The organism is Corynebacterium sp. HMSC076G08, assembly GCF_001811515.1.
GTDB classification, from domain to species: Bacteria; Actinomycetota; Actinomycetes; order Mycobacteriales; family Mycobacteriaceae; genus Corynebacterium; species Corynebacterium hiratae.
In genome coordinates this window covers 87,859-144,720 of record NZ_KV805048.1, presented here as the reverse complement: position 1 = coordinate 144,720, position 56,862 = coordinate 87,859, and the positions used below count along the sequence as shown (strand labels likewise).

At 60.6% G+C, this 56,862-nt stretch carries 52 protein-coding genes and 1 pseudogene (1 of these 53 only partly in view); 12 read left to right on the top strand and 41 right to left on the bottom strand.

Features of this window, described 5'->3' with window-relative positions:
* From nusB to aspS, 15 genes are all read right to left on the bottom strand, one after another.
* Positions 1 to 431 carry the 5' portion of a transcription antitermination factor NusB gene (gene nusB / locus HMPREF2806_RS06875; RefSeq protein ID WP_046648550.1) on the bottom strand. 100 nt of this gene lie to the left of the window's left edge, so only the first 431 of its 531 coding nucleotides appear in the window; the start codon lies at positions 429 to 431; the stop codon falls past the left edge of the window.
* A gap of 1 nt (position 432) precedes the next feature.
* Positions 433 to 996 (bottom strand): elongation factor P, encoded by a 564-nt coding sequence (gene efp, locus HMPREF2806_RS06870; RefSeq protein ID WP_046648551.1) that lies wholly within the window; start codon positions 994 to 996, stop codon positions 433 to 435.
* A gap of 94 nt (positions 997 to 1,090) precedes the next feature.
* A complete protein-coding gene (locus HMPREF2806_RS06865) occupies positions 1,091 to 2,182 on the bottom strand; it encodes a M24 family metallopeptidase (RefSeq protein WP_070516956.1) in 1,092 nt (363 codons plus the stop codon).
* 43 nt (positions 2,183 to 2,225) lie between these two features.
* The gene (aroQ, locus tag HMPREF2806_RS06860) at positions 2,226 to 2,651 is read right to left on the bottom strand and encodes a type II 3-dehydroquinate dehydratase (protein ID WP_070516954.1); all 426 of its coding nucleotides are present in this window, start codon (positions 2,649 to 2,651) and stop codon (positions 2,226 to 2,228) included.
* A gap of 38 nt (positions 2,652 to 2,689) precedes the next feature.
* Positions 2,690 to 3,760: a 3-dehydroquinate synthase gene (gene aroB, locus HMPREF2806_RS06855; protein ID WP_070516950.1), complete on the bottom strand. Its 1,071-nt coding sequence runs from the start codon at positions 3,758 to 3,760 to the stop codon at positions 2,690 to 2,692.
* Positions 3,761 to 3,837: 77 nt separating this feature from the next.
* Complete coding sequence (locus HMPREF2806_RS06850; RefSeq protein WP_070516947.1) at positions 3,838 to 4,347, bottom strand: shikimate kinase; 510 nt, start codon at positions 4,345 to 4,347, stop codon at positions 3,838 to 3,840.
* The gene (gene aroC / locus HMPREF2806_RS06845) at positions 4,344 to 5,555 is read right to left on the bottom strand and encodes a chorismate synthase (protein WP_070516945.1); all 1,212 of its coding nucleotides are present in this window, start codon (positions 5,553 to 5,555) and stop codon (positions 4,344 to 4,346) included. The genes HMPREF2806_RS06850 and aroC overlap by 4 nt, the downstream gene beginning before the upstream one ends.
* Before the next feature lie 51 nt (positions 5,556 to 5,606).
* Positions 5,607 to 5,999, bottom strand: coding sequence for a prepilin peptidase (locus HMPREF2806_RS06840; RefSeq protein ID WP_070516942.1), 393 nt, complete (start codon positions 5,997 to 5,999; stop codon positions 5,607 to 5,609).
* Positions 6,000 to 6,044: 45 nt separating this feature from the next.
* Positions 6,045 to 6,851, bottom strand: coding sequence for a shikimate dehydrogenase (locus tag HMPREF2806_RS06835; RefSeq protein WP_070516939.1), 807 nt, complete (start codon positions 6,849 to 6,851; stop codon positions 6,045 to 6,047).
* Between the two features lie 4 nt (positions 6,852 to 6,855).
* The gene (mltG, locus tag HMPREF2806_RS06830) at positions 6,856 to 8,031 is read right to left on the bottom strand and encodes an endolytic transglycosylase MltG (protein WP_070513327.1); all 1,176 of its coding nucleotides are present in this window, start codon (positions 8,029 to 8,031) and stop codon (positions 6,856 to 6,858) included.
* 22 nt (positions 8,032 to 8,053) lie between these two features.
* Positions 8,054 to 8,602, bottom strand: coding sequence for a Holliday junction resolvase RuvX (gene ruvX / locus HMPREF2806_RS06825; RefSeq protein WP_070516938.1), 549 nt, complete (start codon positions 8,600 to 8,602; stop codon positions 8,054 to 8,056).
* A gap of 58 nt (positions 8,603 to 8,660) precedes the next feature.
* The gene (gene alaS, locus HMPREF2806_RS06820; RefSeq protein ID WP_070516936.1) at positions 8,661 to 11,348 is read right to left on the bottom strand and encodes an alanine--tRNA ligase; all 2,688 of its coding nucleotides are present in this window, start codon (positions 11,346 to 11,348) and stop codon (positions 8,661 to 8,663) included.
* Between the two features lie 67 nt (positions 11,349 to 11,415).
* Entirely contained in the window at positions 11,416 to 12,771 is a 1,356-nt protein-coding gene (locus tag HMPREF2806_RS06815) for a replication-associated recombination protein A (RefSeq protein ID WP_049154576.1), read from the bottom strand.
* The gene (locus HMPREF2806_RS06810) at positions 12,771 to 13,988 is read right to left on the bottom strand and encodes a phosphotransferase family protein (RefSeq protein ID WP_070516934.1); all 1,218 of its coding nucleotides are present in this window, start codon (positions 13,986 to 13,988) and stop codon (positions 12,771 to 12,773) included. The genes HMPREF2806_RS06815 and HMPREF2806_RS06810 overlap by 1 nt, the downstream gene beginning before the upstream one ends.
* 64 nt (positions 13,989 to 14,052) lie before the next feature.
* Positions 14,053 to 15,873, bottom strand: coding sequence for an aspartate--tRNA ligase (gene aspS / locus HMPREF2806_RS06805; protein ID WP_049154574.1), 1,821 nt, complete (start codon positions 15,871 to 15,873; stop codon positions 14,053 to 14,055).
* A 233-nt stretch (positions 15,874 to 16,106) separates the two neighbouring features.
* Here aspS and HMPREF2806_RS06800 point away from each other — a divergent pair, with 233 nt between their 5' ends.
* The 6 genes and pseudogenes from HMPREF2806_RS06800 to HMPREF2806_RS06775 all read left to right on the top strand — a co-directional run bounded on the left by HMPREF2806_RS06800 (position 16,107) and on the right by HMPREF2806_RS06775 (position 23,101).
* A complete protein-coding gene (locus HMPREF2806_RS06800; protein WP_049154573.1) occupies positions 16,107 to 17,000 on the top strand; it encodes a KPN_02809 family neutral zinc metallopeptidase in 894 nt (297 codons plus the stop codon).
* 337 nt (positions 17,001 to 17,337) lie between these two features.
* Positions 17,338 to 18,927, top strand: coding sequence for an inorganic phosphate transporter (locus HMPREF2806_RS06795; protein ID WP_198525934.1), 1,590 nt, complete (start codon positions 17,338 to 17,340; stop codon positions 18,925 to 18,927).
* Positions 18,928 to 19,065: 138 nt separating this feature from the next.
* Positions 19,066 to 19,788, top strand: coding sequence for a CBS domain-containing protein (locus tag HMPREF2806_RS06790; RefSeq protein WP_049154572.1), 723 nt, complete (start codon positions 19,066 to 19,068; stop codon positions 19,786 to 19,788).
* 45 nt (positions 19,789 to 19,833) lie between these two features.
* Positions 19,834 to 20,941, top strand: a pseudogene (locus HMPREF2806_RS06785) (LLM class flavin-dependent oxidoreductase).
* On the top strand, positions 20,942 to 21,619 hold the full coding sequence (locus HMPREF2806_RS06780; RefSeq protein WP_070516932.1) for an FMN reductase: 678 nt from the start codon (positions 20,942 to 20,944) through the stop codon (positions 21,617 to 21,619).
* Between the two features lie 72 nt (positions 21,620 to 21,691).
* Positions 21,692 to 23,101: an L-serine ammonia-lyase gene (locus HMPREF2806_RS06775; RefSeq protein ID WP_049154569.1), complete on the top strand. Its 1,410-nt coding sequence runs from the start codon at positions 21,692 to 21,694 to the stop codon at positions 23,099 to 23,101.
* Here HMPREF2806_RS06775 and hisS read toward each other — a convergent pair.
* Genes hisS through tpx form a run of 3 tightly spaced genes read right to left on the bottom strand, consistent with a single transcriptional unit; the run spans position 23,098 to position 25,522 of the window.
* Positions 23,098 to 24,375, bottom strand: a complete 1,278-nt coding sequence (gene hisS / locus HMPREF2806_RS06770; protein WP_070516930.1) for a histidine--tRNA ligase — start codon at positions 24,373 to 24,375, stop codon at positions 23,098 to 23,100. The two genes, HMPREF2806_RS06775 and hisS, sit on opposite strands and share 4 nt — an antisense overlap.
* A 5-nt stretch (positions 24,376 to 24,380) precedes the next feature.
* Entirely contained in the window at positions 24,381 to 25,025 is a 645-nt protein-coding gene (locus tag HMPREF2806_RS06765; RefSeq protein ID WP_070513224.1) for an MBL fold metallo-hydrolase, read from the bottom strand.
* Positions 25,025 to 25,522, bottom strand: coding sequence for a thiol peroxidase (gene tpx, locus HMPREF2806_RS06760; RefSeq protein ID WP_070513221.1), 498 nt, complete (start codon positions 25,520 to 25,522; stop codon positions 25,025 to 25,027). Before tpx ends, HMPREF2806_RS06765 begins: the two co-directional genes overlap by 1 nt.
* A gap of 106 nt (positions 25,523 to 25,628) precedes the next feature.
* Here tpx and HMPREF2806_RS06755 point away from each other — a divergent pair, with 106 nt between their 5' ends.
* The 3 genes from HMPREF2806_RS06755 to HMPREF2806_RS06745 all read left to right on the top strand — a co-directional run bounded on the left by HMPREF2806_RS06755 (position 25,629) and on the right by HMPREF2806_RS06745 (position 27,428).
* On the top strand, positions 25,629 to 26,489 hold the full coding sequence (locus tag HMPREF2806_RS06755) for a peptidylprolyl isomerase (protein WP_046648581.1): 861 nt from the start codon (positions 25,629 to 25,631) through the stop codon (positions 26,487 to 26,489).
* Positions 26,490 to 26,777: 288 nt separating this feature from the next.
* Positions 26,778 to 27,131, top strand: coding sequence for a hypothetical protein (locus HMPREF2806_RS06750; RefSeq protein ID WP_070516928.1), 354 nt, complete (start codon positions 26,778 to 26,780; stop codon positions 27,129 to 27,131).
* Positions 27,132 to 27,176: 45 nt separating this feature from the next.
* Entirely contained in the window at positions 27,177 to 27,428 is a 252-nt protein-coding gene (locus HMPREF2806_RS06745; protein WP_046648585.1) for a hypothetical protein, read from the top strand.
* Positions 27,429 to 27,730: 302 nt separating this feature from the next.
* Here HMPREF2806_RS06745 and HMPREF2806_RS06740 read toward each other — a convergent pair whose 3' ends face one another.
* The 11 genes from HMPREF2806_RS06740 to ruvC form a co-directional block, all read right to left on the bottom strand.
* Positions 27,731 to 28,288 (bottom strand): DUF421 domain-containing protein, encoded by a 558-nt coding sequence (locus tag HMPREF2806_RS06740; RefSeq protein WP_180963910.1) that lies wholly within the window; start codon positions 28,286 to 28,288, stop codon positions 27,731 to 27,733.
* A 101-nt stretch (positions 28,289 to 28,389) separates the two neighbouring features.
* Positions 28,390 to 30,525, bottom strand: a complete 2,136-nt coding sequence (locus HMPREF2806_RS06735; protein WP_049154883.1) for a bifunctional metallophosphatase/5'-nucleotidase — start codon at positions 30,523 to 30,525, stop codon at positions 28,390 to 28,392.
* Between the two features lie 194 nt (positions 30,526 to 30,719).
* On the bottom strand, positions 30,720 to 33,017 hold the full coding sequence (locus HMPREF2806_RS06730; protein WP_049154885.1) for a RelA/SpoT family protein: 2,298 nt from the start codon (positions 33,015 to 33,017) through the stop codon (positions 30,720 to 30,722).
* 34 nt (positions 33,018 to 33,051) lie between these two features.
* Positions 33,052 to 33,606: an adenine phosphoribosyltransferase gene (locus HMPREF2806_RS06725; RefSeq protein WP_046648146.1), complete on the bottom strand. Its 555-nt coding sequence runs from the start codon at positions 33,604 to 33,606 to the stop codon at positions 33,052 to 33,054.
* Positions 33,603 to 35,213 (bottom strand): ABC transporter substrate-binding protein, encoded by a 1,611-nt coding sequence (locus tag HMPREF2806_RS06720; protein WP_080975073.1) that lies wholly within the window; start codon positions 35,211 to 35,213, stop codon positions 33,603 to 33,605. The genes HMPREF2806_RS06725 and HMPREF2806_RS06720 overlap by 4 nt, the downstream gene beginning before the upstream one ends.
* Before the next feature lie 3 nt (positions 35,214 to 35,216).
* Positions 35,217 to 36,380: a protein translocase subunit SecF gene (gene secF, locus HMPREF2806_RS06715; protein WP_049154887.1), complete on the bottom strand. Its 1,164-nt coding sequence runs from the start codon at positions 36,378 to 36,380 to the stop codon at positions 35,217 to 35,219.
* Positions 36,381 to 36,382: 2 nt separating this feature from the next.
* Complete coding sequence (gene secD / locus HMPREF2806_RS06710; RefSeq protein ID WP_198531326.1) at positions 36,383 to 38,179, bottom strand: protein translocase subunit SecD; 1,797 nt, start codon at positions 38,177 to 38,179, stop codon at positions 36,383 to 36,385.
* A gap of 246 nt (positions 38,180 to 38,425) precedes the next feature.
* A complete protein-coding gene (yajC, locus tag HMPREF2806_RS06705; RefSeq protein WP_046648149.1) occupies positions 38,426 to 38,758 on the bottom strand; it encodes a preprotein translocase subunit YajC in 333 nt (110 codons plus the stop codon).
* Positions 38,759 to 38,809: 51 nt separating this feature from the next.
* On the bottom strand, positions 38,810 to 39,895 hold the full coding sequence (gene ruvB, locus HMPREF2806_RS06700; protein ID WP_070513210.1) for a Holliday junction branch migration DNA helicase RuvB: 1,086 nt from the start codon (positions 39,893 to 39,895) through the stop codon (positions 38,810 to 38,812).
* Positions 39,896 to 39,910: 15 nt separating this feature from the next.
* Complete coding sequence (gene ruvA / locus HMPREF2806_RS06695; protein WP_070513207.1) at positions 39,911 to 40,519, bottom strand: Holliday junction branch migration protein RuvA; 609 nt, start codon at positions 40,517 to 40,519, stop codon at positions 39,911 to 39,913.
* Positions 40,520 to 40,558: 39 nt separating this feature from the next.
* Positions 40,559 to 41,170 (bottom strand): crossover junction endodeoxyribonuclease RuvC, encoded by a 612-nt coding sequence (gene ruvC / locus HMPREF2806_RS06690; protein ID WP_070513204.1) that lies wholly within the window; start codon positions 41,168 to 41,170, stop codon positions 40,559 to 40,561.
* A 140-nt stretch (positions 41,171 to 41,310) separates the two neighbouring features.
* Between ruvC and HMPREF2806_RS06685 the strand changes: the two genes are divergently transcribed.
* On the top strand, positions 41,311 to 42,006 hold the full coding sequence (locus tag HMPREF2806_RS06685) for a nitroreductase (protein ID WP_083306523.1): 696 nt from the start codon (positions 41,311 to 41,313) through the stop codon (positions 42,004 to 42,006).
* Between the two features lie 5 nt (positions 42,007 to 42,011).
* On the opposite strand, the gene HMPREF2806_RS06680 is transcribed toward HMPREF2806_RS06685, so the two are convergent.
* Together HMPREF2806_RS06680 and HMPREF2806_RS06675 are read right to left on the bottom strand one after the other, a co-directional pair.
* Positions 42,012 to 42,767, bottom strand: a complete 756-nt coding sequence (locus tag HMPREF2806_RS06680) for a YebC/PmpR family DNA-binding transcriptional regulator (protein ID WP_070516926.1) — start codon at positions 42,765 to 42,767, stop codon at positions 42,012 to 42,014.
* 129 nt (positions 42,768 to 42,896) lie between these two features.
* Positions 42,897 to 43,760 (bottom strand): acyl-CoA thioesterase, encoded by an 864-nt coding sequence (locus HMPREF2806_RS06675; RefSeq protein ID WP_070516924.1) that lies wholly within the window; start codon positions 43,758 to 43,760, stop codon positions 42,897 to 42,899.
* A 118-nt stretch (positions 43,761 to 43,878) separates the two neighbouring features.
* Here HMPREF2806_RS06675 and HMPREF2806_RS06670 point away from each other — a divergent pair, with 118 nt between their 5' ends.
* Both HMPREF2806_RS06670 and HMPREF2806_RS06665 read left to right on the top strand, forming a co-directional pair.
* Positions 43,879 to 44,361 carry a DUF3817 domain-containing protein gene (locus HMPREF2806_RS06670; RefSeq protein WP_070516922.1) on the top strand — a complete coding sequence of 161 codons (483 nt, stop codon included), beginning with the start codon at positions 43,879 to 43,881 and terminating at the stop codon, positions 44,359 to 44,361.
* Between the two features lie 130 nt (positions 44,362 to 44,491).
* On the top strand, positions 44,492 to 45,601 hold the full coding sequence (locus HMPREF2806_RS06665; protein ID WP_232745325.1) for a DUF2029 domain-containing protein: 1,110 nt from the start codon (positions 44,492 to 44,494) through the stop codon (positions 45,599 to 45,601).
* Here the strand turns inward: HMPREF2806_RS06665 and HMPREF2806_RS06660 are convergent.
* The 10 genes from HMPREF2806_RS06660 to HMPREF2806_RS06615 all read right to left on the bottom strand — a co-directional run bounded on the left by HMPREF2806_RS06660 (position 45,586) and on the right by HMPREF2806_RS06615 (position 56,452).
* Positions 45,586 to 46,044, bottom strand: a complete 459-nt coding sequence (locus HMPREF2806_RS06660) for a LemA family protein (protein ID WP_070516919.1) — start codon at positions 46,042 to 46,044, stop codon at positions 45,586 to 45,588. The genes HMPREF2806_RS06665 and HMPREF2806_RS06660 overlap by 16 nt on opposite strands.
* Positions 46,045 to 47,145 (bottom strand): glycosyltransferase family 4 protein, encoded by a 1,101-nt coding sequence (locus HMPREF2806_RS06655; protein WP_070516917.1) that lies wholly within the window; start codon positions 47,143 to 47,145, stop codon positions 46,045 to 46,047. It lies immediately after the preceding gene.
* Positions 47,146 to 47,161: 16 nt separating this feature from the next.
* A complete protein-coding gene (locus HMPREF2806_RS06650) occupies positions 47,162 to 48,064 on the bottom strand; it encodes a phosphatidylinositol mannoside acyltransferase (protein WP_046648161.1) in 903 nt (300 codons plus the stop codon).
* A 63-nt stretch (positions 48,065 to 48,127) separates the two neighbouring features.
* Positions 48,128 to 48,754: a phosphatidylinositol phosphate synthase gene (gene pgsA / locus HMPREF2806_RS06645; protein ID WP_046648162.1), complete on the bottom strand. Its 627-nt coding sequence runs from the start codon at positions 48,752 to 48,754 to the stop codon at positions 48,128 to 48,130.
* Positions 48,747 to 49,325, bottom strand: a complete 579-nt coding sequence (locus HMPREF2806_RS06640) for an ATP adenylyltransferase (protein ID WP_070516916.1) — start codon at positions 49,323 to 49,325, stop codon at positions 48,747 to 48,749. Before HMPREF2806_RS06640 ends, pgsA begins: the two co-directional genes overlap by 8 nt.
* Before the next feature lie 45 nt (positions 49,326 to 49,370).
* The gene (thrS, locus tag HMPREF2806_RS06635) at positions 49,371 to 51,434 is read right to left on the bottom strand and encodes a threonine--tRNA ligase (RefSeq protein WP_070516914.1); all 2,064 of its coding nucleotides are present in this window, start codon (positions 51,432 to 51,434) and stop codon (positions 49,371 to 49,373) included.
* A 93-nt stretch (positions 51,435 to 51,527) separates the two neighbouring features.
* Complete coding sequence (locus tag HMPREF2806_RS06630; RefSeq protein WP_070516912.1) at positions 51,528 to 52,811, bottom strand: Dyp-type peroxidase; 1,284 nt, start codon at positions 52,809 to 52,811, stop codon at positions 51,528 to 51,530.
* A gap of 66 nt (positions 52,812 to 52,877) precedes the next feature.
* On the bottom strand, positions 52,878 to 53,564 hold the full coding sequence (locus tag HMPREF2806_RS06625; RefSeq protein ID WP_070516911.1) for a copper chaperone PCu(A)C: 687 nt from the start codon (positions 53,562 to 53,564) through the stop codon (positions 52,878 to 52,880).
* 77 nt (positions 53,565 to 53,641) lie between these two features.
* The gene (locus HMPREF2806_RS06620; protein WP_046648167.1) at positions 53,642 to 54,244 is read right to left on the bottom strand and encodes a copper resistance CopC family protein; all 603 of its coding nucleotides are present in this window, start codon (positions 54,242 to 54,244) and stop codon (positions 53,642 to 53,644) included.
* Positions 54,245 to 54,439: 195 nt separating this feature from the next.
* Positions 54,440 to 56,452 carry a vWA domain-containing protein gene (locus tag HMPREF2806_RS06615; RefSeq protein WP_232745313.1) on the bottom strand — a complete coding sequence of 671 codons (2,013 nt, stop codon included), beginning with the start codon at positions 56,450 to 56,452 and terminating at the stop codon, positions 54,440 to 54,442.
* Between the last annotated feature and the right edge of the window lie 410 nt (positions 56,453 to 56,862).

Here is a 56,862-nt window from a genome sequence, read left to right as displayed (position 1 = left end):
ACGTCATCCAGCACCGCGTGGATGTAGGGCGCGGCCTTGTCATTGGAGTACTCCGAGGCAAGCTCTACGCCTTCGACGAGCGCAGTCGCGTTGGGAACATCCGCGTTGAAGAGGATTTCCCATACCGCTACGCGCATGATCGCGCGGTCAACAGCAGGGATGCGCTCGAGGGACCATTCGCTTGAAAGGTACCGGGCGATGGCGTCATCGATAGCGTCCAACTCTTCAGCTGCGCCGCTGACGATCTCGCGGGTGTACTCAGCGATCGGCGCCACACCATTTTCCGGATCGCGGGCAAGCTCGACGCGGTCCTCCACGATTGCTACCGGATCAACATCGCGCGACTCTGCCTCGAAGAGGATATCTGCGGCTCGGCGGCGCGCACGGTAGCGCGCCGTGTGACGCTTATAGTTAGGCTCTGGCTGGGTCATCTTAGTTGTTAACGCGAGACAGGTACTCGCCAGTACGGGTATCGATCTTGAGGGTGTTACCGGTCTCAATGAACAACGGAACCTGGATCTCAGCACCGGTCTCGAGCGTCGCCGGCTTAGTGCCGCCGCTGGAGCGGTCACCCTGCAGGCCCGGCTCAGTGTGCTCCACCTTCAGGTCAACGGAGATCGGCAGCTCACCGAACAGAGCCTCACCGTCGTGGAAGGAGACCTGGACGCGCATGTTTTCCAGAAGGAACTTGCCGGCGTCGCCGAACTTGTCAAATGGCAGCTCGTACTGCTCGTAGGTCTTATCATCCATGACCACGTAGTTCTGGCCATCGTTGTACAGGTAGGTCATGTCGCGGCGGTCGACGTTAGCGGTCTCCACCTTCACGCCAGCGTTGAAAGTCTTGTCCGTTACCTTGCCAGAGACCACGTCCTTGAGCTTGGTACGCACGAAAGCTGGGCCCTTGCCCGGCTTCACATGCTGAAACTCAACAATCTGCTGCAGCTTGTTATCGATCTTCAGAACGAGACCGTTCTTGAAATCAGTGGTATCTGCCATGAAATGACTCTCCCAAATTACTTGTAGTCGAAACTATGAAAACAGTGTCTAAGCATACCGTACGCACGGCACCAGCGGAGCGAAGGGGTGCTGGCTACAGCACCTGAAGTTCCTTCGGGTAGGGCGTAATGATCTTCGGCGCACCGGAGGTAATGAAGAGGCTGTCCTCGATACGAACACCGCCCTTGCCCGGAACGTAAATGCCTGGCTCGATGGTCAGCGTCATACCTTCAGCCAACTCGCCCTTCCCGGTCTTTGCTGCGGAGGGGCCTTCGTGCACGTCAAGCCCGATGCCGTGGCCGGTGGAGTGGACGAAGTACTCGCCATAGCCGGCCTCGGTAATGATATCGCGGCAGGCCGCGTCGACGTCGACAAGCTTCGCGCCCGGCACCGCAGCCTCGACGCCTGCTTCCTGGGCTCGCAGGACGATGTCGTAGATTTCACGGGCAAAGTCAGTGACCTCACCGATGACAAAGGTGCGTGTGCAGTCGGAGTTAAAACCGCGCAGGTGAGCGCCGAAATCAATCGTGACCAAGTCACCCTTGCGCAGCTCACGGTCATCTGCACCATGGTGCGGCTTAGCGGAGTTTTCGCCGGAGGCCACGATGGTGTCAAAGCTCACGCGCTCCGAACCGAGCATGCGCATGCGGTATTCCAGGTCAGCAGCGACCTGTCGCTCCGTGCGGCCAGCAGCTACCTCACCAGCCTCGATGAGCTCGGTGAGCGCCTGGTTTGCCAAAGCGGCAATTTCTTCCAGTTTCTGGAGTTCAATGTTGTCCTTGACCAGGCGAATCTTCTCAATCACCCCGGTGACGGGTACCAGCGTTACGCCTTCGGGCTTTGCCTTCTCCAGACGCTCGAGCTGTGCGACAGTGACATAGTCCGCCTCGTAGCCAACCCGCAGATCATCGGATGCCTTCTCCAACAGGTGCGGGCCCACATCGCGGCCAAGGCTGGCTTCGATATCCGGGACTTCCTGTGCAATCTGGGTTGTGTAGCGACCATCAGTTGCCATGAGCGCGGAGAGATCTTTGCGGAGCAACAAACCGCCATTCGAGCCGGAAAAACCTGTCAGGTAGCGCACGTGCGTCAAGTGGGTAACAATAATGGCGTCAATACGCTGGCCGGACAGCTCGGTCATAAGCTTGCGGCGACGGTTGCTATAACGAGTATCGGCTAATGCCATGAGAGAACCACTCCAATCATTTTCAAGCGATACTCCATGATAGCTAATTTGCCAGCAGGTACCCCAGTGCCGCGACGTAGCCATACGAGCCCAGCCCTGCGATAACACCGCGCGCGAGTGGACTGAGGTAAGAGTGTTGGCGGAAAGCCTCGCGTGCATGCACGTTGGAGAGATGAACCTCGACGAAACCGGCGCCATCGGCTACCTCCGCCAAGGCATCTCGTAGCGCCACCGACGTGTGGGTAAAGCCGCCTGGGTTGATGATCACGGGCCAGCCTTCGTCGGCGGCTCGATGCACTTGCTCGATGAGTTCACCCTCATGGTTGGACTGGAAGAAGACGATCTCTTCCTCCCCCGCCGCGGCGCGCACTTGGCTTTCGATATCCGCTAGGCTTTCGCTGCCGTAAATCTCCGGCTGGCGCTTCCCCAAACGGTTCAGGTTGGGGCCGTTGAGAACGAGGATGGTCATGGTGTGCGCTCCTTAAACTTTAGGGGTCAGCTGAAACTCTACGAGGCCAGTTGCGCGTAAGCTGCGCGCAACTCCTCTTCTGTGGCGTCTTCTAGGCGGGTTGTTTGCCCAATACCAGTGAGCGCGACGAAGCGGATGCGGCCCTCGCGGTTCTTCTTGTCGTGCCGCATGCCGTCGAGCAACTCCTCGAAGTGGCCCTGCTCATAGGTGGTGGGCAGCCCGATCCGGGTGAGGATGTCTCGGTGGGTGGCGACGAGGCTGGCGTCGATAAGCCCCCGAGCGTGGGACAGGTGCGCAATAAACATCATGCCCACCGCCACAGCACGGCCGTGGCGCCACGAGTAATTTTCGCGGCGTTCCACGGCGTGGCCGAAGGTGTGGCCGTAATTGAGGGTTTCGCGCAGACCGGACTCCTTCAAGTCCTGGCCCACCACGTGTGCCTTGACGGCAATGGACCGCTCGATGAGCTCAGGAAGCAGGCCTTCCGGTTTGAGGCAAGCGGCGGGGTCCGCTAGATAGTGCTCGATGATGCGTGGATCGTGAATGAAACCAGTCTTGATGATTTCTGCGGATCCGGCGATGATCTCGTCTTCGGGCAGAGTGCGCAGGTGATCCAGGTCGACGAAGACTGAATCCGGCTCGTGGAACGCACCAACGAGGTTCTTTCCTGCGGCCGTGTTGATACCGGTCTTCCCGCCCACGGCAGCATCAACCATCGCCAGCAACGTCGTCGGAGCCTGAATAACCGGGATGCCGCGCATCCACGTTGCCGCGGCAAAACCCGCCAAATCTGTGACGGCACCGCCGCCGAGGCCGATGACTGCATCGCGGCGGCTAAACCCAGCGTCACCAAACACATCCCACAGACGTGCCAATACATCAAGCTGCTTGGCAGCCTCGGCATCGGGAACCTCGACCGGGGTGGCCTCGAGGCCCTGTGCGCTGGCTTGCTCAGCGAGTTTGCGGGCAGCTTGGGACAGCGGCGGCTGGTGGATAATCGCCACCTTCGCCGCACCAATACTGGCGGCGCGCTCAATCATCGCAGCACTGAGCCCACTGCCGATCGTGACCTCGTAGGGGGATGGTCCGTTAACCGGAATGGTGTGCATGGGAGCGGCTCCTTCAGCAGCGCTAGTAGTCGTCTTCATTAGTCGTCGCGGGGGTGGAGTGACAATAAGCCGGTGTCTTAGAGAGTCTCGAGGAAGCTCAAAATATCGCCCACCACCTGCTGCGGGGAGCGCACGCCTGTGCGTACCTTTAAATCCGCAACCTTGGTGTAGAGCGGCCGTCGCTCCTCCAAGAGTTGGGAATAACGCGCGAGGGGATCCGCCGACTCGAGAATCGGGCGGCTGGTACCCCCCATCGTGCGGGTGACGCCTTCTTCGGGTGTGATGTCGAGGTAGACGACGGTCAGGCTATCGAGCAAGTCCCGCGTCGATTCTGTCAGCACGGCACCGCCACCTAGGCTCACCACCCCGGTGGTAGCCAGCGCCTCGCGCACGACCTCGGCTTCCACTTCGCGGAATTCCGGCTCACCCAGCTCGGAGAAAATCTCGCCGCACTTCTTTCCATAGCGCGCCTCAATGAGGCTATCGGTATCAACAACGTCGCAGTTCAGTGCCCGCGACAGGCGGCGACCAATCGTGGTTTTGCCGGCACCGGGAGGTCCTACAAGGACGACGTGTGGGGAGTTCATGCGTCACCCCACTCCAGTCGGCCTGCCACGTAGTCCTGGTAGGCAGCGATGTTGCGCTTGGTTTCGGCGAGGCTATCGCCGCCGAATTTCTCCAGCACCGCACGCGCGACAACGAGCGCCACCATCGCCTCTGCCACGACGCCGGCAGCCGGTACCGCGCAGACGTCGGAACGTTGGTGAATAGCGGTAGCCGCCCCACCTGTGGCCATGTCGACCGTCTTGAGCGCACGCGGGACCGTGGAAATCGGCTTCATCGCCGCGCGCACGCGCAGCGTCTGGCCGTTGGTCATGCCGCCTTCCAGACCACCAGCGCGGTTAGTCTCACGATCCACGCCATTGTCGGTGCGGACCATTTCATCGTGCGCTTCGCTCCCGCGGCGGCGGGCCTCAGCGAAGCCATCGCCGACCTCGACGCCCTTGATCGCCTGAATCCCCATCAAGGCGGCGGCGAGCTGTGCGTCGAGGCGGTCTTCACCCGAGGTGTGCGAGCCCAAGCCAATCGGCAGGCCTTCCACGATCACCTCGACAATGCCGCCCAGAGTGTCTCCCTGCTTTTTCGCGGTTTCGATCTCTGCGATCATGGACTCTTCCGCCGCCTTATCGCAGGCGCGTACCGGTGAAGCGTCGATAGCCTCAAGGTCCGCGAAGCTAGGATGCGGGCCCTCATAAGGTTCTGAGGCACCGATGGAGATGACGTGGGACAGCACCTCGACTCCCAGGGTTTCGCGGAGGAAGTTGCGCGCGACCGTGGCCGCGGCGACGCGAGCAGCGGTCTCGCGTGCAGAGGAGCGCTCCAAAATGGGACGGGCCTCCGCGTGATCAAACTTCACCATGCCGGCGAAATCGGCATGCCCCGGGCGAGGACGAGTGAGCGGGGCGCCGCGGCCGGAAGCCATCGCCTTAGCGGTCTCCGGGTCATCGAGATCGAGCGCGTCCGGGGACATGATGGTGGTCCACTTCGGCCACTCCGTGTTGCCGATCATGATGGCAATTGGGCTGCCCAGAGTCAGTCCGTGGCGAATGCCACTGAGCAAGGTGAGCTCATCGGCCTCGAACTTCATGCGGGCACCGCGGCCATAGCCGAGGCGGCGGCGAGAGAGCTGGAGAGCGATGTCGTCTTGGGAAACGGGAACCCCGGCGGGCATGTGCTCAATGAGTGCAACGAGTGCCTGGCCGTGAGATTCACCTGCGGTAGTCCAACGAAGCATGCGGACTATTATCACACGCTAGGGGTTCTTTCGGGGGCACTGGGCCGCCTATCACGCCGTGTCGGGGTTAAACAGCACGACAAGTGCTGCCGCAATGAGCATGCCGGGCCCGTGCGCGGGTTTCCGATCCTGCGTCATGAACCCCCAGAGCAGCGTGCTCAGCGACGCCCCTACCATCGCGAACGCAACCCCTAGTACTCCCGCCGCGTGGGCGGTCACCATGCCCAGTGGCAACGCCAGCTTAAGATCACCCCCGCCCACGCTTCCGGCGCGGCTCAGCAATGCAACCAGAATATAAAGCCCCGGCCATAGCAGCCCGGCTGGGTCGAACCACCACAGCGACAGCACGGCGGCAGGCAGGGTCAGATAGTTGGGCAGGCGTTTGAAACGCAGGTCATAAACGATTAAGGCGCACCCCCACGCCAGGAAAAGCACATCCCCCATGACTGCGCAGCCTACCGTGCGGGGTGCTGCCGCGCATGCTGTTGATTAAGGCAGCTTGAGCGCAGCGTTGAGAGCAGCCAGCATTTCTGCCCGCGGGGCGGTGTGCCCGGTAAACTGTTCAAACTGCGAATAAGCCTGGTTAGCCAGCATGATGTGCCCGCCGACCGTCGGATAGCCATCAGCAGCCGCATAGACAGTTAAAGGCGTAGGCCATGGATCGTAAATAACGTCGAACACTGGGGCCTTTGCCAACCGGGTCAGATGCTCTTGCACGGCGGCGGAGGGAACAGTGGAGACGATGAGGTCCACCGAGCGCGCTAACCCCGCGAGATCATCACCAAAAGATGCTGAGTGGAGGGAGAGGCCAAGGGCGTCCCCTAGCGGCCGTAGTTCAGCACGACGATCTGAGCGATTGAGCACGGTGACATCGTTAACACCACGCTGGGCTAGCCCCCACAGGACCGGCCGCGCGGTTCCACCAGCGCCGATGAGCAGCGCCGAAGACGGCTGGGAAGAGCCCAGCAGCTCATCGAGTGCGCCCAGCACGCCTTCCGTATCCGTGTTGTCCGCGCGCCACCCCTCCGCGGTGCGCACCAAGGTATTCGCAGAGCCGATGAGCTTGGCGCGCTCGCTCACGATGTCTGCGCAAGCCAAGGCGTCGAACTTCAATGGCATGGTCACCGAGAAACCTCGGTACTCTTCCCCTACCTCGGCGAGGAAGGCAGCCAAGTCGGTCACCTCGAACCTGGTGTAATCCCAGTCCTTCAGATTCAGCGCATCATAGCCGGCCTTATGGAGGACCGGGGATAACGAATGCTCGATGGGGCTGCCTAAAACTGCGGCGCGCGGCATCCTATTACTGCTCCTCTGCTGGTGGCTCGCCGGCGCCTTCGCGCTGGCTGTCCAGGATGCCAGAGCGCACCGCATCATCGACGTTGGCGAGGTGCTCATCATAGTTGTCGGTAAAGACCGTCGTGCCCTTGTCATCAACCGTGACGAAGAAGAGCCAATTGCCCTCTGCCGGGTTCTCCATAGCCTGGATGGCCTCCTCCGACGGCGAGGCGATCGGGGAATCCGGAAGACCATCCTTCGCATAGGTATTCCACGGGGTCTCGCGGTTACGGTCCTCATCGGTGGTGGCCAGCTCGACGTCCTCGAGCCCGTAGTTCACAGTGGAGTCCAACTCCAAGCGCATCGGCTCGTCGAGGCGGTTGAGGATGACGCGCGCAACCTTGTCGAATTCACCGGCCGGCGACTCACGCTCCACCAGGGATGCTGCGGTCAGAAGCTCATAGGGTTTCAGGCCAATGGCCTGGGCGCGGTCGACAATGTTGGTGTCGTTGTACTTCTTCGTCGAACGAGTGATGAGATCGGTCAGGATCTCCTGGGCATCCATGTTCGGGTCAAGCACGTACTGTCCCGGGGCGATAAGCCCCTCAATACGCTTGGGATCCTCGCCGCGGGCACGGACTTCCTCCACGGCCCAGTCCGGCGCACCCAGTTCGGCTGGGTCTACCGTGGCCGCGATCTTCTCTAGTTCCTCGGCGGATACGCAACCACCCTCCTTACAGGAGACCTGCGAGATCAGGGAGTAAATACCAAACCGGACATCGCCCCCCAGTACGTTGACGTCCAGCAACGTCGCTCCGCCGTGCACGTCGAGCAAGTCCACCATGTTGGCGTCATCAAGCAGTGCCTCCACGGCGGATTTGGCACTCATCTCCTCTTGGAGACGGTAAAACCCGGGCTTGATTTGGCTCGCGCGCGGATTGGAATTGGCCGCCGAAGAGAAAGCCTCAGGCGTCTTCACCACATTCTTTTCTGCTAGCTCAGGTGCCAGTTCTCCCATGGATGAGCCTTCCGGGACCTGAACGAGCTGTGTTACACCATTGCCTTGTCCCTCATAGTCCAAGGTATTGCCCCCTCCCAACAGGCGGAAACCGATGTAGCCGAGGCCGCCGATGATGAGGACAAGGCTGGCAATAAGCACGGCCATGCCGCGCTGGCGGCGCTTGACGTACTGGGGTTCCATCGAGCGTCCGATGCGTGAAGGTTTACGGCTCACGTACTTCGTCTCCTAGGTTTGAAGGGCTGTGGCCGTTCAACGCGAAATGGCGCGCATCCAGCCAGGATTGCAAAATTTCCACCGCGGCCGCTTGGTCGATAACCGAACGGCCGCGTCTCTCTGACACGCCAGAGGCTCGCAGTGCAGATGATGCCACCACTGTGGTGAGACGCTCATCCACCATGCGCACAGGCGGAGGTGTGTTTATCGTGTCATCTTTTGCCAAGCGGCGGCGGATACGAAACGCGATTTCTTTGGCATGTTTAACACTTGATGAGCCGTTGCCCTTGAGATCACGCGGCAAACCGACCGCCACCTCGACGACGTCATACTCGTGAATAAGCTCAAGCAGTCGGTCGATGTCACCCTTGTCGCGGTCCTTAAACCCGGTTTCGCGGCGGACGGTCTCGACCGGCATAGCCAGGCGGGCATCCCGATCGGAAACCGCCACGCCGATGCGGACAGTTCCGACGTCGAGACCCAACCGGCGCCCTGGTCCGGGATCGTCTACTCCTGGCTTATCGGGCTCTACGGCCATGGTGTTCCTCCTGGTCCTGAGAGTCAGCTACTTCTGCACACCTACTCGTGCGCATCCATTAGTGGGTTTCGAGCTCATCACGGACGGCGTCGAAGGCAGCTTGCAGGCCTTCGGCGTTTGCGCCGGAGCCTTGAGCCATATCCGGCTTGCCGCCGCCCTTGCCATCAACGTAGCCGGACACCAGCTTAACCAAGTCACCAGCCTTGACACCGCGCTCAATTGCTGCCCTGGTGGCACCCACGATGAATGGCAGCTTGCCGCCCTCATTCTCCGATGCCAAGACGACCACACCAGCGACATCACCGAGGCGGTTCTTAATGTCGGAAGCCAGCGTGCGCAGGTCACCGCCGTTCACACCCTTAGGGAGCTTGACGGCCACGATGGTGAAATCGTTGACGGTCTTCGCCGTAGAGATCATGTCCGCAGTCTGGGACATGAGCTGGGCCTTGTGCAGCTCTGCAATCTGCTTCTCTGCGGCCTTGAGCTTCTCCGTCAGCTGCGCGATGCGCTCCGGCAGGTCCTCGGTCTGGACCTTCAGCTCGCGAGACACACCTTCCACCAGGGCTGCTTCCTTGGAGTAGTAACGGAAGGCATCCAAGCCCGAATAGGCCTCGATGCGGCGCGCACCGGAACCCACGGAGGATTCACCAAGGACAGACACTGGACCGATCTCTGCGGTGTTCTTCACGTGCGTACCGCCGCACAGCTCGATGGAGAAGGGCCCTCCCATCTCCACGACGCGGACCTCGGAACCATAGTTCTCACCGAACAGGGCCATCGCGCCCATCTCCTTGGCCTTGTCCAAGGAAGTCTCGATGGTATTGACCGGGAAGTGCTGGTCTACCGCCTGGTTAGTCACCAAAGCGATCTCATCGAGCTGCTCCTGGGTGAGCTGGTCGGTGTAGTTAAAGTCAAAGCGCAAGTAACCCGGTCGGTTCAAGGAGCCAGCCTGGACAGCGGTCGGCCCCAGCACCTGGCGCAGCGCGGCGTGGATGAGGTGCGTGGCGGAGTGCGCCTGCACGGCACCGTGGCGCCACTGCTGGTCTACCTCGGCTGTTACGCCAGTGCCCAGTTCAAGGCCACCAGCGGTCACCGTAGCTTTGTGGACCCACAGCCTCTTGCCGATCTTCTGCACGTCATTGACCTCAAGGAGGGTTTCACCGGCAATGATCCGGCCTCGGTCGGCGGTCTGGCCACCGGCTTCGGCGTAGAGCGGCGACTGGTCCAGAATTACCTCGACGGTGTCGCCTGCTTGGACTTCAGAGACCTTCTCGCCATCGCGGACGAGGCCGAGTACCTTGGCTTCGGACTCCAAGGTCTCGTAGCCTGTGAACAGAGTCGGATGGTTATCCACCCACTCGCGGTAGAGCGACAAGTCGGCGTGACCATGCTTCTTAGCCTGGTTATCAGCTTTGGCACGGCGGCGCTGCTCGCCCATGGCGGCATCAAAGCCCTCCATGTCCACGCTAAGGCCAGCTTCTTGGGCCATCTCCAATGTCAAGTCGATGGGGAATCCATAGGTATCGTGCAGTTCAAACGCCTTCTCACCGGACAGCACCTTCGGGGTGGCCGCGCGGGAGGTGCTCTTTAGCTCGTCGACAGCTTCGTCGAAAAGCTTGGTGCCCGACTCCAGGGTCTTGAGGAAGGCCTTCTCCTCCGCCACGGCGACGCGCAGGATGCGCTCACGGTTCTCCGCAATCTCCGGGTAGGACGGAGTCATGGTGTCCATGATGGTGTTCATGAAGCGTTCCATGGTCTCACCCTTCGCACCCAGCAGCTTGGCGGAGCGGATGATACGGCGCAGCAGTCGGCGCAGGATATAGCCACGGCCCTCGTTACCGGGGGTAACGCCATCCAGGATGAGCATCATGCCGGTGCGCGAGTGGTCCGCCACCACGCGGAAGCGGATCAAGTCTTCCTTCGGCGCATCGGGCGTGTATTTCGCCCCGGTGAGTTCCTCGGCAACGTCAATGACCGGGCGCAGCAGATCCGTCTCGTAGACGTTGTCCACGCCCTGCAGGATGCAGGCAACGCGCTCGATGCCCATGCCGGTATCGATGTTCTTCTTAGGCAACGGGCCGAGAATCTCAAAGTTGCCCTTGCCGATGCCTTCGCCGCGCTCGTTCTGCATGAAGACCAGGTTCCAGATCTCCATGTAGCGGTTATCGTCCGCGACGGGGCCACCGTCCTGACCATATTCCGGACCACGGTCATAGTAAATCTCAGAGCACGGACCGCACGGGCCAGGAATACCCATGGACCAGTAATTATCCTCCATGCCGAGGCGCTGAATGCGCTCGCGGGGAACACCGATCTTGTTGTGCCAGATATCGGCTGCCTCATCATCATCGAGGTAGACCGTGACCCACAAACGCTCGGGATCTAGCCCCAAGCCGCCATCCTCTACCGAGTTCGTCAACAGGTTCCAGGCGTGGGTGATAGCACCCTCCTTGAAGTACTGGCCAAAGGAGAAGTTGCCTGCCATCTGGAAGAAGGTGTTGTGGCGGGTGGTGATGCCTACTTCCTCGATATCCAAGGTGCGCACGCACTTCTGGATGGAGGTCGCCGTACCGTTAGCAAAAGGCGGGTTCTGCTGGCCCAAGAAGTAGGGCTTGAAGGGAACCATGCCGGCGTTGACGAAGAGCAGGTTCGGGTCATCCAGGATCAGCGACGCGCTGGGGACGGCTTCGTGGCCGGCCTTGACGAAGTGCTGGGTAAAGCGTTCCCGGATCTCATGAGTCTTCACGAGCAAAAGTCCTTCACTGTTGAGAGGTTTCTAGTCAGCGCTCAACTTTACCCGTCCGGTGCTGTGCTTAGCGACGCCGCCCCCGGATGATGTCCCGCAACCTTCCCAGGTACTCGCGCACGCGCTTTTCCGCTCCGTGGTCGGTGGGCTGATAATACTCGGCATCGGCCAGCGTCTCCGGCAGATACTGCTGGGCTAGAACACCGCGTGGATCATCATGCGGGTACTGATAGCCGACGGCGTTACCTAGGCGCTTAGCACCCTCGTAGTGCCCGTCGCGCAAGTGCGGCGGGACGTAACCGCTCTTACCGGCCCGGACATCGGCCTGAGCAGAATTGATGGCATTAATAACGGAATTCGACTTCGGCGCAGTAGCCAGGTGGATCGTGGCCTGAGCCAGCGGGATGCGCGCCTCGGGCAGGCCGATCAGCGCAGCGGCCTCCGCGGCGGCCACGGCGGTGGGTAGCGCGGTGGGGTCGGCCATCCCAATGTCCTCTGAGGCGTGCACGATGAGCCGGCGCGCAATGAAGCGCGGGTCTTCGCCGGCCTCAATCATGCGGGCAAGGTAGTGCAATGCGGCGTCCACGTCGGAGCCGCGGATGGACTTGATGAACGCGGAAACGACGTCATAGTGCTGATCGCCGTCACGGTCATAGCGCACCACGGCGCGGTTGACGTTGTCTTTAAGGATGTCAACGGTCAGCTCGCCGCCATCCGGTACCGCCTCGGCCGCAGCCTCGAGGTAGGTCAGCGTTCGCCGCGCATCTCCCCCGGCGAGCAGCACCAGTTGGTCCAGAGCGTCTTCCGTTGCGGTGATCCGCCCGGCTAAGCCGCGCTCGCTCGTCAGCGCTCGCTCGGCGAGAGTGCGCAGGGAGGCGTCGTCAAGCGGCTCCAAGTGCAGCAGCAGCGAACGCGAGAGCAGAGGCGCCACCACGGAGAAGGAGGGGTTCTCGGTGGTAGCTGCCACGAGTAGCACCGTCCGGTTTTCCACCGCAGCCAGCAATGCGTCCTGCTGGGTTTTGGAAAAGCGGTGCACCTCATCGATAAAGAGCACTGTGCGGCGGCCCTCAATCAGCTCGCGGCGAGCATGCGTGATGACTTCCCGTACCTGCTTGACGCCGGAGTCGAGGGCGGACAGGCCGATGAAGTTATCCCCCAGAGAGGACGCGATCAGCGAAGCCAGGGTCGTCTTTCCGGTGCCTGGCGGGCCGTACAGGATGACGGAGGCCTCGCCGGAGCCCTCGACGAGGCGCCGCAGCGGAGTCCCGGGTTCCAGAAGGTGCTTTTGGCCCACTACTTCGTCGAGGCTTTGCGGCCGCATGCGCGCGGCCAGCGGTGACCCCGAATGAGTCGCAAAAATATCGGGGCCACCCGGCAGGCTTGGCGCTGATTGGTCGTCGCCGAAGAGTGACTCCTGCCCCATCAGGACTCCCGGAGACGGGAGGCCACAGCGCGACCGAAAGCGGCAACAGTCGAGCACCCATCGTGCTTACACTGCGCGGCAAAACGTGAGAGCGCTTCGAAAGTTTCATAAAGGTCGCGCCGAATCAAGAGCTCATCCTCGCTGAACGGGCCGTGATCGGAGCGGCGCAGCAGCGAGCGACGCGGGTCACGATAAATCTCGGCGTTACCCTCCGCCAGTGCTACTACCCCTTCAATCCCACCGGCATACATGGTGGTCACGCTCGACAAAGCCCAACCAATGAGACAAGCGACTATCAGCTCATGCAGTGTTTTCTCATCCGCCAGCTGCGGCCACACGTCGACGACCCGGCGCTGCCAGGCTTGGATGAAGACGTCCGCCTCAGAATCCGTAATCGGGCGGCTGAAGAGGAACTGTGGGAAGCCGGCGACAACGCAGGCTACATCAAAGCCCACGTTGCGAAAACCGGCCCACTCATAATCCAGGAAGGTCAGTGTTGTCCCCACGATGATGTTGTCTGGGGACAGATCGAAGGGCGTAAAAGCGCGGTTGCGGCCAGAACTAAAGCTCTGCATGGCGGTGCGGGCTAGTTCGCGGACGTGCTCTGGTGGCTCCAGTCCTGCTTCGCTGAGGATGTCCGCACCGATCAGGATGGAGCTTTTCAGAGACTCATCCCGCAGGGCTTGGTGCTCGGCGTATTCGGGATGCCGGCGCAACTGCCGGTTCAGCAGAGCCTCGTAATCCTCTTCGCGCCCAGCCGTGCCCGCGTGCATTTTGCCCAGCGCGCCGCCCAGGGACCTGAGCAGCTCTCCGCGTTCTTCGTCATTGCTGCGGGCAAGAGTGTCCGCCAGGGTGTCGCCATCGCCGGCGTCAGACAGCACCAAGATGCGCTTCTCGACGTCGTGTGCGAGCAGTACTGGGCCTGGGCGAACCTCTTCGGACAACGCTGTGGTGAACTGATAGGCCACCACCTCACGCAGAAGGGCGGCGTCATCAATGGTGTGCCCGGTGACTGGGTTGTACTTGATGACCACCGAACGATGCGGGAAAAAGGCACTCGGTGACGTGCGGGCACGAAGCACCACGGCGTTGCCCGAACCAGTGAGTTGCTCGACGTCACTAAGCTCAGGCTCCCCGCCAAAGCGGCGCGAGAGCATCTGTGAGGCTTCCGCCACCACGGCATCCGCCACAGATTTTTTCTTGGACTCGTGTCCCATCGGATTCACTTGCTTGCCTGCTTCCACATATCGAAGGCCCAACTACATCACCGAGTTGAGCGACCTAGGACTCCTTCCCTGCCTTGTCGCCCTGAGCGGCCTTGGCTGCCTTCTCCGGCTTGAAATCCACGCCGGTCTCCTTGCGCTGCTCGGCAGGAATGGTGCCCGGAGCATCGGTCAATGGATCCACGCCGCCACCGGACTTCGGGAAGGCGATGACGTCACGAATGGAGTCGAAACCGCCCAGCAGGGAGACAATGCGGTCCCAACCGAACGCGATACCACCGTGCGGCGGGGCACCAAACTGGAAAGCGTCGAGCAGGAAGCCGAACTTTTCCTGTGCTTCTTCCTCACCGATGCCCATAACGTCGAAGACACGCTTCTGCACGTCTTGGTCGTGGATACGGATAGATCCGCCGCCGATCTCGTTGCCGTTGCAGACGATGTCGTAGGCGTAGGCCAGCGCCTCACCCGGGTTCTCGTCGAAGTTGTCCAGATACTCCGGCTTCGGCGAAGTGAAGGCGTGGTGTACCGCAGTCCACTTGGAGTGGCCCAGAGCCACGTCGCCGGAGGCGGTGGCATCAGCGGCAGGCTCGAACAGTGGTGCGTCCACAACCCAGGTGAAGGCCCAGTCGCCGTCCTTGATGAGATCCAGCTTCTTTGCAATCTCGCCGCGTGCTGCACCCAGAAGAGCGCGAGAAGACTTGGTGTCACCAGCCGCGAAGAAGATGGCGTCACCCGGCTTGGCGCCGACGTGCTCAGCAATGCCCTCGCGCTCGGCATCAGTAATGTTCTTGGCCACTGGGCCGCCCAAGGTGCCGTCCTCAGCGATGGTGATGTAAGCCAGGCCCTTCGCACCGCGCTGCTTTGCCCATTCCTGCCACGCATCGAACTGACGGCGCGGCTGGGAAGCTCCGCCTTCCATGACGACGGCGCCAACGTACTCGTTCTGGAACACGCGGAAAGTGGTGTCCTTGAAGAACTCGGTGCATTCCACGATCTTGATGTCGAAGCGCAGGTCCGGCTTATCGGAACCGTAGTACTTCATAGCGTCTGCGTAGGTCATGCGCGGAATCGGTGTCTTGATCTCGTAGCCGATGAGCTTCCACAGGGCGGAGATGATTTCTTCCGCGAGAGCGATCACATCGTCCTGATCAACGAAGGACATCTCGACGTCGAGCTGTGTAAACTCCGGCTGACGGTCCGCGCGGAAGTCCTCATCGCGGTAGCAGCGAGCGATTTGGTAGTAACGCTCCATGCCGGCCACCATGAGCAGCTGCTTAAACAGCTGCGGCGACTGCGGGAGTGCGTACCAGCTGCCCGGCTTGAGGCGGGCGGGCACGAGGAAGTCACGAGCGCCCTCCGGGGTGGAACGGGTCAGGGTCGGGGTTTCGATTTCAGTGAAATCATGGCTATCCAGGACCTGGCGAGCGGCGCGGTTAGCTGCCGAGCGCAGGCGCAGAGCCTCGTGCTGGCGCTCCCGACGCAGATCGAGGTAGCGGTACTTCAGACGAGTCTCTTCGCCGACCTCACCGGAGGAAGAAGGATCATCGATCTGGAATGGCAGCGCTGCAGACTTGTTGAGCACTTCCAGATCCGTAACGTTGACCTCAATCTCACCGGAGGCCAGGTTCGCGTTAGCGGAACCCTCTGGACGGGGCTCCACCACGCCGGTGACCTTAACGCAGTACTCGGAGCGCAGATCGTGGGCGCGCTCAGCCACCTCGGATTCACGGAAAACCACCTGGGCAACGCCGGAGCGATCACGCAGGTCAATGAAGATAACACCGCCGTGGTCGCGACGGCGCGCCACCCAACCCGTCAGGGTGACGGTCTCCCCCGCCATCTCTTTGCGCAGTTCGCCTGCCAAATGTGTACGCAGCACTCTCGTTCAATCCCTTCTCATCGTTGACGCTCGCACCCACACACGCCACGCGTAGACAGCACGCGCCGAGGGATGCAAGAACTTGAACGGCCCAAGTCTACCGCCCGCACCAGACTTGCTCAGCGCTGGGGTAAACACCGAGCGCCGCCGAACGTCGAGCACTGGTACCCCCGCTTGACGCAGCTCCCCTCATCACACGCACATCACCGCCCGCATATGGCAAAATCTGGACCATGACTTTCAAATCTGGCGCCAACTTTGATGGCAAGCGAGCAAGCTCCGGCGGCGGGGGCCGCGGCGGCATGATCGCTACCGGCGGCGGCATTGGCTCCCTCCTCCTCATTGGCCTCTATCTCTTGCTTGGCGGCGATCTTGGTGACATCACCGAAAGCAGCCCTCAGCCCGACCAAACCCAGGTCGGCCCAGAGGAAAGCGGAGAGGATGCCTTCGCACACTGCCAAACTGCCGAGGACGGCAATAAGTACGACGACTGCCGCGTCATGTTCGCCGCCCAGTCCGTCGACAAGGTCTGGGCCCAGCAGCTGCCGGATCAGGCAGGCATCGAGTACGTCGAACCCGGCCGCGTCATCTTTAACAACACCACTATGTCCGGCTGTGGCCAAGCCTCCGGCGCCACCGGGCCGTTCTACTGCCCGGCCGATGAGTCCGCCTATTTCGACACCGCGTTCTTCGATCAGCTCCGCAACTTCGGTGGGGATAATGCACCTCTGGCACAGATGTATATCGTCGCCCACGAATTTGGCCACCACATTCAGAAGCTAGAGGGCACACTCAGCTTGTCCAATTACAACGAACCCGGCGAGGACTCCAACGCAGTGAAGATTGAGCTGCAAGCGGATTGCTATGCCGGACTGTGGGCACACTACGCCGACAAGGGTGAGGATGCTTTGCTCGAAACGATCACCGAACAGCAGGTCACCGACGCCGTCAACACTGCCCGCGCCGTGGGCGACGACAACATCCAGCGCCGCTCTGGCGGCGAGGTACGCCCCGATACCTGGACACACGGCTCCTCTGAGGACCGAGCACAATCCTTCCTCGCCGGATATAACAGCGGAAAGATGGAGCAGTGCGACACTTTGGGTCGAGGCGTATATAAGTCTTAATACCGAGCGTCAAAAATGTTGGTGTGTCCACCGAAAGGCCACACCACCCCCAAATGTTCCACAAAATGTGCAGATTAAATTCAAATACATGAGGCGTTTACCTGCCGGCAATCTTGATGCTTTACCCTGATCAAGTTCCCGCCGGTTCGTGGTGGGATCCGCTCTGTCTTTAAAAACATAAAAGAACTGTGCGTGATGTCATCACCTGCACCGCAGCAGGTACGTTAATCCCCATCATTATTGACGCTTTTACCTTGCCCGCGGCAGCCCGCGCTTCCTCATCACGCAGCGTTCTCTTCATGAAAGGAACGACGTTTTGAGCACCGCCACGCCGACGATGCCTGATCTCGAAACGATGAATGGTAAGAACAAGGACTGGATTTGGCACTTGTTCTTCGGCGCCATCACCGCTGTTACTCTTGTCCTCTTCATCATTTGGGGCAACGGAGAGGTTGCTGAGGGCGCTAACAAGATCGTCCTTGTTACCGCGATCATCTTCGCCGTATTCATGGCCTTCAACATTGGTGGCAATGACGTCGCCAACTCTTTCGGTACCTCCGTGGGTGCGGGAACCCTCTCTATGAAGCAGGCCCTCGCTGTTGCGGCGGTTTTTGAGGTATCCGGCGCGATCCTCGCCGGCGGCGAGGTTACCGACACCGTCCGCTCCGGCATTGTGGACCTCGACGCCATTGACGGGCTCGACCCCATGGAGTTCGTCTACATCATGATGGCGTCGCTGCTCGGCGCTGCCATCTGGCTGCTCGTCGCTACCCGCATGGGCTGGCCGGTTTCTACGACCCACTCCATCGTCGGCGGTATCGTCGGCGCCGCGCTGACCGTCGGCTTCGTCACCGGCAAGGGCGGAATGGACATGGTGCAGTGGGGCGGCATTGGCACCATTGCTTTCTCCTGGGTACTTTCACCAGTTCTTGGCGGTGTTGCCGCTTACCTGCTGTTTAGGTGGATTAAGGCTTCCATCCTCGTCTACAACGACGCCGCAGACGAGCGTCTGCGCGACATCAAGGTTCGCCGCGCTGAGCTGCGCAAGGAGCACAAGACCCGCTTCGAGCGCATGAACGAGCTGCAGCAGATTTCCTACACCAACGCCATGGCCCGTGATGCCGCCCTCACCGCGGAAGATGATTACGATCCAGAGGCGCTCGAGTCCGACTACTACCGAGATTTGCACAACCTCAACAAGGATCTCGAGGACGTCAACGCGCACCGCGCACTAGAGAACTGGGTCCCGCTGCTGGCAGCATTGGGCGCTGTTATCATCTCCGCGATGATGCTCTTCAAGGGCCTCAAGAACACCGGCGTTGACTTCTCCACACTTGAGAACCTCCTTGTCATGGGCATGGTAGGTGCCGTGGTCTGGATGGCCGTCTTCATCTTCGCCCGCTCTCTGAAGAAGAAGTCCCTGTCCCGCTCCACCTTCCTCCTCTTCTCTTGGATGCAGGTCTTCACCGCCTCCGCCTTCGCGTTCTCGCACGGCTCGAACGACATCGCCAACGCCATCGGCCCCTTCGCCGCCGTCTTCGATGTCCTGCAGACCAACCGGATTTCTGACGAAGTCACCGTCCCGCTGCCGGTCATGGTGGCTATGGGCATTGCCCTCGTTTCTGGCCTGTGGTTCATCGGCCGCTTCGTTATCCAGACCGTCGGTTCCGGCCTGACCCAGATGCACCCCTCCTCCGGTTTCGCCGCTGAGCTGGCTGCCGCTGCCGTTGTCATGGCAGCCTCCCTCCTAGGCCTCCCGGTTTCCTCGACGCACATCCTCATCGGTGCTGTCCTTGGCGTCGGCATCGTCAACCGCGCTGCTAACTGGAACCTGATGAAGCCCATCGCCCTCGCATGGGTCATCACTCTCCCAGCCGCCGCTGCCATCGCAGCTGTGACGGTCTCCATCCTGCGCGTCGTGTTCTAGTCTCAACACAACACGCGCACAGGGCATCGTACCCAGTCGCCGCGAGTCTCCTGCCGCCTCGGGATACTCGCGGCTTCTTTGTTTTCTCTGTCCACCAGCGACCACTGGGGTTTGAGAGCACCCGTACACTGGGACGGCATGAGCGATAACTCCCTGGCCAGATTCTTTTCCGCATTCAACGACATTGAGCAGTTTCTCCGCCAGGCCGTCGGGGCCAAGAACTCCGACTCCTTCTGGTGGATTGTCGACCGCGCACACGACAAACACCTGCTCAGCAAGCGCCAGGCAGAGCAGCTCAAGGACTTAGGTAATCTGCGCAACGCCATCGCCCACGGCCGCTATTTCGACGGCGAGCCCATCGCTACCCCGCACCCACAGGTGCTGGCGCAGCTAGAGAACCTCCAGCGGCTTCTTACAGATCCGCCCACGGCACAGTCCTTACTCGCCAACCGTGAGGTCACCACACTTGGCCCCGATACCCCGATCATAGAGGCTCTCCGGCTCATTAATAGGACCGGCTATTCGCAGATCCCGATTTATGATTCCGGCGCTTACCAAGCCCTCCTCACGACCAATGTCATCGCCCGCTGGGTCGCAGCAGATTTGGGAGACGATGGTGTGGTCAACGCGGCGTCGATTAGCGCCGTTCTAGAGTTTGCAGAGAAGAAGGACAGGGCCGAGTTCCTTCCCCGCAACGCCAGTGCGCAAGAGGTCATCGATGCCCTCACCGAACCCGCGGCGGACGGCACGCATCCTAGTGCGGTTCTCCTTACCGAGCAGGGCAAGCCTTCGCAGCGCCCGCTCGCCATCGCAACGCCAGCGGATCTTGCAGTCTTGGTCGACGCCCTTGAGTGGGAATAATTACCCGGCTAAACTTTGTTGACATGTCACAGAGAGGAGTATGGCATGCAATTTGGAGTCTTTAGCATCGGTGATGTCACGCAAGATCCCACCACCGGTCGCACCCCCACCGAGGCCGGAGCGCATCCGCGCTATGACAGAAATCGCCCTCAAGGCAGAGGAGGTGGGCCTCGACGTCTTCGCCACCGGCGAGCACCACAACCCACCCTTCGTCCCGTCCGCACCCACCACCCATCTGGCCTACATCGCGGCGCAGACGAAGAACCTGCACCTCTCCACTGCCACCACGCTGATCACCACCAACGACCCCGTCCGGCTTGCAGAGGACTACGCTTTTCTCCAGCACCTGGCTGACGGGCGCATCGATCTCATGTTGGGCCGCGGTAACACCGGTCCGGTTTACCCGTGGTTTGGCAAAGATATCCGCGAAGGTATCCCTCTGGCGGTGGAGAACTACCACCTGTTGCGCCGCCTGTGGCGCGAACCGGTCGTGACCTGGCAAGGAAAATTCCGCACCCCGCTACAGGGATTCACCGCCACACCGGCGCCGCTCGACGGTATCCCGCCCTTCGTCTGGCACGGCTCTATCCGTTCCCCACAGATTGCCGAACAGGCGGCCTATTACGGCGATGGTTTCTTCCACAACAACATCTTCTGGAACAAGGAACACACCGCGAAGATGGTGAGCCTCTACCGCAACCGCTACGAATCCTACGGTCATGGTCGCGGGGATCAGGCCATCGTGGGCCTCGGCGGGCATGTCTTCATCGGGTCTACCGAGCAGGAGGCGAAGGATTTCTTCCGCCCCTACTTCGACAACGCCCCGGTCTACGGCCAAGGCCCTTCCTTAGAAGAATTCACCGCACAAACCCCACTGACGGTAGGCACGGTGGAGCAGGTCGTAGAACGAACCCTGCAGTTCGCCGACTGGGTGGGCGACTATCAGCGCCAGCTCTTCCTTATCGATCATGCCGGCCTTCCGCAAGAGGTGGTGCTAGCGCAGATTGAGATTCTGGGTACGCAGGTCGTCCCTGAGCTGCGCCGGCGCTTTGAGGAGCGCCGCCCAGATCATGTACCTTCTGACCCGCCAACGCACGCCACGCTCGGTAGTTATGAACCACACGCGTTGGTCAACCCTGGAGAGGAGAAGTAGATGCGGTCACTCGTCGTCATTACGGCTGGGTTGTCATCGCCGTCCTCGACGCGCGCGCTTGCCGACGCCCTCTCGGCCGCCACCTCCGCCCACGTCACCGCGCGGGGCGAAGGCACCGACATCACCGTCGTCGAGCTCCGGGACCTCGCGAGCGAGCTAGCTGAGGCCATGACCAACTGGGTTTCGCCCACGCCCCGTCTCACCGCGGCACAGTCCGCGGTGCTGGATGCCGACGGCCTCATCGCGGTCAGTCCCGTGTTCCAGGGCAGTTACTCGGGTCTGTTCAAGATGTTCTTCGACACCTTGGAGCCACATTCCCTGGAGGGGCTTCCAACCCTCATCGCGGCCACGGGCGGCTCCAGCCGTCACGCCTTGGTGTTGGATTATGCCCTGCGCCCACTACTCAATTACCTGCATGCCACGGTGGTCCCCACCGGCATCTTCCAGGCCACGGAGGACTTTGGCACCGCTGAGGGCGCGCGCAATGAAAAGCGCATCGAGCGCGCCGCTGGGGAGTTGGCGGACCTCATGGTGCGCCCGCTCGACCGCGTAGCTGGCCTTGCCGGCCCTCTCGGCGAACCGCAGGACACACACCAGGGTTCTGCTGGGCAGGCACCGGATTCGGAATCAGGGGGCTTCCGCGAACTCCTGTCCCGCCACGACGGCCAACCGGGCTAAGCAACGACTGGGGGCGCTCGGTACTATCGTAAGGCGTAACTTATTTAACGCTTCTAAGGAGGTTTAACCCCCATGACAATTAGCGTGACCGACATCTTCTCGATCGGCATCGGTCCCTCCTCCTCCCACACCGTGGGCCCCATGCGTGCTGCTAAGGCCTTCCTCGAGACCCTTGAGCAACACCCAGCAAAGGTCCACATCGAACTGCGTGGCTCCTTGTCCGCTACCGGCCGTGGACACGCTACGGACCGGGCCGTCATTCTAGGCCTCGCCGGTTGGGATCCGCTCTCCGTTCCGCTCGATGCTGAGCCACGCGCCGATGCCTTCATCCCTACCGAGGGCAGCATCAGCGGCCCGGCAGGCGAGGTGGAATACAGCATCGAATTCAACAACGAGCCGGTGCCCGAGCACCCGAACTGCCTTATTTTTACTGCTTGGGACGAAGACGGCTCCATCCTCGCCGAGAACGCGGAGTATTTCTCCGTCGGCGGCGGCTTCATTCTGTCCCGCGAGGAGTACAACGCCCAGCTCGAAACCGACACTGGCGTTCCGGCCGGTGTCGCTGCGGCTACCGCCGAGGACACCGTTCCTTATGAATTCCAATCTGGTGAGCACCTGCTTCACCTGTGCGCTGCCAATGACATGGCGATTTGGGAGATCGTTGCGGCGAACGAGGCTGTGCTTCACCGCGACGAGGGCGGTCTCGACTACGTCTACCAGCACCTCGATCTCGTCTGGGACATCATGCGCGAATGCGTGACCGAGGGAATTTCCACCAAGGGAATCTTGCCTGGTGGTCTCCGCGTCAACCGCCGCGCGCCGCAGATGTACCAGCAGTTGTTGGCCAAGCAGGACGACGAGTCCTGTGGCTTTTCCGCGATGGAATGGGTAAACCTCTACGCGCTCGCCGTCAACGAGCAGAACGCCGCCGGCGGCCGCGTCATTACTGCGCCGACGAATGGCGCCTGTGGCATCATACCGGCGGTACTCCATTATGCCCGCGACTTCATGGCGGACTTTACGCGCGCCGATGCTCGCCGCTACCTGCTCACTGCGGGTGCCGTGGGCATCATTATCAAGTCCAATGCCTCCATTTCCGGCGCCGAGGTGGGCTGCCAGGGTGAGGTAGGCTCCGCCTCCTCTATGGCGGCGGCCGGCATGGCCGAACTGCTTGGGGGGACTCCGGAGCAGGTAGAGAATGCTGCCGAGATCGCGCTTGAGCACAACCTCGGCTTGACCTGCGACCCGGTCGGCGGCCTCGTGCAGATTCCCTGCATCGAGCGCAACGCCATCGGTGCCGTCAAGTCCATCAACGCCGCACGCCTGGCCCGCATGGGAGAGGGAACGCACCACGTTACCCTCGATAACGCGGTACGCACGATGGCCGAAACGGGGCGCGACATGCTCTCCAAGTACAAGGAGACCTCGCTCGGTGGTCTAGCGAAGACGATGGGCTTCACCGTCTCCCAGGTGGAGTGCTAAACCAGCTGACAAAGCTGCTTGACGACGTCCCCCACGGGGACGTCGTGCTGCTCGTGCGCGCGCAGATCCTTGAGCGCCACGGTGCCAGACTCTAGCTCCTGGTCACCGAGGACGAGTGCGAAGCGGGCGTTGGCGCGATCAGCGCCCTTCATCGCTCCCTTGAGGCCGCGGTCACCGAAGGACATGTCCGCGGAAATACCGGCCTTGCGGAGGTCATCAATGATGCTGACCATCTTCTTCTTTGCCGCAGCGCCCAAAGCAACGCCATAAACGGCCACGCGCTCTTCGACGCCGTCGAGCTCCACGCCCTCGGCTTCCAGGGCCAAAACCGTGCGGTCCACTCCGAGGCCGTAGCCGATACCGGACAACTCCTGTCCGCCGAGCTGAGCCATGAGCCCGTCGTAGCGGCCGCCGCCGCCAATGCCGGACTGCGCGCCGAGGCCATCGTGGACGAATTCGAAACAGGTCTTCGTGTAGTAATCGAGACCGCGGACCATGCGCGGGTTGATGGTGTAGGGCACGCCCATGTCATCGAGCAGGCCAGTGACCGTCTCAAAGTGCTCGCGGCACTCGGCATTGAGGTGGTCGAGCATCAGGGGGGCGTCGACAAGCTGCTCCTGGACTTCCGGGCGCTTGTCATCGAGCACGCGCAGCGGGTTCAGCTCCGCGCGGGCCCTGGTTTCTTCGTCTAGATCCAGCTTGAACAGGAACTCCTGCAGCTTCTCGCGGTAGGCCGGGCGGCAGTCGTGGTCACCCAAGCTGGTCAGCTCAAGGCGGAATTGGCTCAGGCCTAGGCTGCGGTAGGAGCGATCCGCCAAGGCAATGATCTCTGCGTCCAGCGCCGGATCATCCACGCCGATGGCCTCCACTCCGACCTGCTGCAGCTGGCGGTAACGGCCCGCCTGCGGGCGCTCGTAACGGAAGAAAGGACCATAGTAGTTCAGCTTGACCGGCAGTTGGCCGCGGTCGAGGTTGTGTTCAATGACCGCACGCATGACACCAGCGGTGCCTTCTGGGCGCAGTGTCACGGAACGATCGCCACGATCGGCGAAGGTGTACATTTCCTTGGACACAACATCCGTGGACTCCCCCACACCGCGGGCGAACAACGAGGTGTCCTCGAAGATAGGGAGCTCGATGTGTTGGAAGCCGGACAGGTGTGCCTGGTGCACGAAGGTGTCGCGCACCTTGGCAAAGATGGCCGATTGCGGCGGGACGTAGTCCGGCACACCTTTGGGCGCGGACAGGGCTTTGAACTGCTTCTTATCACTCACGCCCTTTAGAGTACATCCCCCGCTGCGCGTAGAAACGGATTAGTCGCGCGTTCACGACGCATAGTCGTGGTCGGGCCATGGCCCGGCAAGATAGCAAGGGAGTCATCGAGGCCCCACACCGGGCCGCGCAAGGAACGCTGCATCGCGGCGTGGTCGGAGTGCGGCAAGTCGGTGCGCCCGATGGAACCCTTAAACAGCACGTCGCCCGTCAGGGCAACCTCCTCAGCCACGAGAATGACGCATCCGGGCGAGTGACCTGGTGCATGGAGCAGCTTGAACTCAAGGCCAACCAGATTCAACGTTTCTCCGCCGATCAAGTCGCGACGGTCCGCCACCTGCTTCATGGAGGCGGCAGCAAAGAGCATCTGCGATTCGGGGGACACACCGGAGCCATCCACAAGCATAAACGCGTCATCTGGGTGGATGTAGACCGGTAGGTCGAACTCGGCGGCATCGCGCGTGTGGTCAATGTGGCCGTGGGTGAGCACGACGGCCTCAAACTCCAAGGACTTCTCACGCGCGAGCTGCTCAAGCTTCTCGCGCGTGTGCATCCCTGGGTCCACGATGAACGCCCGGGATCCGTTAGCCACCACATAAGTGTTGGTTTTATAAGGCCCGGCGGCGAAACCGTAGATTTCGGGAGCGGGCATTACTTGAGCGATGCCAAAGCTGCGTCGTAGTCCGGCTCAGTCGTGACCTCCGGAACCAGCTCGGTGTAGGTCACCTTGTGGTCCTCGTCGGTGACGATGACCGCGCGGGCGAACAGGCCCTTGAGTGGGGACCCCTCTAGCACGAGGCCCAGCTTATCCGCGAAGTCAGAGCGGAAGTCAGAGGCGCTGACGACATTCTCAATGCCCTCAGCTGCGCAGAAACGCTCCTGTGCGAACGGCAGGTCACGAGAGACAGACAGAACAACAGTGTTCTCCAGTCCAGCCGCCTCCTCGTTGAACTTGCGCAGCTGCGCCGCGCACACACCAGTGTCGACGGATGGGAAGCATGAAACGACGAGGCGCTTGCCGGCGAAGTCTGCCTTGGTCAGCTCTGCCAGATCGGTACCGACAAGGGTGAAGTCCGGCAGGACCTCACCAACCTTGGGCAGCTCGGCGTTGGTTTCGACGGGTTCATTCTGAAAATTCGTTGTAGCCATGGCACCCAAGCGTACTGACGCGCGGGGCGTCGCGCCATGATGTAGGACGGTGCGGTTAGGATAGGTGAGTCGAAAGTTGTGAACCACCACTGTGGAGGAAACATAGGTGTCTACTAACAGCCAGCGCTTGGATGATGCGCTCAACCAGCTCGATCGCGAGCTGAAGTCCCGCGACCGTAAACAGAAGAGCCGCCCACTTGGCGTTGTTGTGATGGCAGCCGTCGTCATTATTGCCCTCGTCGGCGGAATCTGGTTCTTGGCTACCCGCTCGTCGGAGGAAGAGGAGATTCAGGCCGAGGAGAGCTCGGCCGCGGAGACCACAACCGAAGCCCCCACCGCCGAGCCTTTGATCGGCAAGCGTGCCACACCGCTGGGTGACACCGTAACGTGTGAATACCCAGAAGCAGGTGACGCCTCCCGTGAGGTGCCTACGCCTAACGGCAAGGACATTCCAGCCAAGGGTGAGGTGACCGTCAACTTCGCCACCAAGCAGGGCGACATCGAGATGACCCTCGACCGCTCCCTAGCTCCGTGTACCGTCAACGCAATCACGGACATGATTTCGGCCAAGTACTATGACGACACCGTGTGCCACCGCATGACCGATGGCGGCATCTTCGTTCTGCAGTGTGGCGACCCGACCGGCCAGGGCGCCGGTGGACCAGGCTTCCAGTTTGCCAACGAGTACCCCACCGATGAGTCTGACGATGCCGCCAAGGCACAGCCTGCCCTGTACCCGAAGGGCTCCATCGCGATGGCCAACGCCGGCGAAGATACCAACGGTTCGCAGTTCTTCATTAACTACAAGGACTCGACGCTTCCTCCCTCCTACACCTACTTTGGTGATTTGACGGAGAAGGGTCAGAAGACCATCGACGCTATCGCTGCTAAGGGCGTCAAGGATGGACAGTCTGACGGAGAGCCCGCCGAAGAGGTGCGCATCACCAAGGCAACCATCGAGGGATAAGTTTTACCCCCTTTACGGTGACTAGCCCCACTCGCGTTCAGCGAGCGGGGCTATTTCTTTACCACTCCGCCCCACCCCGCCCGGTACTAAGAATTTCTTAGCCTTGAGCAGTTCATTTGGCAAACCACTCACCCACCACAGGCACCTCTGTTTAATATCCGCAGCTCACATACGGCGGCCAGCAGATACACAGACTCACCAACTAATTGCCAAATCTCTTGCAAATCGCACAATGTCTCAGTAGCATCTGTGAGGTCTTTGAAATTCCCGAGATCTTAAGGAACGAGAATGAAGTTCTTCTCCCGTAAGGCCCTTGTTGCTGCCGCTACCGCTGCAACCGTTTCCCTGTCCGGCGTGTCCGTTGCTTCCGCTGAGGACACCGCAGTCGTAACCAACGAGTCCGCAGACTCCGAGTCCACCACGGACAACAACAAGGAGACCGACAACTCCGAGTCCGAGAACGACAAGGAGAAGGAAGAGGAGTCCTCTTCTTCCTCCTCCAACGACTCTGAGGGTTCCTCCATCACCGACATGAAGCCGTCTGAGATCCGCGACTGGATCGCAGTCTTCACCGCCATCATCGGCGCTCTGGGCACCGTCTTCGCCTTCTACCAGAAGAACTTCGCTCCTAACGCGAAGTAATTCGGTTTCTCTTTCCACCCTCTCCAAAGATTAGGACACTCCACCATGAAGTTCTTCTCCCGTAAGTCCCTCGTTGCCGTTGCTACCGCTGCGACCATCACCTTCTCCGGCACCGCTGTTGCTTCCGCTGCTCCGGTCGAGAACGATAGCTCCTCCGCTGCTTTCTTCGCTCTCTCCTCCGACGATGAGGGCAACGTCAGCCCGAAGGAGATCCGCGAGTGGATCAAGGTTATCACCTCCATCATCGGCGCCATGGATGACGCATTGCGTCTCGGCGACAAGCTCGCTGGCAACTAAGCCGCAAGCACGTAAGTCTCCTCCCGCGTTCAACGCGCCGGAGGAGATTTTTCGTTTTGCGGGCTGGCCATCCCCCGTTTGACCGTTACTGCCCTAGACACTGCTGCCCTGGACGTGCTGCCTTAGTTGCCAAAGTTTTCCCTCCCGCCCCGGGGATCGGGCTATGTTTTCGTCACGTAGGGCAGTCTGGTCCCCACCCCATGAGGCTCGCGCTCTCGTGTGGAATGGAGAAAGGTATCTCGGCACGTCCTTCAGGACTCCAACCCTCACAGTGGTTAGCAGGTCTAACAGCTGGCGAGAATCTATTCGCTATCCTTTTGCGAGTCTTCTTCGACTTCTTCGATGCGCTCGGCGCCGAGGATATCCTTAAACACTGAAGCGTCGACAAGCTGGCCACGGCGGATGACCGAAATCTGACCAGTCGGTTCCAGAATCATAAGCTGGACGTCGCTACGCCGTCCGAGCCCCGCCTTGCGCACAGCGGAATTGATATCCCTCTCGGTGATGTGCGCAAAATGCATGTTGTCCTCTTGCAGTTCCCCCTTGTACACCAAAAGGACCGGTTTTCGGTCAATGAACCTCGACCACCTCACCAGCTGTCTGAAGGTGCCGAAAGCGGCCTCCAACAACATGAGCGTAAACAGTCCGATGATGCCGGCGGCAAGCGTGGGCGGGTTGCCTACGATGACGCGTCCCGAAACCGCACCAAACATAATGATGATGACAGCATCTGAGGCCGTGATAGACGTCAGCACCCGACTACCGAAAAGCTTGACCAAGAGCATGAAAGCCAAGTAGATGCCCAGCGTTGCGAACATCACCACCGGGATGCGGTGAGGCTCGATGCCGAGCTGATACATTGCCTCGCGTCCAAATAGCCTCAGTGTATCCACAGCTTCCCACCATACCTTCCGCATGCGAAAAGCCCGCACCTCAGTGCGGGCTTTAGGAACGAGACTGACTAGATGTTGAACTGCTTGCGCAACTGCTCAATCATCTGCTGTACCGGAGCCGGTAGCGCGCCTGCCGGCAGGTTAATAGCGCCAATCACAGCGGCAATGGCAGCGGCAATCGCTACGGTGATCCCCACGCCCAGGCCAACGGAGGACGCTACATCCTTGTTGGAGCCGTTATCCTTCGGATCCTTCGGGTTCTCTGGGTCCTTCGGGTCCTCGTCGTTACCCGCGCCCTCAAGGGTGATAGGCAGGACAGCCTTAGTACCAGCATCCGTGGTGATGGACAGCTTCTGCTCGCCCTCTAGGCCCTCCGGGATGGTGAGCTTGACGGTTGCGCGGCCACGCTCGCCAAACTGCTCATCACCCGGCTGTGCTGCGTTATCAATGCCTGCCTCAGCCTTAGCGTCACCCAGTGCAACGGTGACCTTCTTAGCCTGCGGCTCCTCAGCGTTGGAGTAGTTCAGGGAAGACAGGTCAATGGTAATCTCGCTGCCCGGCTTCAGGTCCCCCTCAATGTGAGCACCGATCTGACCCTGGCCGGTGCGGACCTTGGACTCTCCGGACGCAATGTAGTCAATCATCGCCTGGGTGTCCATGTGGCCAACGTCATTGCGGTTCTTGATGGAACCGGGCTCGAAGAAGCCATCGCCGCCTGCTTCCGTATCGCTGGATGCGAGGAAGGAGGACAGAGCAATGCTGTAATTCTTGTTCGGGTCAATCGGTTCACCGTTAATGGTGACGGACTTAACACGCTTGCCTTGCTCAGCCTTCTGGTCGTAGACAACGGTGACATTGTTGGACAGGCCTAGAGCCAGACGTGGGCGGGACTGGCCAGGCTTCCACTGGTTTTCCAGTGCGGTGATGAAGTCAGCTCCGCTGACCTCAGCGGTAATCACGGAGTTTCCGAAAGGCTGAACAGCAAAGATGTCCTGGTATGTAACGTCACCTTCCTTGAGGTCGGCGCGCACACCGCCCGCGTTCATGACGCCAATTTCGATGTCCTTGCCCGCCGGCTTGGCTAGAGCGTAGCGCTGACCTTCCGCAATGAAGTTGTTAAGGGTGGACTCCACACCGCGGTTGGAACCGGTGTCCTTGCCCTCATCGGAGCCGCGGTACATGGCCTTCTCGGTGGTACCAGCAGTCTTGGCACCCTCAATCTCCGCTACTTTCTTTGCTTCCTCGACGACCTTAGCTACCTCGGGGTCGTCTTCGAGGCCCTGCAGCTGGGCGAAGACCTCTGCGTCGGCCACGTCGTACTGCTTGAGATCAATCTTGGTGATCTTCTTCTCGGCCTTGTCGAAGGTGATGTCGGCGTCGTTAAGCACCTTGCCGTACTCGTAGCCCTGTGCCCAGTACAGCGGCAATGCGCCCTCACGGGCAACCTCGCCCTGGGTCTTGACGTGAGTATCACCGCCAAAGAGGATGTCCACATCCTTGTTGAAGCCCTCAGCGAACTGCTGAGCATCCTCGTGCATGAGCGCCACAACAACCTCGGCCTCGCCGGATTCCTTCAGTCGGCTGGCTTCCTTATTGGTGGCCTCGACCGGGTCGGAGAACTCGACGCCCGGGATGGACGCAGCAGACACCTTGTACTTGGTGTTCTCAGTGACGGTACCAACGAAGCCCACCTTCACGCCGTCTACCTCCTTGACGAAGGAAGCATCGAGCAAGGGCTTGCCATCCTTGGTGACGTTGGCGCCCAGGATCGGGAAGTTGGACTGGTCCTTGATACGGCCCATAAGATCCTTATCGCCCTTGTCGAACTCGTGGTTGCCCACGGCCGTGACATCGAGATTCATAGCATTGAGGGCCTCGTTGGTGTACTTGTCCTCAGAAATCGCAGACACGAAAGCGGAACCGCCAACGTTATCACCGGAGGAGGTCAAGGCGTACTCCTGGTCCTTGTTGACGGCCTTGATGAGCGCAGCCATGCGAGCAGCACCCATCTCGGAGTAACCAACCAGTTCCTCGGTTTCCTTATCAAAGTTTTCGGCCAGCTCAAGGTGGCCGTGGAAGTCGGTGAAGTTGGTGACGGAGATGGTCACCTGGTCGGCCTCAGCGGCGAAGGCAGGTGCGCCGGAGACGGCAACGGCGGTAACGGTGGTGGCGGCCAACAGCTGGCCAAAGCGGCGGAAATTCACGTGGTACTCCTGAAGATGAGAGGAATCTTGTCCACGCGTTTATAACGCATCCATCACGGTTGCGCAGGGCTCGCTAACGCCTCCACCTGCACGTTTACTTAGCGTCTTCCCCGTTTTCATCCCAGCGCAACCCAGTGTTCAACCGCACACCCCCGGTTGAGGGGGCGGTGGTTTAGCCGTGGGCTTCAGTTCGCCTAGGCGGTGACGCGGTAGACGTCGAAGACGCCCTCGGTGTTGCGCAGCGTCGTCATGAGCTGCCCCAGCTGCTTGGTATCGGACACCGAGAAGGTAAAGCGCACGGTCGCAATGTGGTCATCGCCGCGGTTGGACGTCATCGACAAAACGTTGAGGCTCTGCTCGCTGAAGATACGAGTCAGCTCAAAGAGCAGGCCCTGGCGGTCGATGGCCTCAAGTTGCAGTGTCGCAGAGAAAGCGCCGGAAGACTTCGGCCCACCGGCCCACTCCACCTGCATCATGCGCTCCGGCTCGGACTTCAGCTTTTCAGCGTTGGTGCAGTCAGCACGGTGCACAGACACCCCACCGCCGCGGGTAACGAAGCCAAAGATGGCGTCTCCTGGCACGGGCTGGCAGCACTTCGCCAACTTGGCCATGACGTCTGGGCTTCCCTCCACCAGAATGCCGGTGCCGGATGCGGAATCCTTCGTATGCTGCGCGCGGGAGTTCTCCAGCTCACTCAGCGGGGTGCGCGAAGCCAAGGCATCGACAGCGTCATCTTGATCCCCAAAGAGAGCCATGAGCTGATTAGCAACGTGCTGCGCCGATACGTGGCCCGCGCCGATAGCGGTGTACAACGCATCCACGTCGGGATAGTGCAGCTGCTCGGCCACCTGCTTCATCGAGCTGGCGGTGAACAAGCGGTGCATGGGCAAACCACCGCGCTGAACCTCAGCGGCCAGGGCATCGCGCCCGGCTTCAAGATGCTCCTCACGGCGCTCTTTGGCAAACCACTGCCGCACCTTCGTCTTCGCCCGGGGCGACACCAAGAACTCCTGCCAATCCCGCGACGGTCCTGCGTTCGGATCCTTAGAAGTGAAAATTTCCACCTTGTCGCCGGACTTGAGTTCAGACTCTAGGGCCACGAGTTTGCCATTGACCTTGGCGCCGATACACCTGTGCCCCACCTCGGTGTGCACAGCGTAGGCAAAGTCAACGGGGGTGGAACCGGCAGGCAGGTTAACCACGTCGCCCTTCGGGGTAAACGCAAAGATCTGCTTGGCGGTCAGGTCATAGCGCAAGGAGTCGAGGAACTCGTTGGGATCTGCTGCTTCCTTTTGCCAATCCAGCAGCTGGCGCATCCACGCCATCTGGTCGACTTCTTCCTGGTGGCCGGAATTCTTGCCCTTAGTTTCCTTGTAGCGCCAATGCGCCGCCACGCCGAACTCAGCGTTGTAGTGCATCTCGTGCGTGCGCACTTGCACTTCAAGAGTGGAGCCACCGGCCGCAATCACGGTGGTGTGCAAGGACTGGTACACGCCGAAGCGCGGCGAAGAAATGTAATCCTTAAAGCGCCCTGGAAGAGCCTGGTACAGCGAGTGCACCACGCCGATGGCTGCGTAGCAGGAGTTGATGTCATCGACAAGAATACGGATGCCCACAAGATCGAAGATTTCCGCAAAGTCACGGCCGCGCACGATCATCTTCTGGTAAATCGACCAGTAATGCTTCGGGCGGCCCATCACCTCAGCCTCGATGCCGTTGGCCTTCAGCGCCTGGCTAACCTGAGCCTTGATCTCTTTGAGCGCTCGATCGCGCGAGGGCGCACGGTCGGCCACCATGCGTACGATTTCGTCATACTTCTTCGGGTACAGGATGGCAAAGGCCAAATCCTCAAGCTCCCATTTGACGCTGGCCATTCCGAGGCGGTGAGCCAGCGGCGCGATGACGTCGAGAGTCTGGCGTGCCTTCTTAGCCTGCTTTTCCGGCGGGAGGAAGCGCATCGTGCGCATGTTGTGGAGACGGTCGCACACCTTGATAACCAACACGCGCGGATCAGTAGCCATTGCCACAATCATCTTGCGGATCGTTTCCGCTTCCGCAGCGGCGCCGAGTGCAACCTTGTCGAGCTTCGTAACACCATCGACGAGTCGGGCCACCTCAGGACCAAAATCACGAGTCAGATCCTCGAGCGAGTAGTCGGTATCCTCCACCGTGTCATGCAGCAACGCTGCTGCGACGGTCGTGGTGTCCATACCTATCTCCGCGGCGATGGTGGCTACCGCCAGCGGGTGCGTGATGTATGGCTCACCGGACTTGCGGAAAACGCCTTCGTGCAGACGCTGTGCCGTGGTGTAGGCGTTATTGAGTAGTTCCGCGTCGGCCTTCGGATGAAATTCCCGGTGAATGGACATCAGCGGGTCGAGCGCCGGATTGATCTTTACTCTGCCGCCCGTCAGCGAACGAGCCAGGCGGGCGGACATGCCGCGGACGCCGCCTGGCCGCCATGCAGTCTTGTCCTGCTTTTCAGTCGTCATGTCTGCCTCCGCGAAGTAGCTTAGGCATACAACCTTAGTCCTTTGTCCCCATCTGGTTGAGCACAATCAGCGGAGAACCTTCCAGGCGCTCGCGGCCCTCCAGTCCCTGAACCTCCAGAACCACGACATTGCCCACGACCTCTGCTCCTGCGGACTCCAGGAGCAAGGTGGCGCCGTGGAGAGTGCCGCCGGTGGCGAGGACGTCGTCGACAAGCACAATGCGCTTGCCCTTGATGTCGATGCCGCTGTTAGGGATTTCCAGCGCGGCGGTACCGTATTCCAGCTCGTACTCCTGGGTCAGCACCGGTGGCGGCAGCTTGCCTTTCTTGCGAATGGCCAAAATACCTACCCCCAACTTGTACGCTACGGCTGAACCCAGCAGGAATCCGCGCGCATCGAGGCCGCCGATCATGTCAGCACCGAGCTCCTTGCACGCCTCAGCCAAGCCATCGACAACGGCGGCGAAGGATTCAGCATCGGCCAACACCGGAGTCAGGTCCTCGAAAAGGATTCCTTCCTCCGGGAAATCCGGGACAAGGCGCACCTTGTCTTTCAGGGCTTGTGCTGCTGCGACGTAAATCTCGCTCACGACTCTTCCTTTGTTTCGGTTGCTTCATTTCGGGTATAGCCCCAGCGGTCGAGATTCCACCCGATACCCGCAGGGCCAGTGTAGGGCACCACGCCAGTCACAGCGCGATCAACGATGAAGGTTCGGGGCTGCGCGGCAATGGGAATAGACGGCAGCTCCTCCCAAAGCTCTTGTTCCAGTGTGCGTAAAGCCGCAGCGTTCTTCACACTGGCAGCGGGCGCGGAATACTCCCGCATCGGGTCGACGGCTCCAAGGTAGACGTCGATCTCCGGCAACCCCGTCGAGGGGTCGGCGTCCAGTTGGGCACGGGATACACGATCCCCCGAACGATCCTCCACCGTAATCCCGGCTGGTTCGCAGGCTGCGCGTAGCTCCTCCACCATCGCTTTATAGCGCGGGTTAGGTGCCAGGTATCCGACGCCGACCGTATAGCCAGCGAGGCCGGAAGCAGTGGCGGTGTCTACAGGGACTGTGGTGAGCGACGCCATTTGTGATGCCACCGAATCACTGGTGCTCACTGTCCGCACGGAGACGGCGGGTACCTCCACGCCGGATTCCTTTGCGGAAACTTCTGCCATGCGTTGTGCATCGACGCAGGCAGCGAAAGCGGCGCGTGCCCACGGCTGCGCGAAGGTGCCGGCTTCGGAGAAAACCAAAGTATCGGTCATGCCTCCCGCAACGGAGTTAACGTCGACCGGTTTTCCTTCTGCGTCCCGATTCAGCCACGACGGTGCCGCGGTAGGTGACTCGGCCACGCGCAACTCGTCCGAGGCCACAAATGCAGCCGCATCCGCCGTGTTCGGCAGCATGACGATCTCCTTCAGCGACGGCTTGTCGCCGTAGTAGTTGTCGTTGGCGGTGAGTACGATGGCGCCGTCGTCCTCGACGCGATCAATGCTGTAAGGACCAAAGGAAATCTGTAGCTCGGGATCGAAACGGCCTGGTTCGGTAGAAAACCCCTCGCGCCACGCCTCCGCCACAGGCTGCAAGGTCGTCACGTCGTAGGCGTGAAGCGCCGCGTTGAGCTCCTCCATGCTGAGCTCTGCTCGCTTAGCTAACGCGTGGGCGGGCACCACCGTGCCCGGCCCAAACAGGTAGCGCCAGCGCGAACCAGCATCTGGGTTAAACCAGACGGTGAACTTCTTACTATGCGGTGCACACTCCATCTCGGCTATGTCTTCCGCCAACGGGAGGTGGGAGCCAAAGGTCTCGCTCAACTGCCCGGCGATATACGCCAAAAGGTAGTCATCACATGTGACAGGTTCTCCGTCGGCAAAGCGTGCCTGCTCCGTGAGCGTGAAGTCCACACGAGCGCCGACGCCCTCGCTCTCGGCCGGAACGTACTCAGCATCTGCCAGATCCGAGTTCGGAACCATCTGCCCAGCCGGGCCTGGCACGTACAACGCAGGGAACACGCGGCTGGCAAGCTGCGCGGCGCCCGCAGCTTCGCCCCAGTCAGAAGCCGCATTGCTGGTGGCGATGCGGGCGTCGCTCAGTACTGCGAAGCGCGGCGGCGGGACATCCTTGCCTGCCCTGTCCTCCTTCGCTCCACACGCAGAAACGGTAAGAGCAACAGCGAGCAGTGCCGCAACTGATGAGGCGCGCACGATTTAGCGCCCAGGACGCCAGGACGCGCCACCGGACTCCTCGCCGCGCGGCTTCGTTGCGGGCTCGGAGGCCGTGGATGGGGAAACTGCTGCCGGGGATACCACAGTGCGCGCAGGCTTCGGTGAATCATCGTCGGCGTCGTCTGCGTCCCCGCCTTCCGCCCGATAAGCGGCGACCTCAGCGTTATGCTTCTTGACGCTCTTGCGCTGGTTCGACAATGTCACCAGCAGCGTCGTTGCGAGGAAGATGGAAGAAAAGACGCCCTCGATAACGCCGATGAACTGGACTAAGGCCAGATCGCGCAGGGTACCGATACCCATCAGCCACACAGCGACGATGAACAAGGCGATAATCGGCAGCGCGGAAATGACCGAGGTAGAGATAGAACGCATCACGGTCTGGTTGATGGCCAGGTTGGTGAGATCGGCATAGGTCTTCTTACGCTGGCCCTCCAGCCCACTCGTATTTTCATCTACCTTGTCAAAGACAATGACGGAGTCGTAGAGGGAGAAAGTAAGCACAGTCAGCAGGCCGATAATGACCGCCGGTGAAACCTCAATTCCAAAGAGGGCGTAGATACCAGAGATGAAAACACCGTCAAAGATAAGGGCGAGGATAGCGGCAAAGGCCATATCACGCTGCAGGCGAACCGCCACGTAGATAGTGGCGAGCACCAGGAAGACCGCCATGGCGATGACCATTCGCTTGGTAATCGAGGCACCCCACGATTCCGATACCGTCGAGGAACCGATCGCGTCCGGGCTGGGCTTGCCGTTTTCATCCTTGACGTGGAACTCTTCGAAGATGGCCTGGCGTGCCCGATTCACCTGATCCTGGGACAGGCGCTCGGAGGTGATTTCCAATGTCTCCGAGGAACCGGCGCCCACAATCTGCACCAGCTCCGGTGTGACACCGGTGGCATCCTTGAAGGTTTCCTCTACCTGCTCGGTGCTGAGGTCTCCCGCCGGCATGTTGAGCTTCGTACCGCCTTCAAAGTCAAGGGACAAGTTAAAGCCGCGGAGCGCAATGGCCAAAATGGACGCGATGAGCAGCACGCCGGCGATGGTGTACCAGGTTTTGGCCCGGCCCACGAAGTCGAATCCGCTGCCGTCCACGTAGAGACGGTCAAAGCGGGAAATCTTGCGGTTAGTGGTTTCGACAGCCATGTTTACTTCTCCTCATCCGCAGCGGTAGCAACGGGGTTCTTGGCCGGTTTGGCATAAAAGCCGCGTTCACGGCGCTCCTCCACAAGGTTGTAGATGCCACCAAGGCCATTCATGGATGGTTTAGCGAAGGCCGGGCGGCTGCCGAGGAGCTGCATGAGCGGTGCCATGATCAGGAAGGATACGACGAGGTCGAAGATCGTGGTCAGTCCCATGGTGAAGGCAAATCCCTTGACCGCACCGATGGACAGGAAGTAGACCACGACGGAACCGATCAGGGTAACGGCCTTACCCGTGACGATCGTTGCACGGGAGCGTTCCCAACCCGTGCGGGTGGCGGAGCGGAATGTGCGGCCGCCCAAGAGCTCATCCTTCATACGCTCGTAGTAGACCACGAACGAGTCAGCCGTGGCGCCGATACCGATGACCAAGCCCGCCATACCGGACAGGTCCAGCGAGTAGCCAATCCAGCGGCCCAGCAGAACCAGAGCGCCATAGAGCAGGACACAGGTGGCGATGAGCACCAGCAAGGCCACAGCGGACAGTGCGCGGAAGTAGTACATGGAATACAGGGAGACCAGAATCAGGCCGACGATACCCGCAATAAGCGCTGCCTCAAGAGCCGCCTTACCCAGTGACGGAGGCACGGTTTCCACCGTTCCGCCCGGCTCGCCGTTAGCGCCCGTAAAGGACAACGGGAGCGCACCGTAGCGCAGGTTGTTGGCCAAGTTCTGGGCTTCTTCCTGCGTGAAATCACCCGTAATGGAAGTGGCAGAACCCACCGGAGTCGCGCCCTGGATAACCGGTGCGGAAATAACGGCCGAGTCAAGAGTGATGGCCACCTGCTTCTGCAGGTACTCCTGGGTCAGGGTAGACCACGTCTGAGAGCCGTTGGGGCCGTCGCCAGTCTTGAACGCGAAGCTGATCTCCATCTGGCCGGTTTGGCCGTTGAGACCGCCCTGAATTGGGGATTGGGTATCGATTTCGTTACCGGTCAGGCGGGTACCGTGTGGATCCTCGATGCCGTCCAGCAGCGGAGCCGGCATCAGGATATAGGGCTGCTGATTCGAGTAGTCACACGCCACGAGCGGCTTTGCCGGATCGTCGGTGCCGGCCAGCGGATCGGAATCAGCATCGCACCGCATCAGGCCCAGGGCCGCGGTTTGAACGGTGGGGTCCTCGGACTGACGGTCCTTGAGGAGAACCTCGTTAACCTGATCGCGACGTTCAGTTTCTTCCAGAGAGTTTGCCGGTTCCGGAAGCGGCTTTTCGCTCACGGTCGGGGCCGGAGACTTCTTCGCGTCCTTGTTTTCTTCCTTCTTATCCTCACCCTGGGCGGCATCAGCGCTCTGGTTGAGCGCGTCGTGGATAGAGGCCAGTGCGTCATTCGCCTGCTCCGGTGCCACGACGCCGTACTTGACCCAGCGGTTCGCCATATCCGTCATGGTCTTTTCAAGCTTGTCCAAGTCCGGCATCGGCTGCTCACCCACTGGGCGGAACAGCAGCTGCGAGGTTTGGCCTACAGCCTGCGCCTGGGAAGCGTCTTCGCCCGGCACCGTAATGACCAGGCTAGAGCCGCTGATAACGACCTCAGAGCCGGAGACGCCCATACCGTTGACACGCTGCTCCAGGATGTTGCGTGCCTGCTGCAGCTGATCCTGGGTGGGGTCTTCGCCCTGCGGAACGAGGGTTACTCGCGTACCGCCCTGCAAATCAATGCCGAGCTTGGGAGTCGGCGATTTATCGCCGGTTAGGAAGATAAGGGCGTAAACCACAATGACGATGAGCGCAAAGAGCGCCATTGCTCGTCTGGGCCATTGCCGTTGACGGCTGCTGACGCCACCACGTTTCGAAGCGGACACAAAGATCTCCTGTGTTGTGAGGAACAGGGCTAAAAATCATGGGTCATGGCAGCCACTGCCACGCACGTGCTGAGTGTCGCGGCGCCACCATGACTAAAGCACAGTCCATCATCGTACGTCATGGACTGGCATAATCCTTAACAGGTTTAAGGTGAGGCACCCGCAGTGTGACGAGTGCAACTTGTTTTAGAGCTTCGGAAAGCGTTCGTCCTCACCCTCCTCCGGCTCAGCCGCTGCTTCGTTCTGGGAAGCAATCGGCTCCGCGGAGCGCACGATGGCCATGGTGTCGAAGGTCATCACCGTGCCGTCCTTGACTCGCAAATCAACCTGTTCACCGCGGGCCTCCACCACAGTTCCGTGCAGGCCACCGGCCGTAATCACGTCTAAGCCTGGGCGCAACGAGGATTGGAGCTCCTTCATCTGCGCTTGGCGCTTGCGCTGCGCGCGCATGGACATAAAGCTCGGCAAAATGACGAGGACGGCCAGAACAAGGAGAAGAATAAGTTGGGTTCCGTTCATAAAAGGCCAGTGTGCCAGACCTGCCCGCCTCCCGGCCAATTGCCGGGACAATTAGAAGAGTGTCCCGCCGACAGTTCCTTCGGGCGCCTCAAGGCCCAGGTGCTGCCAGGCCGCTGCCGTGGCAACACGGCCACGCCCGGTGCGGGAGATCATTCCGGCGCGCACGAGGTAGGGTTCGCAGACCTCCTCGACGGTTGACGGTTCCTCGCCCACCGCAATAGCCAACGTATTAACCCCCACGGGTCCACCGCCGTGTCCCTTAATGAGGGCCTCGAGCACCGCGCGGTCAAGACGGTCCAGCCCACGTTCATCAACGTCGAAGACCCGAAGCGCTGCCTGGGCAGCTGCCACATTAATGTGCCCATCTCCGTTGACCTCGGCATAGTCGCGCACACGACGCAACAGCCGGTTAGCAATACGCGGCGTCCCGCGCGATCGGGAGCCGATCTCCACCGCGGCATCCTGGTCGATATCAACCTCCAAGATTCGCGCTGCTCGGGTAATCACTCGGGTGAGGTCCTCGGTATCGTAATACTCCATCTGCGCGGTGAAACCGAAGCGGTCACGCAACGGACCAGTCAGCATGCCCGCGCGCGTCGTCGCTCCCACCAGAGTAAAAGGTGGGATTTCCAGCGGGATGGAGGTCGCCCCAGGGCCTTTGCCCACGATGACATCGATGCGGAAATCCTCCATTGCCATGTAGAGCATTTCTTCCGCGGGACGGGCGATGCGGTGAATTTCGTCGATGAAGAGCACGTCACCTTCCATGAGATTCGACAGCATCGCGGCCAAGTCTCCGGCCCGCTCCAGTGCGGGGCCGGACGTCATGCGCAGGGAACTTCCCAGTTCTTGAGCGATAATCATCGCCATCGTGGTCTTGCCCAGCCCAGGCGGGCCGGAGAGCAACACGTGATCCGGGGTTACCCCGCGGTTCTTCGCACCATTGAGCACGAGCGATAGCTGTTCGCGCACCTTGGGCTGGCCGATGAATTCATCGAGGGATTTCGGGCGCAGCGAGCGCTCAATATCGTGCTCGCCTTGTTGCTCTGTGGCGTCCACATCGTGGTTACGCTGCGGAGGCGAGGTTAAATCCATCCCCTCCGGCAGCTTAAACTCAGTGCGTTCTACGTCTGACATTTCACCCACTCTCCCCTATTTTTTCGCGCCCAGTTGGCTCAGCGCTGCCCGCAGCACCACCGGCGTCGCTGCATCGGGCTGTTCAGCCACTACCGATTCCACCACCGGACGAGCCATCTTGTCCGTAAAGCCCAGCCCAATGAGCGCCTCAACGACATCCTCCACCACGTGGCCGGCAGCCGCAGGGGCGGAGGCCGCAGGATCAGCACCGTCCGTGGGCGCAAACGCCTGCACCTTGTCCTTGAGTTCTAGGATCAAGCGCTGCGCTACGCGCTTTCCTACCCCCGGAATCTTCTGCAGCCGTGCAGCCTCCTCCCCCGCGATTGCTTGGGCTAAATCACCTGCGCTCATCACGGACAACGCGGCCAGCGCCAGTTTGGGCCCCAACCCAGAGACCGTCTGGAGGACGTGAAACATGTCGCGGTCATCCTGGCTGGTGAACCCGTACAGCGTCATCGAATCTTCTTTCACCACGAGCGTGGTCATGACTCGGGCTTCCTCACCACGCTGGAGCGTGCCCAGCGTGGCTGGGGTGGCCAGCACCTTGTATCCCACGCCGGCGCATTCGAGCACGGCATGGTCAAGCTGGATGTCGAGGACAGTTCCGCGCAAAGATGCAATCATTACTTAGGTTCCTTGGTTCGAGTGGATGTACCACATAGCTTAAGAGGACGTCTTCGCCGCCCGAGAGACGGACGCGGTGCGTGGTGAGGTGCCGCGCACACCGCTCGTTCGTGCCCCAGCCCCCACGCCAGCACTCGGATCACCCCCGCTCATCCATGCCAGGGCCGGCGCACGCCAGCAGTGGCAGACGGCAAGGGCCAAGGCATCCGCAGCGTCCGCTGGCTTAGGCGACTCGCTGAGCCCCAGAATTCGGGTGATCATGGCGGTCATCTGCTTCTTATCAGCGCGCCCGTTGCCCGACACCGCCTTCTTCACCTCCGAAGGGGTGTACATGTGTACTGGGATGTCGCGCTCTGCGGCTGCAAGCACCAAGACCCCGACTGCGTGCGCGGTCTGCATCACGGTTGACACCTGACCGCGTTCGAATACGCGCTCGAGCGCCACGACATCCGGCTTATAGTCATCCATCCATTCCCGGACCGCGACTGACAGCCGCTTAAGGCGCTCTCCCAGATCCTTGTCACTGGGCGTACGGACGACGCCCACGGCGATGGGAATGACCGCGCGCCCACGTCCGGCTTGGACAACAGACAGGCCACAACGCGTCAGACCGGGATCAATACCCATGACACGCAACCCCTCCAAGTTCACGGCTGCCTCCTCGCCCTTTTTATTCTCACCCTATACAACCACTCGTTTATCTAGAAACAGTGTACACACATGTGTTCTAGTGCAGGCAGTCCCCCGAGCCGAATACACTCCCTCAGATTGTGGGGCGTAGAGTGGCGCGCATGTCTCAACATCCTAATGGCTTTTCTGAGTTCATTCGTTCCCGCCATTCCGCGCGCGCGTTCCTTCCGGACCCCATCCCCGCAGAGGTTATAGAACAGGTGCTGATCGACGCCCAATCCGCCCCCTCCAACTCCAATACCCAACCCTGGAATGTGCACCTGGTTGGCGGTACGGCATTGCAGGACTTGAGCGCCGCTCTCATTGCTGAGTTCGATAAGAATGGAATCAACCCGGACTTCACGATTGACTACGGTCAGGGCGTCCACCCGCAGCGCTCGCAGGCGTTAGCAGCCAAGATGTACGGGCTCCTCGGTATTGCGCGCGAGGATAAGGAAGCGCGCACGGAATTTGTCCGTGAGAACCTTCGCTTCTTCGGCGCCCCACACACGGCTTTGCTCTTCATTCCCCCAATGGGCGACCGTATCCGCGCTGCCTTTGATCAAGGTACCTATGCGGAGAATTTCTTGCTCTCGCTTCAAGCGCACGGCTACCGCGGTGTCCCGCAAGGCATGATTTCGCTCCTCGCCCCGACCGTCCGTGAATTCCTCGGAGTGGACGAGGAGCACAAGCTTGTCACCGCCCTGACCTTCGGCATTGCAGACGAGTCCAGCCCTGTGTTCAACACATCCCCGGGCCGTGCCCCGCTGTCAGAGACGGTAACTGCTCATGGCATGGAAGGCCTCAAGCTCGACTAGCCGCGTTAGTCCTCGTCCAGCTGGGCGAGGACCTCTTCGCTCAAGTCCATGTTGGTGTAAACGTTCTGGACATCGTCCGAATCCTCAAGAGCGTCGATGAGGCGGAAGATCTTGCGGGCATCATCTGCCTGCAGCGGCACCTCGACCGAGGCGCGGAAATCGGTATCGGTGTCATCGACCTCGATATCGGCAGCAACGAGCGCCTCGCGCACGGCGGGGATATCACCCGGTGCACAGGTAATCTCAAACTTCTCGCCGTTGTCGTTGACCTCCTCAGCGCCAGCCTCCAGCACAGCGAGCAGGATGTCGTCTTCGCTAAGCTCTCCCTTTTCCACCAACACCAAGCCGGTGCGGGCGAACATGTACGCCACGGAGCCGGACTCTCCGAGGTTGCCGCCGTTCTTGGTCATGGCGGTGCGCACGTCCGTCGCCGCGCGGTTGCGGTTATCCGTCAAGCACTCGATGAGCATGGCAACACCGTTCGGGCCATAGCCCTCGTACATCACGGTTTCCCAATCGGCACCGCCGGCTTCTTCGCCGGAGCCGCGCTTGCGGGCGCGCTCAATGTTGTCGTTAGGAACAGAGGCCTTCTTGGCCTTCCTAATCATGTCATCAAGGGTTGGGTTTGCGGCGGGATCACCGCCACCGGTGCGGGCGGCCACCTCGATATTCTTAATCAGCTTGGCAAATTCCTTGCCACGCTTGGCATCGTTCGCCGCCTTCTTGTGCTTCGTTGTTGCCCATTTAGAGTGGCCTGCCATGTCATCCCTTTCGATGTGGCTATATAAAAAGCTTGTAGAAACTGCTGCAATTATACGGCCTTGTCCTGGATCCACCGGAACAGGGGTCCGCGCGTGCGTCTCGCACGCCGTGGTGCTGACCCCCGGTGGCTAAACGTTTTGCCAATTCCCGTTGGCGCTTGAGCCTTCGGCGTCCGGATGCAGGATGCGCGTCAGGCCCTCCTGCATCGCCACGGCCAGTAGCTCGCCGCGCTGATTGAAGATCTTGCCCTCTGCTAGCCCCGTCCCGGTTTGTGCTGACGGGCTAGACTGCGAATACAACATCCACTCATCCACTCGAACTGGCCGCAAGAACCACAGAGAATGGTCCAGGCTGGCTAGCTGAATCCTCTCGCCCTGGTGCGGAAGCAATGCTGTACGAATCAGCGTCATGTCCGACATATACAGCAGCGCCGCCTGGTGGAGAGACTGGTCGGCAGTGGTAAGAAAGTCACCAGTGTTACGGAACCAAATATTCCTAAACCCGGCACCGGTGGTTTCCGCGGCAATCGCGTCGCGGTCCGCATCCGGGACAAGCCGCACGTCCCAGTCTTCCCACTCTTTCAAGATGATTCGGGTGGAATAGGGCGAGTCCTTAATACTCTCCGGTGGCGGCACCTGCGGCATGTCTGCTTGGTGCTCTGGACCACTGTCCCCTGGCGCTTGGAAACCAGCGCTGAGCATGAAGATCAAGCGTTCGTTTTGAAAGACCCGTACGTGTCGGTGCGCAAAAGAGCGGCCATCCCTAATCCGCTCGACCCGAATGGTGGTGGGAGCGCCAGAATCGCCCGGCCCCACGAAGTAGCAGTGCATGGAGTGGGCAAACTTGTCGTCAACGGTGAGCTGCGCCGCGCGGAGCGCCTGCGCCATGGTTTGCCCGCCAAAGGTGCGCGTAATAAGCGATGGAACCACAGGGCCGCGGAACTCGTCGTCGCCGATTCGCTCGAGGTCGACCGCCTGGGCCACCGTTGCCATGTCTTGCTCCCTTCCTTGTGCGTTGTGGCGTTCGCCGCGATATGGCGCCCGCCACACTAACCCCGACTATCCTACTCACGTGCTGATCCACCCCCGAAGGTTGCGTACTATATTCCGCATGACTTCAACCACGCCGCACAGCGTGCACCGCGTAGCCGCTTACCTGGAAATGGTCACGTGGGGATTGCTTATCCTCTCGATGATCCTCAAGTACTCGGGCACCACCGCAGCACTCACCCCACTTGCGGGAGGTATCCACGGCTTCGGCTTCCTGTGCTTTTTGCTCATGACGGCCCTGGTGTGGATCAACAACCGGTGGCCAATGGGCATCGGGATCCTGGGCCTGGTCGTCACCGTGATTCCCTTCGCAGCATTGCCTTTTGCGCTGTGGGTTTCGCGGCGCGGGCTCGTTGCTGGTCCGTGGCGGTTTAGCGATGACGCGGAGCCGCAGAGTTTCTTCGACAAGCTCTTAGCCCAGGCCGTGCGCCACCCCGTCCGCACCGCGCTTATCGCGCTGCTCGTCGTTGCCGTAGTGTTTAGCATCCTTCTCATGTTGGGCCCACCCGTCGACGTCGAATCCGCCATTGAAAATAATCGCTAAAGTCCCGACTATCTGGGCTGGATGGGTGCTGGCGCGCCTTTTCCTTATCTACCTACTGGTCAACGAAACGGGTCCGCTCGGGGATGTCCGGTACTACCTCGCGGGCGTATACGGGGATAACCCCCGTGACATGACGGAGTATCCCCAGGTGGGCACCTGGCCCAGCATCCTCCTTGCGTGGATTACCGGCGACGACTTCGAGGCCTATGCCATCGGCTTTACGGCAATGGTGCTGCTTGCCGACGGCGCCTTCCTCGCCCTTCTCCTACGTCATCACCGTTCCAACCCCGGGGCATATAGCGCCGGATGGTTTTGGGTGTTCTTTGGCACGGCGGCAGGCCACGTCTTCGCGTGGCGGCTCGATCTCTATCCTGCCTTGCTGGTTGCCTGCGCGGGCGCGCTTCTGGCTACCCGCCCGCGGCTCGCGTCGGCCTTGTTGGCGTGGGCCACCGCCGCGAAGCTGTGGCCGGGGGTCCTCGCTGCGGGGCTCGTCGGGAGAGCAAGCTCCCGCGATACCTGGCGGCGGCTCGCCGCGTTCTTTGGAAGCCTTCTTGCCCTGTGCCTCGGTGTAGCAGCGATGACCAGCGTGGATAGGGTTCTATCCCCGTTGACGTATCAAGGTCAGCGCGGTCTCCAGATTGAGTCTCTAGCCGCTACGTGGTTCGTGTACCAGGCGCATCGCCATCCTAATGTGTGGACGATGGGATACGCGGCCTCGAAGAGCTATGAGATCTCCGGTCCCGGCGTCGACACGGCACTCGCTATCAGCACCATCGCGACGGGCGCGGCCCTCGTGTGGTTCGTGGGCGTAGCACTCGTGCACTTTCTACGGGGGTTCTGGAGCCCACATTCCACCGTGGTCTTTTTCATCGCGGCGATTCTGCTTCTCATCGCAACGAATAAGGTCTTCTCCCCGCAGTACATCGTGTGGCTCGGGCCGATACTAGCGGTGGCGCTTCGCTCCCCCGTCCCCAAGTCACCCGCCGGGCAACGGCAGAGGGCCGCCGATATCAAAGGGGTACGCACCATCATGGCCGTCCTCGCCGTGGGAACAGCGGCTTTGGGAACCGTCATCTACCCCTATGGCTATGACTACATCTGGTTCTATGTCGGTGAGGACCCCAACCCGGTGTATGCCCTCGTACTGCGCAACCAGCTCATCCTCGTCATGGCTGTTCTGGCTCTCTACTGGCACCGCCTCGAGTATCGCGCAGCGCGAGCAGCTCACATGTCGATCTGACTTAGTTCGAAAAACTCAGGCAGCTTCGGTGTTCCCCCCAAGCGCAGCAGCTTGACAGCGGGGCGCAACCGCAACGCACGAGTATCGCTGACTGCTTCGTTGTAGAAGCGGTGAGCTAGGTGAATGCGCCCTTCGGCGTCGGCAAGCAAGGCCGGGCGTGATTCAAAGCGCTGCTGGATGGCTGCGGACAACTCCCGCTCCCGGGTGGCACGCTCATCGAAATTCCCCTGTGCTAACTCGGTAGACTCCGCCCGCGCCGCAATGCCCTCGAGCTCCGGCGCCAGCGCGCTCACGACCGCCGCACGGCGGTCGAGCGTGGACTCCAACTGCGCTAACGCCGCATCGGTGCGGATGTGGAGGGAGTTGAGCCGCTGTGCTGTGTACAGGGCCCACATTCCGAGCACAATCGCCAGAGCAAGGATGATGACAACTTCGATCGGCATTTAAGACACACGCACCTTTGTTCCGTCGGCTACCGTTTCATAGACACGCATTACGGCTGCGGCTACATGGTCCCAATCGTATTCGCGAGCCCTCTCCATTCCCGCTGCGGTCAAGGCGTGCCGCTTGTCGGAATCACTCACCACATCGTGCAGCACGCGGGCTAGATCCGTGGCATCACCGGTACGGAACAAAGCACCGGCGGGTGTGTCCGAATCGACGTTGCACACCGCGGCGAAGGCCTCCAGATCTGAAGCCACGACAGCACAGCCGGCGGCCATCGCCTCGACGAGGACGATGCCGAAACTTTCGCCGCCTGTATTGGGCGCCACATAGATATCGGCGCGCCCGAGGATGGCTGCTTTCTCGGCATCGCTGACCCGGCCCACGAATTCAACCCCTGGGGCGCTTCGCGGGTGCCCTCCTCCCATGACCGTCACGCGGACGGGCTCTGGGAGAAGCGTCAGGGCCTCGAGAAGAATGTCCAACCCCTTGCGCGGTTCATCGAGGCGTCCCAAAAACACGATTTCAATCTCCGAATCGCGTCGCTCACGCTCAGCCCGCTCCCGCTCGAGGGCATACACGGAGGTATCCACGCCATTGGGGATAAGCACGGGGTCACCGCCAAGCTGCTCCACCTGCCAGCGCCGCGCCATTTCCGAGACCGCGATCCCGCCCCGGACCTTTTCCAGATATGGGCGCAGGAAAGGCTTGGCTAGGGTCAGCGCGAGAGAACTGGAGGCGGATGCATGGTACGTCGCCACGATCGGCCCGCGCGCCAGTGCCAAGGCTGCCATGGAATAGCTTGGGGAGTTCGGTTCGTGAATGTGGAGGATGTCGAAGTTGCCCTCGCGGATGAAGCGCTTGATGTTGCGGCGCACGTGCGGGCCGATGGACAGGCGGGCCACGGATCCGTTATAGGTGATCGGCACCGCCCAGCCTCCCTTGCGCACGAAGCTGGGGACCTGCGTGCTTGCCGACGCCGGCCCCAGCACCTCCACAAAATGGCCCTGTTCAATAAAAACAGTAGCTAGGTCAAGGATGTGGGCCTGAACGCCGCCAGGTTCGTCGAAGGAATAGGGGCAGATGATACCGATCCGCATGATGTGTTCTGCCTTTCTATTTCTTCGCGCGCGCCGCCCGCCGGCGTTCTACGTCGGCGTTCCAATGCGGCTGCAGCATGTGCCAATCCTCTGGATGCGCTCGGATGTTTTCTGCGAAGCCTTCTGCGAGCCGCTGGCAGGTCTCGTGAAGAGTGGTAACTTCCACCTCGGGGCTGACGGACAAGCCCCATTCCTTACCATCGAACCATGAGTGCACCACGTGGAGGGCCGCTCCCGTCTCGATGGCGAGTTGGGCGGGGCCTGCGGCAACGTTGGCTTCTTCGCCCATGAAGTCTACCGGCACACCAGTGCGTGTGAGGTCACGCTCGGACAACAAACACACCACGCCACCGCGCTCCAGGGTGTCTTTCAAACGCGGAAAAGGCGAGGAACTGCCGCCGGTCAGCGGCAAGACGGTAAAGCCAAGGCTCTCGCGGTAGTCCACAAAAGCGTCGAAAAGCGCCTCGGGTTTTAGGCGCTCGGCCACGGTGGTGAATCCGCCATAATGACCCACGCAGAAAACACCCGCCATGTCCCAATTGCCGGAGTGTGGAAGGGCGAAGATCACCCCGCGGCCCGATGCCACGGAGGCGTCCGCGTGCTCCTTGCCGCGCAGCCCTGCCAATAGGCGTTTCTGCAGCTCGGGGTCCGAGTGGATGGCAGGCAAGCGAAAGGCCTCGAGCCAGTAACGCATGTAGGAACGCATCGAGTCACGCACCAGCTCGCGCGTCACGTTTTCGGCGCCCACCACGCGGCTGAGGTTGCGGCGCAGCTGCTCCATGCCCTTGCCATTGTCGCTGGCCAGATCCGCGCCGCGCTCAAACAGCCAGGCAGCCAGTGGCTGTGGGAGAAAACGTACAACTTTCCAACACGCGATGTACGCGGCGGCCGTCAGGCGTTCACGATCCACTAGAGCCACGGTTGAGAAGCCTTTCTGTGCGGGCCGGGGTCGGGTGCCGGCTGAGCGGAGCGATTACTTAGGCTAAAGATCCTTCTTGAAACGCGCTTTAGTGTCCTGGCGCGCCGCTTGGCGCATGCGCTGGTAAATGGTGAAGACAGAACCGACAGCTAGGAGCCAGAGCGAGACTTCTAGGGCATAAGGAACCCCCAGTCCCTCCAGACCCACGCCGCCGAGGCCCAGAATCAGGCGCTCGGGGCGCTCGACGAGTCCGCCGACCATCTTAAAGCCGGAGGCCTCACCGCGCGCCTTGACATAGGAAATGACCTGGGAGCTCACGAGCACCACCATGCAGGCGGCGAAGTTAAGCGGGTGAGCATTGTCGACGTACACCATCCAAAAGGCAATCGCTGCGAACAATGCGCCGTCGGTAATGCGGTCACAGGAGGCGTCGAGAGTAGCTCCGAAGTTGGAACCGCCCGTAGTCAGGCGTGCCATGGTGCCGTCGAGCATGTCGAAGGCTGCGAAAAGCCCCGAGAGTAGCGCTGCGGCGAAAAGGTGGTCGAGCGGGATGAGGATGACCGAGATAGCAATGGTGACAATCGTCCCCACGATGGTGACGATATTGGGAGTCAGGCCCATCTTGAGGAAGAGCTTGGCCACCGGTACCACAACCACGGCGGCGGGCTTGCGCCCATGAACACTAAGCATGCGCTTCTCCTGAGATAATTCCCTCGGCGGCGAGCTCCGCCCACCCCTGCGCCAGCAGGGAGCGGGTGTCCTTGAGGAGCTGCGGCAGCACTTTGACGCCGTCCACGATAGTCATGAAATTAGAGTCCCCGCTCCAGCGCGGAACAATGTGCATGTGCAGGTGCTGCCCCACCGATCCACCGGAGGCGCGCCCCAGATTGAATCCAGCGTTGACGGCATCGGGGCCGGAGACCTTCTTGAGAACCCGGATAGCTGCTTGGGCAAACTGGAAGAGCTCACGGGATTCCTCCTCGGTAAGGTTTTCCAGCTCAGATTCTTGACGGTACGGAATGACCATCATGTGCCCAGCGTTATAGGGATAGAGGTTGAGCACACAGTAGACAAGCTCGCCGCGGGCCACGATGAGCCCGTCCTCGTCCGACATCTGCGGAATCTCCACGAACGGATTGTGGGCTTCCTTTGGCACGTCGCCGGCGCCGCCCTCACGCTTGATGTAGCTCATACGGTACGGCGCCCACAGGCGCTCTAAGCGGTCGGGGGTTCCCAGGCCGGTATCGACGTACTCTCCCACTCTTAGTGTTCTCCCTTTCTAGCCTCTGCCTAGATGCATATGCATCTAGACGCGCTCGGCGATGCTGTCCTTCGTCGGTTGCTCGTTGTTGCGCTCACGAACCCATGCTTCGATAACGTTGATTGCCGCTTCGACCGGTACACCGTTGACCTGGGTTCCGTCGAGGAAGCGGAAGGAGACCGCACCTGCTTCGACGTCGCGCTCACCGGCCAGGAGCATGAACGGGACCTTGCCGGTGGTGTGGTTGCGGATCTTCTTCTGCATGCGGTCATCAGAGGTATCGACGTCAGCGCGCAGGCCGCGGGAGCGCAGCTCGGCACAGACCTTCTCGAGGTGCGGGGCGAAGGTATCCGCCACCGGGATGCCCACCACCTGGTGCGGGGCCAGCCATGCCGGGAAGGCGCCGGCGTAGTGCTCCAGCAGCACGCCGAAGAAACGCTCGATGGAACCGAAAAGTGCGCGGTGAATCATGATCGGGCGCTGCTTGGAGCCATCCGACGCCGTGTACTCGAGCTCGAAGCGCTCCGGCAGGTTGAAGTCCAGCTGCACGGTAGACATCTGCCAGGTACGGCCAATGGCATCGCGAGCCTGGACAGAGATCTTCGGGCCGTAGAAGGCCGCGCCTGCTGGGTCCGGGACCAGCTCAAGACCGGACTTTTCCGCCACGGACTGCAGAATAGCCGTCGAGCGCTCCCAAATCTCATCAGAGCCAACGTACTTGTTCGGGTCCTTAGTGGACAGCTCAAGGTAGAAATCATCCAAGCCGTAATCCTTGAGCAAGGAAATGATGAACTCCAGAACCTTGGTCAGCTCTTCTTCGAGCTGCTCCGGGGTGCAGTAAATGTGGGAGTCATCCTGGGTAAAGCCGCGGGCGCGGGTCAGGCCGTGGATAACGCCCGACTTCTCGTAACGGTAGACCGTTCCGAACTCGAAGAGGCGCAGCGGCAACTCACGGTAGGAACGACCACGAGAAGCGAAAATGAGGTTGTGCATCGGGCAGTTCATCGGCTTGGCGTAGTAGTCCTGCGGCTGCTTGGTGCAGTTGCCATCCTCGTCCCACTCACCGTCGAGCTGCATCGGCGGGAACATGCCATCCGCGTAGAAATCCAGGTGGCCAGACTTCTTGAACAGATCACCCTTGGTCAGGTGCGGGGTGGACACGAAGGAGTAGCCATCCGCGATGTGGCGACGGCGGGAGTGCTCCTCCATCTCCATGCGCACGGTGGCGCCATTGGGGTGGAAGACGGGGAAGCCGGAACCAATTTCATCCGGGAAGGAGAACAGGTCCAGCTCGGCACCCAAGCGGCGGTGGTCACGCTTTTCGGCCTCTTCGACCATGGTCTTGTAGGACTCCAGGGCTTCTTTGGATTCGAAGGCGGTGCCATAAATGCGCTGCAGGCCAGCCTTGGACTGGTCACCGCGCCAGTAGGCAGCAGAGGAACGCGTGAGGGTGAATGCCGGGATGTACTTGGTGGTCGGCACGTGCGGGCCGCGGCAGAGGTCAAACCACTCCACCTCGCCGGTGCGCGGGTTCACGTTGTCATAGTGGGTCAGATCTCCGGCACCCACCTCGGCAGCCTCATCGGAATCTGGATCCACGTTGCCCTTGTCCTGGACTAGCTCCAGCTTGAAGGGCTCATTGGCCAATGCCGCTTCGGCTTCTTCGGTGGTGGCGTAGACGTGGCGCTCGAAGCGCTGGCCGCCCTTGATGATCTTCTTCATACGCTTCTCAATGGCCTTGAGGTCCTCTGGGGTGAAGGGCTCAGCGGTCTGGAAGTCGAAGTAGAAGCCATTCTCAATGGCCGGGCCAATGCCCAGCTTGGTGCCGGGGAATTCCGCCTGCACCGCCTGGGCCATGACGTGTCCGCAGGAGTGGCGGATAACGGCGCGGCCATCTTCCTCGCAGGCAGCGACCGGGGTGAACTCGGCGTCCGTGTCCGGGATGTGGGAAAGGTCGAAGAGGGTTCCATCGGCGCCGCGGACGACAACGACAGCTTCCGGGCCCTTGTTGGGCAGCTCATGCTCGCGCATCGCTGCTCCCACGGCAGTCCCGGCCGGGACCGTGATCGGGTCGTAGTTCACCGGGACTGCTGGAATCATTTCCGCCATGACTTGGTGCGCTCCTTTGCGCTCACGCGCCGCTCGACATACCTGGCCGAGCAGCACTCATCGAGAAAGTTACAGCGGCTTAGTCTACCCCTCTTAACTGCGTATGAGCGACTCGCCCCAGAAGGTTTCGCCTTCAGTTCCGGCTGGCATGAAGTACACGGCCGAACCAATGTGGGTGATCCACTCGTTGAGCCGATCAGCTTCGTCAAGGCGCGCCTGAATAGGCTCGAACTGGGTCGTAGGGTCCTTCTGGTAGCAAATAAAGATCAACCCGGCGTTGCTGAGCTCACCGCGCTGGGTGGTCTCCGGAGTCGGCGGCAGGTTGTAGTTATACGGGCGACGCAACAGTTTTTGCTCTGGATGCTCCGCCGGCGGATGCGCTCTGGCGACATGAGAGTTCTCATCAATGGCTTTGAGCCCAAACTCGTTGCGGGCGTCCAAATCCACGGGGTCGAACTCGTCGTTAGCACCTATAGGAGCTCCGGTATCGAGAGTGCGCCCAGTCGAGTTCTCACGTGCTGCGCGATCAAGCTGCTCCCATGTGTCCAGGTTCATGTGGATGCGGCGTACCACCATGGCGCTGCCGCCGGCGAAGGGGCCGTCTTCGATCCACACCTGCTCGTTGAAGTCTTCCTCGCTTCGGGGATTAACCGTTCCGTCCTTTTGCCCGAAGAGGTTGCGGGGAGTAACACCCTTCGGTGCAGATCCATAGGCATGGCTGAATCCCTGCTGGATCCACGCAACGTCGGCGTAATCTTTGCCCGCACGGGTCATATGCCGCAACACGAAGGCGGCAGTGAAAGGATCATCGCTACAGATCTGCAGGACGATATCTGTCTGGCCCCATTCCGGGCGGAGGTCATCATGGTCAAAAGCCTGGATATCGCGCAGCCAGCTGGGCTTGGCGACGTCCACCGTGTCGAAGAATCCCTCTCCCCAACCGCACGTGACGGTGAGGTTTGCTGGGGTGGTAGACAATTCGGGTTCGAGGCTGCCCAACGGGTTCTCACCGGTGCAGAGGCGACGGGCATCCTCCGTCCACAGGCGCATCAACGCGGCCGCGCCGCGAGCGGTGGTGTCCTTCTTGAGGTTAAAGCCCACCAGCTCCACGTGCGCCTGGACCGGAGTTTGGATGCCTGCTTGGTGCTTGCCGTCGAAGGCGACGATATCGCCACCCATGGTCTCCTCGCGGTTTTCCGGGCCGGTGCTTCCGGCGTCCCCAGCCTGCGCTGCGCGAGAGGCATCCGCGGAGGCATCCGCAGATGCCTGTCCAGATTCATCCCCTTTCGCACAGCTTGCAAGCGCTACCGCGCTTGCCGCCACAGCGCTTCCGGCGAGCAGTCCACGCCGGCTGACAGGTTCCGCGAACCCGCTCATCTTTGATATCTCCCTATCTCGTGAGAACCGATTTCTTTCCTACCTTGGCCCGGAGCACGCTGGTTTCTAGTGCTCGTGCTCTTCCTTCTTCATGTCAGACATGTCTGCGGATTCCGAGTGGTCCATGTGCTCACCATGGTCCATGGATCCGTGGTCCATATCGCCGTGGTTCATGTGGCCCATGTCGCCGTAGTCTTCATCGCCGGCACCAATGGTGCGCACCGGGATATCGCCGAGCTCGATCGTGGAGCCGTCGGCAAGCTCCAGCGTCAGGGTTGCGGTCTCACCGGCCATGACGGGCTCGGTCACTCCCATCAGCATGAAGTGGAACCCACCCGGCGCGAGCTCGAGGGATTCGCCGGCGGGGATATCGAAGCCGCCTTCCTTCTCCTGCATGACGCCATCGACAACCTCATGGATCTCGTAGTGCTTCGCCTTCACCGAAGAGCTGAAGCCAACTACGTTGATGTCCTTGTCCGTGTTGTTGTGGAGAGTGCCGAAGATAGCGGTCATATCGGAGTCCTTCTCCATGGCGCGCACGACAGCATCCTCGAAAGTTACGCCAGACTCAGCGGAGGAAGAAGCCGACGTGCTGGTTTCCGCACCCTTCTCTGCGCTGCTGTCAGCGCTGGCCGCGGTGCTCGTCGCGGTAGCTGTCGAGTCCTCCTCGCTCGGCGAGCAACCAGCCAAGGTGAGGCTGACAGCCGCGATAGCAACTACGGAGGTACGGAAGAAAGAACGGGATTTCAGCATGGAACATGCCTTTCTGGAGTAATTACCTGAAGGGGATGAAGTGGATTGGCTCGCGCGTCATCGAGGCCCTGTGTGGCCTAGCCTGCGCCATCGGAGCGACGTGTTTTCGCCCCGAAGGCGAAGACTGCCGCACCGACGACGAGAACTGCCCCGATACCAATGATCCATTTAGCAGCTGCGGGCAGGGAGCTCAGGGGGTCCTGGGAGTCCTCTGCACCGCCGTCTTCCGCGGCAGCATCCGCGTCACTTTGGCCAGAGGCTCCAGACGACCCATTGCCTGCCTCCCCTCCGGCAGCACCGGAAGCTACGCTGAACGGCACCGAGCCGAGTGTGGAGTGACCATCGGAGGAGGTAATGCGAAAACCTACTTGGTATTCGCCGTCACCAGGTTCGATGTCCTGGGGAACCTCAATGGTGAGGTTTCGTCCGTCAATGGTGGGTGTGGCATCAAAGAGCACGTCGCCGGAGGTTGTGTCGCTCACGGCGAAAGTGTTGAAGTCATCCCGAGGAATGCCAGAGAACTCCAGCGTGATTTCACGGGGGAATTCTTCCAGCGGTGCGTCACCCACCACGTTGCCGCCAATGACTGAGTCATGTGCCGCGGCTAGTGGCGCGGACAGCCCAATCACGAGGCTCACGGCCCCAGCGGCGACTACTGTGGTGACCTGACGCAACTGCATTTCTTGGATGACTCCTTGATGGCGTGATGAAACTCTTGATTGAAGGTTCCCTCATCCTATCGCTGGGAGGGATCTCCTAGCCAATCCTTAACCCCACGTGGAGTGCGTGGGGTTATCAAGTAGTCGTTGCACGCGACAGAAAAGTTCCCTATGCCTACGCAAGCGTGGATTCTGCCGCAGTTCCCGCAGGTAGCACTAGTGTCTACGCCCGCGAAGAAGGATGACCACCAAGATGATGACGGCAAGCGCAATGATGCCCAAGGCTGCGGCCAAGAGAAATCCTAGGGTGCCAAGACCCAAGCCTTTATCCTCGTCGGCGCTTGCTGCTTGGTCCACATTTCCTTCGTCACCATCACTCTTCGGTGCCTCAGTCTTGTCCTTGACAGGCTCATAGATGGGCCCTTGGATTGGATCCCCCAACACCTTGGACGTGAGGTAATACTTCATGGTGGCACGCTTGTCAGTGAGATTTCCTTCGCTCTCCCCTAGGTCATTCCCCTTACCTGCATCCAGCGTCACCACGATGTAGTAGTCACCCTCCAACCAGTTCGCGTTGCCATAAGAGGATGCCGCATCGGAGCTGAAGCGGTTGGTGAAAGCGATAGGGCTTGCTGCCGAAGCCGATCCCTCATCCCCCTCATCAGGCCAGATCAAAACTTCATGCTCCCCAGCTTTCTCTCGGACCGGATTGAGGATAGTCACGTCAAGGCCTGAGTACTGGAGAGCCTGCTTGTCCGAAACCTCTCCAGCTTTGATTGCGGCAGCCAGCTGCTGACCTTCCTTCATTGGGACCTTGTAAACGTGCGCTTCGCCCTGAACAATGTCAGTTTCGATGGTCTGGCCGCTGTGAAGCTCCGCAGCACTGTCAAACCAGTTTCCGGGAGCCATCTGGTCGGCACCGTTGGCGTTGGCATGGAGTTCGCCGTCCAGCTCGCTGCTAAGACCACTTACAAGCTCGTCGATGTTGGATACTGGGTCAACACGGTGAAGCAGGATCTCCACGTCTAATGGTTCATCGGCCTTGTACTGTCCTGCGCGCATCGCGGTCAAGACCAAGTCGCCCTGGCAATTCTTGGAACCGATTTCGTAGGTATACGCGCTAGTGTTTGGCAAGGCCTCAGATACAGTGCCGGTGTTCGCACTGTCCCAGTCAGCTGTGCAATCATCTGAACCTTCATCGCCACCATGCGTACCCGTTGGCGGTTCCGTACCATCGCCGAAAAACGTCTTCAAATACAGGCGGTTCGGTGTTCCCACTACACCTTCGAGTGTCTTGTACATCGTCGCCACATAGCGCTCACCCGGCTTGACGGGGATAGACCATGACTCAGCATGGAAATCGGTACGTGACTCCTTGCCGCCGTTCGGCGGGGCATCCAACTCAGCATGGAAGATGAAGTCCTCGCCAGACTCCCAGCGTGGAAGCGGCGTTGGTTGGCTGATGTCTTCGCTGCCTTCAATCTGTTCGACATCGGATTGGTAAATGTCTGCGGCTCGCCCTGCTGCCTTCTTAATCATCGCTGCCAGTGAATCTGCGTCCCCGGCGTCGAGATACTCGCCGCCGGCGGCATCTGCGATGCAGGAAAGCTCCTTGCGAGCTTCCTCGTCGACATTGAAGCCGATGGTGTTGATGACAAGGTCGATACCTTGGTCGTGGAGTTCCTTGGCTACTTCACATACTGGCGGCGGCGCACAGGTATCAATGCCGTCCGATACCAAGACGATCGTCCCGTGCTGACCGCCTAGCTCTTCGGCGGCCTTCTTCAGGGAATCACCAATCGGGGTATAGCCCTTAGCTTGAAGGTCATCGATTGGCCCAGTGAAAGAATCCCCCACGTCCTCCTTAGGCCCACTCACCACGTGGATATCACGGCATCCGGCTTCCTGATTCTCAGGGGCTTCGTCGACCGTGCCACCATACGTGACGAGTCCCAACGGGATGGTGCCGCCGAGTTCGGAGACGAAGTTCTTCGTTGCGTCCTTAGCTGCGTCCAGGCGGGTCTGCCCGCCAGCATCCTGGACATTCATAGAGCCCGAAGAGTCGAGCACAAGCATCGTCGCACCGCTCTGTGCCTCTGCTGAATCTCCACTCGGTGCAGACTCGGAGTCAGCCGTGGGAGCGGACCCAGGCTCTTCACTGCGCGTGACGCCCGTGGGATTCTGTGCAAACGCTGGCACGGCCATCGCACTGAGAAGTGCCAGAAGCATTACGGCGAGAATGATAAAAGCGCTGCGTAGTGCGCTTTGAAGGGACGATGATGACGGGGAGAAGGCTCTCATGATGTCCATTTCTTTGAGATGACAAGTCTGTGAGAAACATCATAAATGGCTGGCGAAAAGCTCGGCCACCGACGGGGAAAAGTCCCCTTCCAACACGCCCGCCTCAAACCTGCACATCTCCCAGGCAACCTCCCGGGCAAACTTATCCAACCCGAGCGCTCACGGTAAACAAGGCCTCAAAAATCTGCGATTTTGTGCCACTATCTACCGTGAATCACCCCAAACCCAGGCAAACCCTTACCCCCAAACGCAAGGGCGAAGAAATTAAAAAAGTGCCCCTCCATAGTGGAGGGACACTTTCGCCGGAGCGGATGACGAGACTCGAACTCGCGACCCTC

Excerpts from the sequence above, each read along its gene's own strand:
- HMPREF2806_RS06750 (WP_070516928.1), top strand. The coding sequence starts at position 26,778 with ATGAAGTTCTTCTCCCGTAAGGCCCTTGTTGCTGCCGCTACCGCTGCA.
- efp (WP_046648551.1), bottom strand. The coding sequence starts at position 996 with ATGGCAGATACCACTGATTTCAAGAACGGTCTCGTTCTGAAGATCGAT.
- aroC (WP_070516945.1), bottom strand. The coding sequence starts at position 5,555 with ATGCTTCGTTGGACTACCGCAGGTGAATCTCACGGCCAGGCACTCGTT.
- ruvX (WP_070516938.1), bottom strand. The coding sequence starts at position 8,602 with ATGGCCGTAGAGCCCGATAAGCCAGGAGTAGACGATCCCGGACCAGGG.
- HMPREF2806_RS06850 (WP_070516947.1), bottom strand. The coding sequence starts at position 4,347 with ATGAACTCCCCACACGTCGTCCTTGTAGGACCTCCCGGTGCCGGCAAA.
- yajC (WP_046648149.1), bottom strand. The coding sequence starts at position 38,758 with ATGAACGGAACCCAACTTATTCTTCTCCTTGTTCTGGCCGTCCTCGTC.
- HMPREF2806_RS06775 (WP_049154569.1), top strand. The coding sequence starts at position 21,692 with ATGACAATTAGCGTGACCGACATCTTCTCGATCGGCATCGGTCCCTCC.
- thrS (WP_070516914.1), bottom strand. The coding sequence starts at position 51,434 with ATGGCGGAAATGATTCCAGCAGTCCCGGTGAACTACGACCCGATCACG.
- HMPREF2806_RS06865 (WP_070516956.1), bottom strand. The coding sequence starts at position 2,182 with ATGGCATTAGCCGATACTCGTTATAGCAACCGTCGCCGCAAGCTTATG.
- ruvB (WP_070513210.1), bottom strand. The coding sequence starts at position 39,895 with ATGTCAGACGTAGAACGCACTGAGTTTAAGCTGCCGGAGGGGATGGAT.
- HMPREF2806_RS06745 (WP_046648585.1), top strand. The coding sequence starts at position 27,177 with ATGAAGTTCTTCTCCCGTAAGTCCCTCGTTGCCGTTGCTACCGCTGCG.
- HMPREF2806_RS06630 (WP_070516912.1), bottom strand. The coding sequence starts at position 52,811 with ATGAGCGGGTTCGCGGAACCTGTCAGCCGGCGTGGACTGCTCGCCGGA.
- HMPREF2806_RS06660 (WP_070516919.1), bottom strand. The coding sequence starts at position 46,044 with ATGCCGATCGAAGTTGTCATCATCCTTGCTCTGGCGATTGTGCTCGGA.
- HMPREF2806_RS06780 (WP_070516932.1), top strand. The coding sequence starts at position 20,942 with ATGCGGTCACTCGTCGTCATTACGGCTGGGTTGTCATCGCCGTCCTCG.
- tpx (WP_070513221.1), bottom strand. The coding sequence starts at position 25,522 with ATGGCTACAACGAATTTTCAGAATGAACCCGTCGAAACCAACGCCGAG.
- HMPREF2806_RS06685 (WP_083306523.1), top strand. The coding sequence starts at position 41,311 with ATGTCTCAACATCCTAATGGCTTTTCTGAGTTCATTCGTTCCCGCCAT.
- HMPREF2806_RS06730 (WP_049154885.1), bottom strand. The coding sequence starts at position 33,017 with ATGACGACTGAAAAGCAGGACAAGACTGCATGGCGGCCAGGCGGCGTC.
- HMPREF2806_RS06740 (WP_180963910.1), bottom strand. The coding sequence starts at position 28,288 with ATGTATCAGCTCGGCATCGAGCCTCACCGCATCCCGGTGGTGATGTTC.
- aroB (WP_070516950.1), bottom strand. The coding sequence starts at position 3,760 with ATGCACACCATTCCGGTTAACGGACCATCCCCCTACGAGGTCACGATC.
- HMPREF2806_RS06625 (WP_070516911.1), bottom strand. The coding sequence starts at position 53,564 with ATGCTGAAATCCCGTTCTTTCTTCCGTACCTCCGTAGTTGCTATCGCG.
- ruvA (WP_070513207.1), bottom strand. The coding sequence starts at position 40,519 with ATGATTGCATCTTTGCGCGGAACTGTCCTCGACATCCAGCTTGACCAT.
- HMPREF2806_RS06680 (WP_070516926.1), bottom strand. The coding sequence starts at position 42,767 with ATGGCAGGCCACTCTAAATGGGCAACAACGAAGCACAAGAAGGCGGCG.
- HMPREF2806_RS06815 (WP_049154576.1), bottom strand. The coding sequence starts at position 12,771 with ATGGGGCAGGAGTCACTCTTCGGCGACGACCAATCAGCGCCAAGCCTG.
- pgsA (WP_046648162.1), bottom strand. The coding sequence starts at position 48,754 with ATGCTTAGTGTTCATGGGCGCAAGCCCGCCGCCGTGGTTGTGGTACCG.
- mltG (WP_070513327.1), bottom strand. The coding sequence starts at position 8,031 with ATGGAACCCCAGTACGTCAAGCGCCGCCAGCGCGGCATGGCCGTGCTT.
- HMPREF2806_RS06795 (WP_198525934.1), top strand. The coding sequence starts at position 17,338 with ATGCCTGATCTCGAAACGATGAATGGTAAGAACAAGGACTGGATTTGG.
- HMPREF2806_RS06835 (WP_070516939.1), bottom strand. The coding sequence starts at position 6,851 with ATGCCGCGCGCCGCAGTTTTAGGCAGCCCCATCGAGCATTCGTTATCC.
- HMPREF2806_RS06840 (WP_070516942.1), bottom strand. The coding sequence starts at position 5,999 with ATGGGGGATGTGCTTTTCCTGGCGTGGGGGTGCGCCTTAATCGTTTAT.
- HMPREF2806_RS06800 (WP_049154573.1), top strand. The coding sequence starts at position 16,107 with ATGACTTTCAAATCTGGCGCCAACTTTGATGGCAAGCGAGCAAGCTCC.
- HMPREF2806_RS06615 (WP_232745313.1), bottom strand. The coding sequence starts at position 56,452 with ATGCTTCTGGCACTTCTCAGTGCGATGGCCGTGCCAGCGTTTGCACAG.
- HMPREF2806_RS06655 (WP_070516917.1), bottom strand. The coding sequence starts at position 47,145 with ATGCGGATCGGTATCATCTGCCCCTATTCCTTCGACGAACCTGGCGGC.
- HMPREF2806_RS06665 (WP_232745325.1), top strand. The coding sequence starts at position 44,492 with ATGACGGAGTATCCCCAGGTGGGCACCTGGCCCAGCATCCTCCTTGCG.
- HMPREF2806_RS06765 (WP_070513224.1), bottom strand. The coding sequence starts at position 25,025 with ATGCCCGCTCCCGAAATCTACGGTTTCGCCGCCGGGCCTTATAAAACC.
- HMPREF2806_RS06790 (WP_049154572.1), top strand. The coding sequence starts at position 19,066 with ATGAGCGATAACTCCCTGGCCAGATTCTTTTCCGCATTCAACGACATT.
- secD (WP_198531326.1), bottom strand. The coding sequence starts at position 38,179 with ATGGCGCTCTTTGCGCTCATCGTCATTGTGGTTTACGCCCTTATCTTC.
- HMPREF2806_RS06675 (WP_070516924.1), bottom strand. The coding sequence starts at position 43,760 with ATGGCAACGGTGGCCCAGGCGGTCGACCTCGAGCGAATCGGCGACGAC.
- aroQ (WP_070516954.1), bottom strand. The coding sequence starts at position 2,651 with ATGACCATCCTCGTTCTCAACGGCCCCAACCTGAACCGTTTGGGGAAG.
- secF (WP_049154887.1), bottom strand. The coding sequence starts at position 36,380 with ATGGCTGTCGAAACCACTAACCGCAAGATTTCCCGCTTTGACCGTCTC.
- HMPREF2806_RS06620 (WP_046648167.1), bottom strand. The coding sequence starts at position 54,244 with ATGCAGTTGCGTCAGGTCACCACAGTAGTCGCCGCTGGGGCCGTGAGC.
- HMPREF2806_RS06670 (WP_070516922.1), top strand. The coding sequence starts at position 43,879 with ATGACTTCAACCACGCCGCACAGCGTGCACCGCGTAGCCGCTTACCTG.
- HMPREF2806_RS06810 (WP_070516934.1), bottom strand. The coding sequence starts at position 13,988 with ATGGGACACGAGTCCAAGAAAAAATCTGTGGCGGATGCCGTGGTGGCG.